General features: G+C 59.7%; 57 protein-coding genes, 1 other RNA gene and 1 pseudogene (2 of these 59 running past the window's edge). 28 read left to right on the forward strand and 31 right to left on the reverse strand.

Features of this window, described 5'->3' with window-relative positions; all coding sequences use genetic code 11:
- Nucleotides 1–667, reverse strand: partial view of a pilus assembly protein PilM gene (locus VME63_RS18080; RefSeq protein ID WP_325434903.1) — the 5' portion only. 392 nt of this gene lie to the left of the window's left edge; the window shows 667 of its 1059 coding nt (coding positions 1–667); the start codon lies at nt 665–667; the stop codon falls past the left edge of the window.
- Nucleotides 668–1168: 501 nt separating this feature from the next.
- Here VME63_RS18080 and VME63_RS18085 point away from each other — a divergent pair.
- Entirely contained in the window at nt 1169–3703 is a 2535-nt protein-coding gene (locus tag VME63_RS18085; RefSeq protein WP_325434905.1) for a penicillin-binding protein 1A, read from the forward strand.
- 47 nt (nt 3704–3750) lie between these two features.
- Nucleotides 3751–4428: a hypothetical protein gene (locus VME63_RS18090; RefSeq protein ID WP_325434907.1), complete on the forward strand. Its 678-nt coding sequence runs from the start codon at nt 3751–3753 to the stop codon at nt 4426–4428.
- A gap of 78 nt (nt 4429–4506) precedes the next feature.
- On the opposite strand, the gene VME63_RS18095 is transcribed toward VME63_RS18090, so the two are convergent.
- The 7 genes from VME63_RS18095 to rpoZ form a co-directional block, all read right to left on the reverse strand.
- Nucleotides 4507–5802, reverse strand: coding sequence for a citrate synthase (locus tag VME63_RS18095; RefSeq protein ID WP_325434909.1), 1296 nt, complete (start codon nt 5800–5802; stop codon nt 4507–4509).
- 283 nt (nt 5803–6085) lie between these two features.
- A complete protein-coding gene (locus VME63_RS18100; protein WP_325434911.1) occupies nt 6086–6331 on the reverse strand; it encodes a type B 50S ribosomal protein L31 in 246 nt (81 codons plus the stop codon).
- An 86-nt stretch (nt 6332–6417) separates the two neighbouring features.
- Nucleotides 6418–7350, reverse strand: a complete 933-nt coding sequence (locus VME63_RS18105) for a nucleoside hydrolase (RefSeq protein ID WP_325434913.1) — start codon at nt 7348–7350, stop codon at nt 6418–6420.
- Between the two features lie 401 nt (nt 7351–7751).
- Nucleotides 7752–9866, reverse strand: a complete 2115-nt coding sequence (recG, locus tag VME63_RS18110) for an ATP-dependent DNA helicase RecG (protein ID WP_325434998.1) — start codon at nt 9864–9866, stop codon at nt 7752–7754.
- A gap of 80 nt (nt 9867–9946) precedes the next feature.
- Nucleotides 9947–10330: a RidA family protein gene (locus tag VME63_RS18115; protein WP_325434915.1), complete on the reverse strand. Its 384-nt coding sequence runs from the start codon at nt 10328–10330 to the stop codon at nt 9947–9949.
- Nucleotides 10331–10411: 81 nt separating this feature from the next.
- Nucleotides 10412–12574: a bifunctional (p)ppGpp synthetase/guanosine-3',5'-bis(diphosphate) 3'-pyrophosphohydrolase gene (locus tag VME63_RS18120; RefSeq protein WP_325434916.1), complete on the reverse strand. Its 2163-nt coding sequence runs from the start codon at nt 12572–12574 to the stop codon at nt 10412–10414.
- Nucleotides 12575–12728: 154 nt separating this feature from the next.
- Nucleotides 12729–13019, reverse strand: a complete 291-nt coding sequence (rpoZ, locus tag VME63_RS18125) for a DNA-directed RNA polymerase subunit omega (RefSeq protein WP_325434918.1) — start codon at nt 13017–13019, stop codon at nt 12729–12731.
- Between the two features lie 199 nt (nt 13020–13218).
- Between rpoZ and VME63_RS18130 the strand changes: the two genes are divergently transcribed.
- The gene (locus VME63_RS18130; protein ID WP_325434920.1) at nt 13219–14088 is read left to right on the forward strand and encodes a VacJ family lipoprotein; all 870 of its coding nucleotides are present in this window, start codon (nt 13219–13221) and stop codon (nt 14086–14088) included.
- A 110-nt stretch (nt 14089–14198) separates the two neighbouring features.
- Here the strand turns inward: VME63_RS18130 and VME63_RS18135 are convergent, their stop codons facing one another.
- From VME63_RS18135 to VME63_RS18165, 7 genes are all read right to left on the reverse strand, one after another.
- Entirely contained in the window at nt 14199–14447 is a 249-nt protein-coding gene (locus tag VME63_RS18135; protein ID WP_325434922.1) for an STAS domain-containing protein, read from the reverse strand.
- A gap of 46 nt (nt 14448–14493) precedes the next feature.
- Nucleotides 14494–15177 carry an ABC transporter substrate-binding protein gene (locus VME63_RS18140; protein ID WP_325434924.1) on the reverse strand — a complete coding sequence of 228 codons (684 nt, stop codon included), beginning with the start codon at nt 15175–15177 and terminating at the stop codon, nt 14494–14496.
- Between the two features lie 23 nt (nt 15178–15200).
- Nucleotides 15201–16091: an outer membrane lipid asymmetry maintenance protein MlaD gene (gene mlaD / locus VME63_RS18145; protein WP_325434926.1), complete on the reverse strand. Its 891-nt coding sequence runs from the start codon at nt 16089–16091 to the stop codon at nt 15201–15203.
- 51 nt (nt 16092–16142) lie between these two features.
- Nucleotides 16143–16916, reverse strand: coding sequence for a lipid asymmetry maintenance ABC transporter permease subunit MlaE (mlaE, locus tag VME63_RS18150; RefSeq protein WP_325434928.1), 774 nt, complete (start codon nt 16914–16916; stop codon nt 16143–16145).
- The gene (locus VME63_RS18155) at nt 16913–17749 is read right to left on the reverse strand and encodes an ABC transporter ATP-binding protein (protein ID WP_325434930.1); all 837 of its coding nucleotides are present in this window, start codon (nt 17747–17749) and stop codon (nt 16913–16915) included. Before VME63_RS18155 ends, mlaE begins: the two co-directional genes overlap by 4 nt.
- Nucleotides 17750–17831: 82 nt before the next feature.
- Nucleotides 17832–18479: a guanylate kinase gene (gmk, locus tag VME63_RS18160; protein ID WP_325434931.1), complete on the reverse strand. Its 648-nt coding sequence runs from the start codon at nt 18477–18479 to the stop codon at nt 17832–17834.
- Nucleotides 18476–19333 (reverse strand): YicC/YloC family endoribonuclease, encoded by an 858-nt coding sequence (locus tag VME63_RS18165; protein WP_325434933.1) that lies wholly within the window; start codon nt 19331–19333, stop codon nt 18476–18478. The genes gmk and VME63_RS18165 overlap by 4 nt, the downstream gene beginning before the upstream one ends.
- A gap of 70 nt (nt 19334–19403) precedes the next feature.
- On the opposite strand from VME63_RS18165, the gene rph reads away from it, so the two are divergent.
- The 6 genes from rph (at nt 19404) to pepQ (ending at nt 26383) form a co-directional block, all read left to right on the forward strand.
- Complete coding sequence (gene rph / locus VME63_RS18170) at nt 19404–20132, forward strand: ribonuclease PH (protein WP_325434935.1); 729 nt, start codon at nt 19404–19406, stop codon at nt 20130–20132.
- A 1-nt stretch (nt 20133) separates the two neighbouring features.
- Complete coding sequence (gene rdgB, locus VME63_RS18175; protein WP_325434937.1) at nt 20134–20733, forward strand: RdgB/HAM1 family non-canonical purine NTP pyrophosphatase; 600 nt, start codon at nt 20134–20136, stop codon at nt 20731–20733.
- Nucleotides 20734–20736: 3 nt separating this feature from the next.
- A complete protein-coding gene (gene hemW, locus VME63_RS18180) occupies nt 20737–21900 on the forward strand; it encodes a radical SAM family heme chaperone HemW (protein WP_325434938.1) in 1164 nt (387 codons plus the stop codon).
- A 68-nt stretch (nt 21901–21968) separates the two neighbouring features.
- A complete protein-coding gene (locus VME63_RS18185) occupies nt 21969–24518 on the forward strand; it encodes a DUF1631 family protein (RefSeq protein WP_325434940.1) in 2550 nt (849 codons plus the stop codon).
- Nucleotides 24515–24853, forward strand: coding sequence for a PilZ domain-containing protein (locus VME63_RS18190; RefSeq protein ID WP_325434942.1), 339 nt, complete (start codon nt 24515–24517; stop codon nt 24851–24853). Before VME63_RS18185 ends, VME63_RS18190 begins: the two co-directional genes overlap by 4 nt.
- A 213-nt stretch (nt 24854–25066) precedes the next feature.
- On the forward strand, nt 25067–26383 hold the full coding sequence (gene pepQ, locus VME63_RS18195) for a Xaa-Pro dipeptidase (protein ID WP_325434944.1): 1317 nt from the start codon (nt 25067–25069) through the stop codon (nt 26381–26383).
- Between the two features lie 55 nt (nt 26384–26438).
- Here the strand turns inward: pepQ and VME63_RS18200 are convergent, their stop codons facing one another.
- Nucleotides 26439–27788 (reverse strand): aminopeptidase P N-terminal domain-containing protein, encoded by a 1350-nt coding sequence (locus VME63_RS18200; RefSeq protein WP_325434946.1) that lies wholly within the window; start codon nt 27786–27788, stop codon nt 26439–26441.
- Nucleotides 27746–28309 (reverse strand): UPF0149 family protein, encoded by a 564-nt coding sequence (locus tag VME63_RS18205; RefSeq protein ID WP_325434947.1) that lies wholly within the window; start codon nt 28307–28309, stop codon nt 27746–27748. Before VME63_RS18205 ends, VME63_RS18200 begins: the two co-directional genes overlap by 43 nt.
- Nucleotides 28310–28409: 100 nt before the next feature.
- Between VME63_RS18205 and VME63_RS18210 the strand changes: the two genes are divergently transcribed.
- The 7 genes from VME63_RS18210 (at nt 28410) to VME63_RS18240 (ending at nt 31505) form a co-directional block, all read left to right on the forward strand.
- Nucleotides 28410–28634 (forward strand): TIGR02449 family protein, encoded by a 225-nt coding sequence (locus VME63_RS18210; RefSeq protein ID WP_325434948.1) that lies wholly within the window; start codon nt 28410–28412, stop codon nt 28632–28634.
- Nucleotides 28627–28971: a cell division protein ZapA gene (locus VME63_RS18215; protein ID WP_325434950.1), complete on the forward strand. Its 345-nt coding sequence runs from the start codon at nt 28627–28629 to the stop codon at nt 28969–28971. The genes VME63_RS18210 and VME63_RS18215 overlap by 8 nt, the downstream gene beginning before the upstream one ends.
- A gap of 7 nt (nt 28972–28978) precedes the next feature.
- Nucleotides 28979–29164, forward strand: a non-coding RNA gene (ssrS, locus tag VME63_RS18220) — 6S RNA.
- An 88-nt stretch (nt 29165–29252) separates the two neighbouring features.
- On the forward strand, nt 29253–29870 hold the full coding sequence (locus VME63_RS18225) for a 5-formyltetrahydrofolate cyclo-ligase (RefSeq protein WP_325434951.1): 618 nt from the start codon (nt 29253–29255) through the stop codon (nt 29868–29870).
- On the forward strand, nt 29867–30319 hold the full coding sequence (locus VME63_RS18230; protein WP_325434953.1) for an EVE domain-containing protein: 453 nt from the start codon (nt 29867–29869) through the stop codon (nt 30317–30319). The genes VME63_RS18225 and VME63_RS18230 overlap by 4 nt, the downstream gene beginning before the upstream one ends.
- Nucleotides 30320–30451: 132 nt before the next feature.
- The gene (gene rpiA / locus VME63_RS18235) at nt 30452–31093 is read left to right on the forward strand and encodes a ribose-5-phosphate isomerase RpiA (RefSeq protein ID WP_325434955.1); all 642 of its coding nucleotides are present in this window, start codon (nt 30452–30454) and stop codon (nt 31091–31093) included.
- A 190-nt stretch (nt 31094–31283) separates the two neighbouring features.
- Nucleotides 31284–31505: a hypothetical protein gene (locus VME63_RS18240; RefSeq protein WP_325434956.1), complete on the forward strand. Its 222-nt coding sequence runs from the start codon at nt 31284–31286 to the stop codon at nt 31503–31505.
- Nucleotides 31506–31746: 241 nt separating this feature from the next.
- On the opposite strand, the gene VME63_RS18245 is transcribed toward VME63_RS18240, so the two are convergent.
- On the reverse strand, nt 31747–32553 hold the full coding sequence (locus VME63_RS18245) for a hypothetical protein (protein WP_325434958.1): 807 nt from the start codon (nt 32551–32553) through the stop codon (nt 31747–31749).
- Between the two features lie 257 nt (nt 32554–32810).
- On the opposite strand from VME63_RS18245, the gene VME63_RS18250 reads away from it, so the two are divergent.
- From VME63_RS18250 to VME63_RS18265, 4 genes are all read left to right on the forward strand, one after another.
- Nucleotides 32811–33473 carry a MarC family protein gene (locus VME63_RS18250; protein WP_325434960.1) on the forward strand — a complete coding sequence of 221 codons (663 nt, stop codon included), beginning with the start codon at nt 32811–32813 and terminating at the stop codon, nt 33471–33473.
- Nucleotides 33474–33593: 120 nt separating this feature from the next.
- Nucleotides 33594–34490 (forward strand): patatin-like phospholipase family protein, encoded by an 897-nt coding sequence (locus VME63_RS18255; RefSeq protein WP_325434962.1) that lies wholly within the window; start codon nt 33594–33596, stop codon nt 34488–34490.
- Nucleotides 34491–34759: 269 nt separating this feature from the next.
- Nucleotides 34760–35821 (forward strand): hypothetical protein, encoded by a 1062-nt coding sequence (locus VME63_RS18260; RefSeq protein WP_325434964.1) that lies wholly within the window; start codon nt 34760–34762, stop codon nt 35819–35821.
- Nucleotides 35812–36600 carry a hypothetical protein gene (locus tag VME63_RS18265; protein WP_325434965.1) on the forward strand — a complete coding sequence of 263 codons (789 nt, stop codon included), beginning with the start codon at nt 35812–35814 and terminating at the stop codon, nt 36598–36600. Before VME63_RS18260 ends, VME63_RS18265 begins: the two co-directional genes overlap by 10 nt.
- 278 nt (nt 36601–36878) lie before the next feature.
- Here VME63_RS18265 and msrB read toward each other — a convergent pair whose 3' ends face one another.
- The 3 genes from msrB to VME63_RS18280 all read right to left on the reverse strand — a co-directional run bounded on the left by msrB (nt 36879) and on the right by VME63_RS18280 (nt 40157).
- Nucleotides 36879–37310, reverse strand: a complete 432-nt coding sequence (gene msrB, locus VME63_RS18270; RefSeq protein WP_325434967.1) for a peptide-methionine (R)-S-oxide reductase MsrB — start codon at nt 37308–37310, stop codon at nt 36879–36881.
- Between the two features lie 265 nt (nt 37311–37575).
- On the reverse strand, nt 37576–38448 hold the full coding sequence (locus tag VME63_RS18275; protein ID WP_325434969.1) for a XamI family restriction endonuclease: 873 nt from the start codon (nt 38446–38448) through the stop codon (nt 37576–37578).
- A gap of 44 nt (nt 38449–38492) precedes the next feature.
- Complete coding sequence (locus VME63_RS18280) at nt 38493–40157, reverse strand: Eco57I restriction-modification methylase domain-containing protein (RefSeq protein WP_325434971.1); 1665 nt, start codon at nt 40155–40157, stop codon at nt 38493–38495.
- A 131-nt stretch (nt 40158–40288) separates the two neighbouring features.
- Here VME63_RS18280 and VME63_RS18285 point away from each other — a divergent pair, with 131 nt between their 5' ends.
- Nucleotides 40289–40552, forward strand: coding sequence for a hypothetical protein (locus tag VME63_RS18285; protein ID WP_325434973.1), 264 nt, complete (start codon nt 40289–40291; stop codon nt 40550–40552).
- Between the two features lie 105 nt (nt 40553–40657).
- Nucleotides 40658–40975 (forward strand): annotated as a pseudogene (locus VME63_RS18290) (transposase); the annotation flags it as partial.
- Between the two features lie 320 nt (nt 40976–41295).
- Here VME63_RS18290 and VME63_RS18295 read toward each other — a convergent pair.
- Both VME63_RS18295 and VME63_RS18485 read right to left on the reverse strand, forming a co-directional pair.
- A complete protein-coding gene (locus tag VME63_RS18295; protein ID WP_325434975.1) occupies nt 41296–41955 on the reverse strand; it encodes a Type 1 glutamine amidotransferase-like domain-containing protein in 660 nt (219 codons plus the stop codon).
- A 111-nt stretch (nt 41956–42066) separates the two neighbouring features.
- Nucleotides 42067–42429, reverse strand: a complete 363-nt coding sequence (locus tag VME63_RS18485) for a DUF6538 domain-containing protein (RefSeq protein WP_414648293.1) — start codon at nt 42427–42429, stop codon at nt 42067–42069.
- A 398-nt stretch (nt 42430–42827) separates the two neighbouring features.
- On the opposite strand from VME63_RS18485, the gene VME63_RS18305 reads away from it, so the two are divergent.
- Both VME63_RS18305 and VME63_RS18310 read left to right on the forward strand, forming a co-directional pair.
- The gene (locus VME63_RS18305; protein ID WP_325434979.1) at nt 42828–43106 is read left to right on the forward strand and encodes a hypothetical protein; all 279 of its coding nucleotides are present in this window, start codon (nt 42828–42830) and stop codon (nt 43104–43106) included.
- A gap of 14 nt (nt 43107–43120) precedes the next feature.
- Nucleotides 43121–43735: a hypothetical protein gene (locus tag VME63_RS18310; RefSeq protein WP_325434980.1), complete on the forward strand. Its 615-nt coding sequence runs from the start codon at nt 43121–43123 to the stop codon at nt 43733–43735.
- A gap of 123 nt (nt 43736–43858) precedes the next feature.
- Here VME63_RS18310 and VME63_RS18315 read toward each other — a convergent pair whose 3' ends face one another.
- Nucleotides 43859–44620 carry a hypothetical protein gene (locus VME63_RS18315; protein WP_325434982.1) on the reverse strand — a complete coding sequence of 254 codons (762 nt, stop codon included), beginning with the start codon at nt 44618–44620 and terminating at the stop codon, nt 43859–43861.
- On the reverse strand, nt 44613–46184 hold the full coding sequence (locus VME63_RS18320; RefSeq protein ID WP_325434983.1) for a hypothetical protein: 1572 nt from the start codon (nt 46182–46184) through the stop codon (nt 44613–44615). The genes VME63_RS18315 and VME63_RS18320 overlap by 8 nt, the downstream gene beginning before the upstream one ends.
- 432 nt (nt 46185–46616) lie before the next feature.
- Here VME63_RS18320 and VME63_RS18325 point away from each other — a divergent pair, with 432 nt between their 5' ends.
- Complete coding sequence (locus VME63_RS18325) at nt 46617–48125, forward strand: site-specific integrase (RefSeq protein ID WP_325434984.1); 1509 nt, start codon at nt 46617–46619, stop codon at nt 48123–48125.
- A gap of 6 nt (nt 48126–48131) precedes the next feature.
- On the opposite strand, the gene VME63_RS18490 is transcribed toward VME63_RS18325, so the two are convergent.
- Nucleotides 48132–48434 (reverse strand): helix-turn-helix domain-containing protein, encoded by a 303-nt coding sequence (locus VME63_RS18490; protein ID WP_414648294.1) that lies wholly within the window; start codon nt 48432–48434, stop codon nt 48132–48134.
- Here VME63_RS18490 and VME63_RS18330 point away from each other — a divergent pair.
- Genes VME63_RS18330 through VME63_RS18340 form a run of 3 tightly spaced genes read left to right on the forward strand, consistent with a single transcriptional unit; the run spans nt 48418 to nt 50675 of the window.
- Nucleotides 48418–49308 carry a hypothetical protein gene (locus VME63_RS18330; protein ID WP_325434986.1) on the forward strand — a complete coding sequence of 297 codons (891 nt, stop codon included), beginning with the start codon at nt 48418–48420 and terminating at the stop codon, nt 49306–49308. The genes VME63_RS18490 and VME63_RS18330 overlap by 17 nt on opposite strands.
- A gap of 54 nt (nt 49309–49362) precedes the next feature.
- The gene (gene bamE, locus VME63_RS18335) at nt 49363–49707 is read left to right on the forward strand and encodes an outer membrane protein assembly factor BamE domain-containing protein (protein ID WP_325434987.1); all 345 of its coding nucleotides are present in this window, start codon (nt 49363–49365) and stop codon (nt 49705–49707) included.
- 38 nt (nt 49708–49745) lie between these two features.
- Nucleotides 49746–50675: a hypothetical protein gene (locus VME63_RS18340; RefSeq protein ID WP_325434988.1), complete on the forward strand. Its 930-nt coding sequence runs from the start codon at nt 49746–49748 to the stop codon at nt 50673–50675.
- Between the two features lie 14 nt (nt 50676–50689).
- Here VME63_RS18340 and VME63_RS18345 read toward each other — a convergent pair whose 3' ends face one another.
- The 5 genes from VME63_RS18345 to VME63_RS18365 all read right to left on the reverse strand — a co-directional run.
- Nucleotides 50690–51301: a plasmid pRiA4b ORF-3 family protein gene (locus tag VME63_RS18345; RefSeq protein ID WP_325434989.1), complete on the reverse strand. Its 612-nt coding sequence runs from the start codon at nt 51299–51301 to the stop codon at nt 50690–50692.
- A gap of 30 nt (nt 51302–51331) precedes the next feature.
- Complete coding sequence (locus VME63_RS18350) at nt 51332–52990, reverse strand: MobA/MobL family protein (protein ID WP_325434990.1); 1659 nt, start codon at nt 52988–52990, stop codon at nt 51332–51334.
- 316 nt (nt 52991–53306) lie between these two features.
- The gene (locus tag VME63_RS18355; RefSeq protein ID WP_325434992.1) at nt 53307–53918 is read right to left on the reverse strand and encodes a hypothetical protein; all 612 of its coding nucleotides are present in this window, start codon (nt 53916–53918) and stop codon (nt 53307–53309) included.
- A gap of 690 nt (nt 53919–54608) precedes the next feature.
- Entirely contained in the window at nt 54609–55859 is a 1251-nt protein-coding gene (locus tag VME63_RS18360; protein WP_325434994.1) for a hypothetical protein, read from the reverse strand.
- Nucleotides 55843–56264 carry part of the coding region annotated (locus tag VME63_RS18365; protein ID WP_325434995.1) for a nucleoid-associated protein on the reverse strand (this coding region is incomplete at its 5' end). The annotated region continues 569 nt past the right edge of the window, so 422 of the 991 annotated nt are shown. The genes VME63_RS18360 and VME63_RS18365, both read right to left, overlap by 17 nt.

Genomic DNA, 56264 nt, shown 5'->3' on the forward strand with positions numbered 1-56264 from the left:
CGCCGAAGACCTGCTCGCGCGAGTAGATGGTGCGCTGGTTCTTCAGTACCGACAGCGTAGTCATGGTGGCGCCGACGTCGACCACCGCGACCAGCGCATCGCGACCGACGTTCAGCTGATCGGCGATCAGGGTGAAAGCGTTTTCCATCGCGAACGCTTCCACATCGATCACCTGCGCGCTAAGGCCGCCCAGGTCCAGCGCGGCGACGCGCATGTCCACGTTCTCGGTGCGCGAGGCCGCCAGCAGCACGTTGTTCATTTCCGGGTTGTCGCGCACCGGACCGAGCACCTCGAAATCGAGGCTGACTTCTTCGATGGGATACGGAATGTACTGGTTGGCCTCGACCTGGATCTGGCCTTCCAGATCCTCATCGGATAACTCGGCCGCCATGGGCACGATGCGCGTGATGACCGCCGAGCCCGCCACCGCGGCCGCGGCATGCTTGAGCTTGGTGCCCGAACGCGACAGCGCGCGGCGAATCGCTTCGCCGACGGCTTCCACCTCGACGATGTTCTTTTCGACGACGGCATTGGGGGGGAGTGGCTCGATCGCGTAGTGCTCCACGCGATAACGGCCACCGGCCTGGCTGAGCTGCAGCAGCTTGACGGCGGTCGAACTGACGTCGACACCGATGAGCGGCGGCTTCTTGGGTGTGAAGAGCCCCACGATGATTCCCCCTTGACCCCTGGTGCTTCCGCCAGTAGCTGGCGGGATTGCCGGGCCATTAGATCCAAAAATTAATGCAATAGCAACGGTCTACGCGATCTTCTTCGAGACTTTTGACGTGATGGCCTGCACATTTGAGCCAACCCGTCCAGATGCCGCGATTAAGGTTTTGCTAATCCGTTGCTCATGTTGCTCATACTGCTACATCTATACTCTGGGCTGTTTTGACTCAGGTCTCGCCTTGGGATGCTCCGCTTCATTCCCACGGGGTGGCATGATGTCAGCAGGCCCTCCCGGTACGTCACGGTGCCGCCGGCCAGCCTTGAGGACGTCAATCATCACCTTCAAATTCAATAGCTTGGACGCCATCTGGCTCGCCAGACCCCGCTTTGACGGAAGGACAGGCAGCCCGCACCCGTGCACCGGCCGGCCCGCTCATCGGCGCCCGGACGGCGCCGATTACCTCTCCGCAGCATGAATTTACGAGCACCCCCACCCCCCATGACGCGAATTCTGAAAGTCCTCCTGCGCTGGCTGCTTATCCTTGGCTTCAGCGGACTCCTGCTGATCGCCGCCGCCGCCGGGGTGGCCTATTGGCTGGTTTCCCCCCGCCTCCCCTCGGTGGCGGTGCTTAAGGATTACCACATGCAGGTGCCGTTGCGGGTGCTCACCGCCGACGGCAAGCTGATTGCCACCTTTGGCGAGACCCGCCGCATTCCGGTTTCCATCGACCAGGTGCCGGACATGCTCAAGCATGCGGTGCTTTCCGCCGAGGACGCCGACTTCTACAGCCACCCCGGCATCGACTGGCGCGGCATTACGCGCGCCGGCTTCCATGTGCTGGCTTCCGGCGGCAACAAGTCCCAGGGCGGCTCCACCATCACCCAGCAGGTGGCCCGCAACTTCTTCCTGAGTCCGGAAAAGCTGTATTCGCGCAAGCTGATCGAGATGTTCATCGCCCTGCGCATCGAGGGCGAGCTGAGCAAGGACCAGATCCTGGAGCTTTATCTCAACAAGATGTTCCTGGGCCACCGTTCCTATGGCGTGGCCGCGGCGGCCGAGTACTACTACGGCAAGCAGCTGAACCAGCTGACGGTAGCCCAGTGCGCCGCCATTGCCTCCACCTTCCAGCTGCCCTCGGCGGTCAATCCGCTGACCAACACCCCGCGCCTGATCGCGCGGCGCAACTGGGTGCTGGGGCAGATGCTGGAGCACAAATACATCAACCAGGCGCAGTACCAGGAAGCCATCAACGCACCCGACGATGCCGCGCCGCATGAGCAGCCCATCCAGGTAGATGCGCCGTACCTGGCCGAAATGGCCCGCCTGCAAGCGCTGGACCGGCTGGGCAATGACGCGCTCACCGAAGGTTATGTCGTCAAGACCACCCTGGTCAGCACGCGCCAGGAGGCCGCCGTGGCGGCCGTGCGCGACGGTCTTTCCATCTACGACCACCGTCACGGCTGGCGCGGACCCGAGGCGCACGCAGAACTTCCGCCCGGCGCCAGCAATGCCGATTACAGCAGCATGCTTTCCAGCTACACCGACGTCGCCGGCATGACGCCGGGGCTGGTCATCGCCTCCAGCGCAAGCGAAGCGTCGGTGTATCTGCCCAACCACCAGACCATCCAGCTCAACCTTGCCGCGATGGACTGGGCGCGCCCCTACATCAATGAAAGCCGCATGGGCGCCGCTCCCAAGGCGGTCAACGAGGTGCTCAAGCCCGGCGACATCATCCGCGTGATCCACGACGACAAGGGCAACTGGCAACTCACGCAGATACCCAAGGCGCAGGCCGCATTGGTGTCGCTGGATCCGGAAAATGGCGCGATCCAGTCGCTGGTGGGCGGCTTCAACTTCCAGCGCAGCAAGTTCAACCGCGCCGTGATGGCGGCACGCCAGCCCGGTTCGAGCTTCAAGCCGTTCATCTATTCGGCCGCGTTCGAGCGTGGTTTCACCGCGGCCTCGATCATCAACGATGCGCCGCTGGCCCTGCCCGATCCTTCGCAACCGAACGGCCTGTGGACGCCTAGCAACGACGACGACAAGTTCGCCGGTCCCATGCGCTTGCGCGAAGCGCTGATCGAATCGAAGAACCTGGTGTCCGTGCGACTGCTCGACGCCATCGGCGTGCGCTACGCACGCGATTACGTGACCCGTTTCGGCTTTCCGCTCGATGCGCTGCCGAACAACCTGTCGATGGCGCTGGGCACCGCATCCGTTTCGCCACTGAGCATGGCGCGCGGGTATGCCGTGTTCGCCAACGGCGGTTATCTCGTCACGCCGTACTTCATCAACGAAATCGACGATCGCGACGGCAAGCCTGTCTATGTGGCCAACCCGGCGCGCGCCTGCGCCGATTGCCAGGCGCGGCTGCTGCAGAACAGTCCGCCGGCCCCGCCACCGGCAAGCATGCTCACCAATGGGGTGGCCACGGCCAATGCCTCGACCGCGCCAGCGCCGGCGAGCAGTGTCGGCATGGCGGGCGAAACTGCCTTGCCCGCCGACGCGCACAATGGCGAGGCCGCTCCCGTGCTGGCGCCGCACGTGATCGACATCCGCAACGACTACCTCATCACCTCGCTGATGAAGGACGTGATCACCTCGCCGATGGGCACGGGCTATGCGGCCAAGGTACTCAACCGCCCGGACCTGGCCGGCAAGACCGGCTCCACCAACGACCATCGCGATGCCTGGTTCGTCGGCTTCAACGGCGATCTTGCGACCGCGGTCTGGTTTGGCTTTGACGACTTCAGCCCGCTGGGCAAAGGTGAATTCGGCGCGAAAGCCGCCTTGCCGATCTGGATCGACTACATGGGCGATGCCCTCAAGGGCCTGCCGATGAAAGATCTTGCGATGCCGCCTGGCATCACCACGGTGCAGATCAATCGTCAGAGCGGCCTGCCGACCTCCTCGGACGACCCGGATGCGATGTCGGAGATCTTCAAAGTCGAGGACGTCGATCGTCTGCGCAACCAGGCGGCACAGCAGCAGCAACAAAACCAGGATCAACAACAAGCTAACGACATTTTTTAAAATTTTCCGGTAGTCTTGGGTCGACGCTGCAGCAAAGGGGCCCGGTCATGGCACGAGGCGAGCACCATCGCATCCACGCACACGACCGTGTGCAGCGCAACCGGCTTCGGGTCGCCCAGGAGGCGGCCCGGCTGATGAGCGAGCACGGCATCCGCGACTTCCATCATGCCAAGCGCAAAGCCGCCGAGCGGCTGGGCGTCCTCGACGAGCAGGCCCTTCCGCGCAATCACGAGATTGAACAGGCCCTGCGCGAACACCAGCGCCTGTTCCAGGCCGACAGCCAGCCGCAGTTGTTGCGCACGCGACGCGAAGCGGCGGTCGAAGCGATGCGCTTCCTGCAGCGCTTCGAACCGCGCCTGGTCGGTGCCGTGCTCGAAGGCACCGCCGATTCGCATTCGGCGGTCTGCCTGCATGTGTTCAGCGACGATCCCGAAGCGGTCGGCATCTACCTGCGCGAACACGGTGTGCCATACGAAACGCAAACGCGCCGCCTGCGCGCCAGTCGCGAAGAGCAGGCCGAGTATCCGGTGCTGCTGTTCGCGGCCGACAACCTTCCCTTCGACCTGACCGTGCTTCCGCATGACGCCTTGCGCCAGGCGCCGATCGATCGCATCGACGAGAAGCCGATGCGACGCGCCTCGCTGGCATCGGTGGAGATCATGCTGGCCGAAGAAGACAGCGAGCAGGACGACTTCGAACGCAAGCTGTCCGCCGCACTGCGCTGATCTGCTTTACCGCGATGCCGAAAACGAAAAACGCCCGGCCGGAGCCGGGCGTTTTTTGCAGGCACCAAGCGCGCTCGATCAGCGCTTGTCCATGGCCACGTAGTTGCGCGTATCCGAACCCACATACAGCTGGCGCGGACGGCCGATGCGCGAACCGGGCGTTTCGTGCTGTTCGATCCAGTGCGCGATCCAGCCGGCGGTGCGGGCGATGGCGAACATCACCGTGAACATTTCGGTCGGAATGCCCAACGCCTTGTAGATGATGCCGGAGTAGAAATCGACGTTCGGATACAGCTTGCGCTCGACGAAATAGTCGTCCTTGAGCGCGGCTTCTTCCAGTTTCATGGCCACGTCCAGCAGCGGATCGTTGACGCCCAGTTCGGCCAGCACCTTATGGCACATCTCGCGGATGATCTTGGCGCGCGGATCGAAGTTCTTGTACACGCGGTGGCCGAAGCCCATCAGGCGGAAGTTGTCGTTCTTGTCCTTGGCGCGCTTGACAGCGGTTTCCACCTTGTCCGGCGAGCCGATCTCTTCGAGCATCTTGAGCACCGCCTCGTTGGCGCCACCGTGCGCGGGACCCCACAGCGCGGTGATGCCCGCGGCGATCGACGCATACGGATTGGCGCCGGTGGAACCGACCAGGCGCACGGTCGAGGTCGATGCGTTCTGCTCGTGGTCGGCATGCAGGATGAACAGCAAGTCCAGCGCCTTGGCGGCCACCGGGCTCAGCTGCAGCGGCTCGCTCGGCACCTCGAACATCATGTGCAGGAAGCGGTTGACGTATTCGAGGTTGTTGCGCGGATAGCGGAACGGCCAGCCGATGGAATAGCGATAGCACGCGGCGGCGATGGTGGGCATCTTGGCGATCAGGCGGATCGCGGCGAGCTTGCGGTCCTGGGCGTTATCGACGTCCAGGTCTTCGTGGTAGAAGGCCGAGAGCGAAGCGACGGACGCTGCCAGCATGGCCATCGGATGCGCGTCGTGGTGGAAGCCCTGGAAAAAATTCTTGTGCGACTCATGCATCATCGTGTGATGCGTAATGTCGTTTTCGAAACTTTCGAACTGCGTCTTGTTCGGCAGCTCGCCGTTGAGCAGCAGATAGGCCACTTCGAGGAAACTGGATTTCTCGGCCAGCTGCTCGATCGGGTAGCCACGGTACATCAGGATGCCCTGATCGCCATCGATATAGGTGATCGAACTTTTGGTGCTGGCGGTGCTGCCGTAGCCCGGGTCGTAGGTGAAGTGCCCGGTGTCCTTGTACAAGGGGGCAATGTCGATGCAAGCAGGACCCATCGTGCCGCTCAGCAATGGGAGTTCGCTGCTACGGCCGGTGGACTCATCTACCAGCTTGACGGATTTGGAATCGGACACGGAAACCTCCTGCGCTTAGGTCGCCGCCGGGGACCACCGCATCACGGCAGCGGCCGGCGAAGGAAAGTCACATCGTCGTGTGGGGAAGCGGCGATGCATCTTTTCCATTATCGCACATCGATCCTCAAACATCCGAGGGCGAATGGTCATGGATGCCGTACTTATGGACCGTGCGGGCCATGAGCAAAACCATTATGACAAGCGCAAAAAAATACAGGGCAGGCGCTGGGCCTGCCCTGTATTTCGGAGCCGACTTGCCGCTAAGGGCAAGTTTGCAAATGGATTACTTCTGCGCGTAACGGCGGCGGAACTTGTCCACGCGGCCACCGGTGTCCATAACCTTCTGCTTGCCGGTGTAGAACGGGTGCGAGTGGCTGGAGATATCCACCTTGACCAGCGGGTACTCGTTGCCGTCTTCCCACTTGATGGTTTCCTTGGTCGCGATCGTCGAGCGCGTCAGGAACGCGAACTCGGACGACAGGTCCTGGAACACCACCTGGCGGTAATTCGGATGGATATCGGGCTTCATGACGGACTCAAAGCGGTGGGTGAAAAGAGCGGCATTATAGCGACCTTCCAAAACCCCGGTCAACCGACCCGATACCCTGGCAGCGGCTACGATGCCCCCAGGGCCCGCCGCACCATGCCGGCGAACTTGGCCTGGTCCAGCTCCAGCACCACGTTGGCCCGGGCGGGAAGCTTGAGGCGGTCACCCCAGTCCACCACGGTCGCGCCGCGGGTGAGGCGACCGTCCAGTTCCACGCCGACGTGACGGCGCTCGCTGCGCTTGACCACGGTAGGGTCGATCGCCACCGCCATCGCCAACGCGTCGGCCGCAATGATGCCGCGGCGCCCTCGCTCGCGATTGGTATTGCGCGCCACCTGGAACACGCGCCCGAAGAACGCCGCGCGCCGGTCACCGGTGGCCAGCCACTCATCGAATTCGGATTCGTCGAACGCATGCCGCAGAGTCAGCTCCCAGTCGACCAGGTCGAAGTCGGGAAAGCCTTCGAACACGATATGGGCCGCTTCGGGGTCGAAGCCCACGTTGAATTCCGCCGGCACGCGGCCGGTGTTGCCATGGCCGGTGACCGCACCGCCCATCACCACCAGGCGCTTCACGCGCCGAGGCAGCGTCGGGTCGAGCTTGAGCGCCAACGCCAGGTTGGTGAGCGGGGCCAGCGCCACCAGGGTGATCTCGCCCGGGCGTTCGCGGGTCAGGCGCAGCAGGGCCAGTGCGGCGTGCTCGTCGGCGACCCGGCTTTCCGGCTCGGAAAAACCCACGTCACCCAGGCCGTCACGGCCATGCACGAAGGCAGCATCTTCTTCCGGCAGGCGTACCAGCGGCGACGGGCAACCGGCGAACACCGGCGTAGCACCGCCCACCAGGTCCACCAGCGTGCGCGCATTGCGCACCGTATGGGCAAGACCGACGTTGCCGGCGGCGATGCTCAAGCCGAGCACCTCGGCATGCGCGTGCGCCATCAGGATCGCCAGCGCATCGTCCACGCCGGGATCGGTATCGATGAAGAGTTGCGGTGTGCTCATGATTTAAGGAAGTGGAAACCCTGGAATTGGGAATACTAAACGAAGAGCAGAAAAGTAGGCATTTCCTGCGCGCGCCGTAGCCATGCGCATATTTTTGCCGCAAGAGGCTATTGCTTGAGCGCCGGGGCCTGAGTCCACCGCTGTGGACGACGAAACCTCCGAACGCCTCTTCAAGGGTAACGGCACCGGCGATTGATCGATGACTTACCCCGAGGATACAAGGCCAACGCTTTAAAGCGTGGTCGCAGTCGCAACGGGTGTCGATCCAAGGATCAAGTCGCGCTGTCTTGACGTGTTGCATCAATCGTAAGGCGGCCGGTTTCGGAACAAGGTGCCGGTGACGCCCCTTAAAACGAGGTTTGGCACTGCAGCTTGATCGACGTGGCCACGCACACAACCTCTCATGCGCCGGCATAACGCGCGGCACCGCCGATCCAGCGCTCGATCAGCCGCCCTGCCTGCTCGGCATGCTGCGCCAGCATCTGCTCGCCCACGCGCTGCACGGCGGGCAACAGGTGCGCATCGCGGGCCAGATCGGCCATGCGGAAACTGAGCTGACCAGTCTGGCGCGTACCGAGCACCTCGCCGGGGCCGCGCAGTTCCAGATCCTTTTCGGCGATGCGAAAGCCATCGTTGGTTTCGCGCATCACTTGCAGGCGTTCGCGTGCAAGCTGACCCAGCGGCGGCTGATAGAGCAACACGCAATTGGACGCCACCGCGCCGCGCCCCACGCGTCCGCGCAGCTGATGCAATTGCGCAAGACCCAGGCGCTCGCTGTTCTCGATCACCATCAGGCTGGCATTGGGCACGTCCACGCCAACCTCGATCACCGTGGTGGCCACCAGCACCGCCAGCTCGCCGCGCTTGAATGCATCCATCACCGCCTGCTTTTCTTTCGGCTTCATGCGTCCATGAATCAAGCCCACGCGGCAGTCGGTGAGTGCGTGGGTGAGTTCGGCATGCGCCGCCTCGGCGGCTTGTGCGCGCAGCTGTTCGGATTCCTCGATCAGCGTGCAGACCCAATAGGCCTGCCGGCCTTCCATGCACGCGGCGTGGATACGCTCGATCACGTCGATACGGCGCGCGTTGGAAATGGCGATGGTCTGCACGGGCGTGCGTCCCGGCGGCAGTTCGTCGATGGCGGATATGTCGAGGTCGGCGTAAGCGCTCATGGCCAGCGTGCGCGGAATGGGGGTTGCGGTCAGCACCAGCTGATGCGGCGCCAGTTCACCTTCCAGGCCTTTGTCGCGCAGGGCCAATCGCTGTTGCACGCCGAAGCGGTGCTGTTCGTCGACGATCACCAGGCCCAGGCGCGCGAATTGGACGCCTTCCTGCATCAGCGCATGTGTACCGATCACCACCGCGGCACCCTGCGCCACCCGTTGCATGGCCTGCTGGCGCGCCTTTCCCTGCTGCTTGCCGGCCAGCCATTCGACCGCGATATCCATGGGATCCAGCCAATGCCGGAAATTGCGCAGGTGTTGTTCGGCCAGCAATTCCGTCGGTGCCATCAGCGCGACTTGATAACCCGCTTCCACCGCGGCAAGCGCGGCCGCGCAGGCTACTGCCGTTTTGCCCGAACCGACATCACCCTGGACCAGGCGAAGCATCGGCTGCGGTTGTGAAATATCGGCGGCCACTTCCCGGATGACCCGCTGCTGCGCCGGGGTCAGCGTAAAAGGAAGCTGCTTGAGCCAACGCTTTTGCAACGCACCCGGACCTTTCACCATCGGTGCGCGACGCTCGCGCACCGCCGCGCGCAAGCGCTTGAGGCTCATGTGCTGCGTGAGCAGTTCTTCAAAAGCCAGGCGCTGCTGCGCAGGATGCCGTCCCTGCGTCAGTTGATCGATGCGCGCATCCGGCGGCGGCCGATGCACATACAGCAGCGCGCCGCGCAGCGAGGTCAGGCCGCATTCGGCGCACAGCGCGGGGGGAATCAGTTCGAGCTGGTCATCGGCGGGCAACAGTTGCAGTGCCTTGGCGACGACGCCGCCCAGGCGCTTTTGTCCCAGCCCTTCGGTGGTGGGATAAACCGGATTCAAGCACTCATCCATGACCACGTCGGCATGGTCCGCCAGGCGCTGGTACTGCGGATGCACCATTTCCAGGCTGCCCGAACCCTGGCGCACCTCGCCGTAACAGAGCAGGCGCACGCCGGGGCGCAATGGCTCGGCCTGCGCGCGATTGAAATGGAAGAAGCGCAGCAGCAGCGTTTCCATCGCGCCGTCGCCGATCGCCACTTTCAACTGGGGGCGGTAGCGATAGGTCTTGTCGACCGCCTCGACCGTACCTACCACCTGCACGCGCATACCCGGGCGAAGATCCGCCAGCGGCGTGACGCGCGTGCGGTCTTCATAGCGCAACGGCAGGTGGAACCACAGATCCTGCACGCGGTGCAGACCTAATCGCCCAAGCATCTCCACCAGGGCCGGACCGACGCCGCCAAGCGCCGACACGGGCAACTTGCCCGGATCGGCCACGGTTTCAGTCGAGGTGCGAGGTTTACTTGCCGCCATCGTTGCAAGACTAACCGAGCGCGGCGGCGTGCGGGGCGTCATGGCCGACACATGCTGTCAGCGATGTACCCGGCAATCGATCAGCCGAGCACCATGATCGCATCGACCTCGACCTGCGCGCCTTTGGGCAGGCCCGATACTTCGATGGTGGAGCGCGCCGGATAGGGCTGCTGGAAGTATTCGCCCATCACGGCGTTGACCGCGGCGAAGTTGGCCAGATCCGTCACGTAGATGCCCACGCGCACGATCTGTGCGAGCGATCCGCCAGCGGCTTGCGCGACGGCGAGAAGGTTGTCGAACACGCGACGCGTCTGTGTGCTGATATCGCCTTCCACCAGTGCGCCGGTGGCCGGATCAAGCGGAATCTGGCCTGAGAAGTACACGGTGTCGCCCGCGCGCACGGCTTGCGAATACGGGCCGATGGCGGCGGGAGCCTGGTCAGTGGCGATGATGGTGCGGGACATGGGGACGATCCGGCTGGGGAAAAGCGCAGTGTAATTGCCCTCGCGGCGGCTGCGTAGCACCCTTGGACGCCAGGCCTGGCGCTACAGCGGATAGCGATACGCCCCGCTCACCACACCGGTGCGGCGCACGCGCCGGATCACTTCGGCCAGATGCTTGCGATTTTTCACTTCGATGGTGAACAACAAGGTGGCAGCCGCCAGGTCGCGCTCGACGTATTCGACGTTTTCGATGTTGGAATCGGCCGCCGCGATCGCCGCCGCCACCGTGGCCAGCACGCCTGGACGATTGATGACTTCGATGCGCAATTCGGCGCGGTAATCGCCCTGTACGTCGCGATCCCATTCAATCGCCACGCAGCGCTCGGGCGATTTTCGCAGCTCCACCACATTGGGACATTCGGTGCGATGCACCACGATGCCCTTGCCTGGCGAGAGGTAGCCGATGATGTCGTCGCCCGGCAGCGGATGGCAGCAGTTGGCAAAGCTCAGCACGCCACGCTCGGCGCCGGTAATGCGGATGTTTTCCGCCTGATGCGGCGCGGCCGTGCCGCGCGCCGTCGTGCCCCGCGAGGCCACCAGCTGGCCGGCGACCTGGTCGGGCATGCGATTGCCGAGCGCGATGTCGGAAAGCAATTCCTCCAGGCGCTTGAACTTGGATTTCTGCAGGAAGCGCTCCAGCGCCGCCGGCGCGATCGCATCGAGGCTGGTGCCTAGCGCATCGAGCGCGCGGTCGAGCATGCGATGGCCAAAATCCACCGCATCTTCGTGCTGCAGATGCTTAAGGTATTGACGGATCGCGGTGCGTGCCTTGCCGGTGACCACGAATTCAAGCCATGCGGGGTTCGGCACCGCCGATGGCGCGGTGATGATCTCCACCAGCTGCCCCGACTCCAGCCGCGTGCGCAACGGCAGCAGTTTCTTGTCCACACGCGCGGCCACGGCGTGATCGCCCACGTCGGTGTGCACCGCGTAGGCGAAATCCAGTGCGGTGGCATTGCGCGGCAACGAAAGAATGTCGCCGCGCGGGGTAAACAGATACGTTTCGTCCGGAAACAGATCGATCTTGACGTTTTCGATGAATTCCGCAGCCGATGGCGTGTTGGCCTGGCTGTCGGCAAGCGCGGAAAGCCACTCGCGCGCACGCGCCTGGGCGCTGTTGGCCGGACCGCTGTCGGTCTTGTACGCCCAGTGCGCGGCCACGCCGCGTTCGGCCACCGAATCCATTTCCTCGGTGCGCACCTGCACTTCGATGGGTGCGCCGAACGGCCCCAGCAACACGGTATGCAACGACTGGTAACCGTTGGCCTTGGGGATGGCGATGAAATCCTTGAAGCGGCGATCGACCGGCTTGTACAGCGCATGCACGACGCCCAGCGCCATGTAGCAGCTCATCGCACTGTCGGTGACGACACGAAAGCCGTACACGTCCATCAATTGGGCAAAGCTTTTGTGCTCGTTGCGCATCTTCGAATAGATGCTCCACGGCGACTTGATCCGCCCGACCACGCGCACGGGAATGCGCTCTTCGACCAGCCGCGCGGTCAGCGCCCCTTCGATGCGTCCCATCGCTTCGCGCCGATTACCGAGCGCGGCGCGGATGCGTTCGCTGATCACGCGATAACGATCGGGATGGAGCGCGCGAAAGCCCAGGTCCTGCAGCTCCGCCTTGATCTTGTTCATGCCAAGGCGCTGCGCGATCGGCGCATAGATTTCCAGCGTTTCGCGCGCGATGCGCCGGCGCGAATCGGCATCCTTGGCGCCCAGCGTGCGCATGTTGTGCAGGCGGTCGGCGAGCTTGATCAGGATCACGCGCAGGTCGCGCGCCATCGCCAGCAGCATCTTGCGGAAACTTTCGGCGTCGGCCTCCTGGCGGCTGCTGAAGCGCATCTTGTCGAGCTTGGTGACGCCGTCGACCAATTCGGCCACCGGTTCGCCGAATTCCCCGGCCAGCTCAGTGCGGCTGAGCTCGGTGTCTTCCAGCGTGTCGTGCAGGATCGCGGCGATGATCGTTTCGGCATCCATGCCGAACTCGGCCAGGATGCCAGCCACGGCAATCGGGTGCGTGATGTACGGCTCGCCGCTCTTGCGGGTCTGCCCTTCATGCGCGACGGCGCCCACCTGATAGGCGCGCAACACCCGGGCCACGTTCTGTTCGGGGAGGTAGGCGATGCGCTCTTTCAGCGCCAGCACGTAGGGCGGCAGCGTGGACGTATCCTCCGAAGCGGGATGCGTAGCCGCCGGCATGGATTCACGACGCCCGTTCAGGCGCTCGCCTCACTGAGTGGATAGGGGTCGTGGAACCGATGGGACCGCAGTGTGCTGGAATGCCGCGCAGCGCGGCCCGCCAGCCCATGGTGGCCAGTGCGACGACTGCGCTGTCGACAGCCGCCGCTATCCATCAATCGTCCCCGCCCTTGGAAAGATCGTCGTCAACTTCCTGGGCGGCCCATTCCAGCGCTTCGCGCTCGGCGCGCTCGCGTTCGGCGCGGTCGATCTCGTCGATGGTGGCCTGGTCGATGCGGCGGTCGGCGATTTCGCGCAACGCCAGCACGGTGGGCTTGTCGTTGTCGGGGTTGACCGCCGGGTCGGCACCCTTGGCGAGCTGGCGGGCACGCTTGGTCGCCATCAGCACCAGTTCGAAACGATTGTCGACCACCTCGAGGCAGTCTTCCACGGTAATGCGGGCCATGGGAAATCCTTGAACAATAAAAGACTTTGAGCGGTCTTACAGTTTATCGGGCCGCCACTTGGCTGGCAACGCGATTGACTCTTATCATGTCCGACCGGTCGCCCGCCAGCTCGAAAGCGCCCGGCGATTGGTGCACAATATAAAACTAGCAAGTACAATTTTAACAAAATCCCCAAATTTTGCAGCGGACCCCCTCTCCATGCCCTCCCTGCCCCGCCTCGCACTGCGCCGCCTTCTCCCTCTAGCCGCCGTGGCCCTGCTGGCCGGCTGCGCCATCGCCCCGCCGCGTACGGACGATCCGCTGGAGAAATTCAACCGCAAGAGCTACGCCTTCAACATGGCGCTGGACAAGCACGTGCTGCGTCCGGTGGCGGTGGGCTATACGAAGGTCACGCCCAAGCCGGTACAGACCAGCATCAGCAACTTCTTCACTACCATCAAGCTGCCGATCAGCATCGCCAACAACATCATGCAGGGCCGTCCCAGCGATGCGATGACCGACACCGGCCGCTTCCTGATCAACATGACCGTGGGTGTGGCCGGCTTCTTCGATCCGGCTACGCATATGAAGATCCCGCTGAAGGAAACCGACTTCGGCATCACCCTGGCCCGCTGGGGCGTGCCCGAAGGCGACTACCTGATGATCCCCCTGCTGGGCCCGTCCACGATGCGCGACGTGTGGCAGTTCCCCGTGGACGGTTACCTGTTCGATCCGCTCAGCTACTTCGAACGCAATCACAAGTTTCATTGGGGCCAGTACTACATCCCCGAAGTGGTGTACTTCATCCAGATGCGCGCCCAGTTGCTCGATGCCGACAGCTACCTGCAATCGGCCTACGACCCCTACGCCTTCGTGCGCGACGCCTGGCGCCAGACCCGCCTGAACAAGCTCTACGATGGCAACCCGCCAGCCGACGTCATGCTGAAGCTGCAGCAGGGCCAGGGCTCGGGCAATTCGAACGGCAACAATAATTTCGATCCCGCCCAATTGCTGAAAGAACAGCAGCAGTGGGAGCAGCAGCAGAAACAGAAGAACGGCTCGGGCACGCCGCCGGCTGGCAATCAGTAAGCCACAGCGATTCGAGCAAAAAACGGGGCTTGGCCCCGTTTTTTGTTTACCCGGAAAACTCGGCCCTGCGCAGACCTGCTGCCTTTCCTCGCAGGGCGACGGATAAAGGTTCAGTGCAGGAACGTCTCCACGCCGCACACCTGCGCAAGCGCCTGCATGCCTTCCGGCACGTGGGTCACTTTCACCCGCTGCCCACTCTTGTCGGCCTCCGAAAGCGCCGCCAGCACACAGGCCAGGCCGGCGCTGTCGCAGCATCTAACACCCGACAGATCCAACGTGTGGCGATCGTGCGCGGCAAAAGCCGCACGCATCGCCGCGAGCGCATTCGCTGCCGTGGCGAAGCTCAGCGTACCGGACACGGAAACCGTGTCCGGTACCTCCGAAGCGACTCGAAACTCGCCAGCCTTACTTGGCGCCATTGCCTTTGTTTTCCTGTTCCATCTGCTGCAAGGCCTGGTCGCCCTGCGTCTGCAGGTCTTTGATCAGCTTGTCCAGACCTTCCTTCTTGATCTCGGCATCGACCTGGTTGCGATAGTTGGTGATGTAGGAAATGCCTTCGATGATCACGTCGTAAGCCTTCCATTGACCGTCGGCGGTCTTGTGGAAGACGTAGTTCACCGCGATCTGCTTCTTGTCGTCGGTGGTGACCTGGGTCTTGACTACGGTGTACTTGTCGTTGAGCTCACCCTGGAACGGCAGCACCTTCACCGTGCCCTTGGTGTAGTTGAGCAGGCCTTCGGCGTAACGGTTGGTGAGCGAGTCGTAGAAGGCCTTGGCGAACTGCGAACGCTGCTCGGGCGTCGCCGCGCGCGCGTGCATGCCCAATACCAGGATCGAGGCCCAGTCGGTGTCGAAATGCGGCAGGAAGATCTGGTTGATCATCGACACCAGCTTGGTCTTGTTGTTCTGCAACTCGGCCTTGTGGTCGGCAATCTGGGTATCCAGATCGTGCGTGATGGTCTGCACCACCTGTTCCGGCGTCGAGGCGTTGGACGCTTGCGCGCTCGATGCATCCTGCGCGAAAGCCGGCACGGCGATCACGACGCTACCCAGGGCGATGGCGGTGGCAATAGCCAAGTGACGCAACATGGATGACTCCTAGTGGGGCCGGCTCAATGCTTGCCGGCCGGGGGGTTATTGGACGAACCGTTGTTGTTGGAACCATTGCCACCGGCGTTGTTGCCGCCGCTGGGCGAACCGCTAACCAGAAACTTGCCGATCAGGTCTTCCAACTGCATGGCCGACTGCGTCAGCACCAGCTGGTCGCCATCCTTGAGGGAATTGGGCGAGCCGCCGGGTTGGATCGCAACATACTGGCTGCCGATCAAACCACTGGTGAATATGGCCGCCGAGGAGTCGTCCGGAATCTGGTTGTACTTATTGTCGATGGCCAGGGTCACGCTGGCGTCGAGCTTGGCCGGATCGGCCTTGATCGCCGCCACGGTGCCGATCGGCACACCCGCCATCTTCACCGGCGCGCCTACCCAGAGTGTACCCACGTTGGTGAATTCGGCACGCACCGAATAGGTGCCGCCGATCGCGTCGGCCGAGCCGCCGGCGCCCAGGAACTTGCCGAGCATTTCCTCCAGCGGCGCGGAGGACTTGGTCAGGCCGATGCGGCTGCCGTTGGAAATGTAAGTTTTCGCGCTGCCGAACACCAGGCCGACATATTGGTCGCCCAGCAGGCCGCTGGTGTAGATCGTGGCCACCGAATCGGTGGGAATCTGGTTGAATTTCTTGTCGATGGAGAGGGTGACATCGGCGACGTCCTTGCCCGGCTCCAGCGAAATCGACTGCACCTGGCCCACGCGCACGCCCGCCACCTTCACCGGCGCGCGCTCCTTGAGCGCACCGATGTTGGCAAATTCCGCATCGACCGTGTAGCTCGATCCCTGGTGGCTGTTGGCGATCGAGCTGGTCTGCGTGGCCAGGTATGCCAGCGCGGTGAACCCGAGCACGATGAACAGGCCGGTGCCGACGGCATAAGATTTTCTCTGGCTCACGGCAAAGTCCTCAAAAGAAAGCAATTAGTCATGACGGTCCACATCGGCTCGTTACATCAGGAACGCGGTCAGCACGAAATCCAGCGCCAGGATCGCGATGGACGAAGCCACCACGGTGCGCGTGGTGGCATAGGCCACGCCTTCGCTGGTCGGCGGCGTGGTGTAGCCCTGGAACACGGCGATCAGCGAGACCACCGCGCCGAAGGCCACGCTCTTCCACACGATGCCGTTGATGATGTCTTGCCACACGTCGACGTTAGCGGTCATGTTCGACCAGAAGGTGCCGTTATCCACGCCCAGCCAGCTCACGCCGACCAGGTGGCCGCCGAAAATGGCCATCGCGCAGAACACGCAGCACAACAGCGGCATGGCGATCAGCCCGGCCAGGAAGCGTGGCGCGATCACGTAGGCGATCGGATCGACCGCCATCATTTCCATCGCGGCGATCTGGTCGGTAGCGCGCATCAGGCCGATTTCGGCGGTAACCGAGGTGCCCGCGCGGCCCGCGAACAGCAGTGCCGTCACCACCGGCCCCAGCTCGCGATAAACCGCCAGCGCCACCACCGAACCGGTTGCCGACGTGCCGCCGAAAATGGCCAGCACGTGATAAAGCTGCAAACCCAGCACCATGCCCACGAACAGGCCGCAGGTCACGGTGATGGTGAGGCTCATCGCACCCACGAACCACAGCTGGCGGACCGTCTCGCGCACATGGCGCATGCTGCGCGGAACCGCGTACAGGATGCGCAGCAGGAACTCGCCGCAATAGCCGATCTGCGCCAGCGATTGCACCAGGACATTGTTGTATTGCATCCGCGCGCTCATGCCGCACCTTCCTTGAAGCCCAACGCGGTCGCGTAATCGTCCGCCGGATACTGGAACGGCACCGGACCGTCGGCGTCGCCGCCGAAGAACTGGCGCGTCCACGGCGAGCCGTTGTCGGCGATGGTCTGCGGGTTGCCCTGCGCCACCACCTTGCCGTTGGCAATCAGATAAATGTGGTCGGCCACCTGCTTGATCGCCTCCAGCTCGTGCGCCACCAGCACGCTGGTGATGCCGAGTGTTTCGTTGAGCGTACGGATCAGCTTCAGCACCTGGTTCAGCGCGATAGGATCCAGGCCCACGAACGGTTCGTCGTACAGGATCAGCATCGGATCGAACACGATCGCCCGCGCCAGGGCCACGCGCCGCGCCATGCCGCCGGAAAGCTCGGCGGGCGTCAGCGAGGCGGCGCCGCGCAAGCCCACCGCCTGCAGCTTGGTCAGTACGATGTTGCGGATAAGCACTTCCGGCAAGCGGGTGTGCTGGCGCAGCGGGAAAGCCACGTTTTCGAACACGTCGAAATCGGTCAGCAGGGCCGAATTCTGGAACAGGTAGCCAATGCGTTCGCGCAGCTCAAACAGTTGGTCGCGCGAGAGCTTGGGCACGTTCAGGCCATCCACCTCCACCGTGCCCCGGTCACCGCGCATCTGGCCGGTGATGTGCTTGAGCAGGGTGGTTTTGCCGGTGCCGCTGGGGCCCATGATCGCGGTGACCTTGCCGCGCGGGATGTCCAGGTCCAGGGCGTCGAACACGGTCTTGCCATTGAGCACCGTGGTAAGGCCACGGATGCGCACCAGGGTGCGATCGTCTGGCTTGGCGTTGACGGGATCGATCATGGGCAGGGGGAAAGGACCAAAGTGGTGAAGTTAACCCAAGTGGGCACGTAATGCTATACGCACCAGTCTAGTAATAGACCAGTCAGGCGTCCGACAACAGCTCGGCGATCAAGGCCTCGTGCCGCCGGCACTGCAGCGCCGACCGCTGGCGGACCGCCCGCACGATGGCCTGGAGCCCATCCAACGCGTCCTCGAAGCGATCGTTGACGATGATGTAGTCGAACGCGTGCGCGTGCGCGATCTCGCCGCGCGAATTGCGCAGGCGCCGCTCGATCACTTCCGCACTGTCCGATCCTCGACCGCGCAGCCGGCGCTCCAGTTCCGCGCGGGACGGCGGCAGGATAAAGACACTGACACAGTCGGGCATGGTCTGGCGGACCTGCGCCGCGCCCTGCCAGTCGATTTCCAGCAGCACATCGCGCCCTTGCCGCAGCAGCTCGTGCACGGTCGTGCGCGAGGTGCCGTAGAAGTTGCCGTGCACTTGGGCGTGCTCGAGAAAGATACCCTCGGCCACTTCGCGCTCGAAATCGGCGCGCTCGACAAAGTAATAGTGCCGCCCGTATTGCTCGCCCGGCCGCGGCGGACGGGTGGTATGGGAGATCGACAGCGAAATGCCCGGCTCGCGCTCCAGCAGCGCGTTGACCAGCGTGGATTTGCCCGCGCCGGAGGGCGCGGCCACGATAAACAGCGTGCCTGCGGTCACATCCGTGTCTGGCGTATGCGCGCTCATTCGATGTTCTGCACCTGTTCGCGCATCTGCTCGATCAGCACTTTCAGCTCCACCGCCGCATTGGTGCTGCGCGCGTCGACCGATTTGGAGCCGAGCGTGTTGGCCTCGCGGTTGAATTCCTGCATCAGAAAATCGAGGCGGCGCCCGACGGGCTCTTTCAGGCCGAGCACGCGGCGCGTCTCGGTGATGTGCGTGCTGAGCCGGTCCAGCTCCTCGTCCACATCCGAGCGGGTGACCTGCAGTACCAGTTCCTGCTCCAGGCGCCCCGGATCGGCCGGCTGCTTGAGATCGGCCAGGCGCGTTTCCAGGCGCGTGCGCAAGGCCACGCGGATCTCGGGCATCCAGCCGCGCACGTCCATGACGATGCGCTCGATGCTGTCCAGGCGCTCATGCAGGATCTGGCCGAGCTTGGCGCCCTCGCGCTCGCGCGTGGCGGCCAGCGCATCCAGGGCGCGATCGAGTACGCCGAGCAACGCCGCCTGCTGGGCGTCCTGATCCACCTGCGCGTGCTGCAGCACGCCGGGGAAACGCAGCAGTTCGGTGAACTCGATCCGCATGTCCTGAAAGTGGCCGCGCAGCTCGCCCGCCAACTCGGCCAGGCGCCCGACCATGGCCTGCTCCACCTGCAGCGACTCGCCGCGCGATTCGCCGCGGCGCACGGTCACATCGACCTTGCCGCGCGACAGCCGCATGGCGATGCGCTCGCGCAGGGAAGACTCCAGGCCGCGCAGGTCTTCGGGCAGGCGCGGGCTCAGTTCCAGGTAGCGATGATTGACCGTGCGCAATTCGCAAGTCAGCACCCCGGCGGGGGTAACGGCCTCGGCGGAGGCGTAGGCAGTCATGCTGCGAATCATCGAACCGGTCCCAAAGCAGTGCGGAAAGTGGCAAATGGTAAACTGTCCTGCCATCACTTGCCCAACGCCTATGTCCACCGTCTCCCGCCCCAGTGGCCGCGCCAGTGATCAATTGCGCAACATCACCATCGAACGCCATTACACCCGGCACGCCGAAGGCTCGGTGCTGATCGCCTTCGGCGACACCCGCGTGCTATGCACCGCCAGCGTCGAGGACCGCCTGCCGCCATGGCTGCGCGGCAAGGGCGAAGGCTGGGTGACGGCCGAATACGGCATGCTCCCGCGCGCCACGTCCAGCCGCACGCAGCGCGAGGCCACGCGCGGCAGCCAGGGCGGGCGCACCATGGAAATCCAGCGGCTGATCGGCCGCAGCCTGCGCGCCTGCGTGGACCGCCAGGCCCTGGGCGAGCGCGTCATCACCCTGGACTGCGACGTGCTGCAAGCCGACGGCGGCACCCGCACGGCGGCCATCACCGGCGCCTACGTCGCACTGGTGGACGCGGTAAACCTGTTGATGAAACGCGAAAACCTGCGCCGCAACCCCATCGTCGGCGCGGTGGCGGCCGTCTCGGTCGGCGTCTACCAGGGCATGCCGGTACTGGACCTGGATTACGCCGAGGACGCCCATTGCGACACCGACATGAATGTGGTGATGAACGACGGCGGCGGCTTCATCGAAGTGCAGGGCACGGCCGAAGGCCATGCGTTCCGCCGCGATGAAATGGACGCCATGCTGGGCCTGGCCGAAAAAGGCATCGCCGAACTGATCGGCCTGCAGCGCTCGGCGCTGGGCATCTGACATGCAACGCATCGTGCTGGCCAGCAGCAACCGCGGCAAGCTGGCCGAATTCAACGCCCTGCTCGCCGGCAGCCGCTTCGAGGTGCTGCCGCAGGCGGAACTGGGCGTAGCCGATGCCGAGGAAACCGGCCTCAGCTTCGTCGAAAACGCCTTGCTGAAAGCGCGCCACGCCTCCAGCGTCACCGGGTTGCCGGCGCTGGCCGACGACTCGGGCCTGTGCGTACCGCACCTGCGCGGCGCGCCGGGTCTTTATTCGGCGCGCTACAGCGGCGGCCACGGCGACAGCGCCGCCAACAACGCCAAGCTGCTGCGCGAACTCGATGGCGTGCCGGCCGAACAGCGCGGCGCGTTTTTCATCTGCGTCCTCGCCCTGCTGTGGCACGCCGACGATCCCGCCCCGCTGATCGCCGAAGGCCGCTGGCACGGCCGCGTGCTCCAAGCCCCACGCGGCACGCAGGGCTTCGGCTACGACCCCTTGTTCCTGCCGCACCAGCAAACGCTCAGCGCAGCCGAACTGGAGCCGGGCGTAAAGAATCGCCTCAGCCATCGCGGCCAGGCCATGGCGCAATTGCATGCGCGCATTACCCAGCTGCACGCCTGATACATGCCGTTGACCGCTCCACCGCTGGCGCTGTACGTCCACATGCCGTGGTGCGTGAAGAAATGCCCCTACTGCGATTTCAACTCGCACGGCCTGCGCGGCGAGCCGCCCTATGGCACATACGTGGAAACGCTGCTGGCAGACCTGGACGCCGACCGCACCGACTTCGGCGCGGCGCTGCATGATCGCCCGATCGTCAGCGTGTTCTTCGGCGGCGGCACGCCGAGCCTGTTCGCGCCGGAACTGATCGCCCGCTTTCTCGACGGCGCCCGCGCCCGCCTGCCCTTTATGGACGATTGCGAGATCACCCTGGAGACCAATCCGGGCACCATCGAGCATGGCCGTTTCGACGGCTATCTGGCCGCGGGCGTCAACCGCATCTCCCTGGGCATCCAGAGCTTCGACGACGACAAGCTGCGCCGCCTGGGCCGCATCCATGGTGCGCACGAAGCCGAAGCGGCCGTGAAGTCGGCCCAGGATGCGGGCCTTGCCAACATCAACCTCGACCTGATGTACGCGCTGCCCCAGCAGACGTTGCCCGGCGCCCTCGCCGACGTGGACCGCGCCATCGCCCTCAAGCCGGCACACATCTCGCACTACCAGCTCACCCTGGAACCGAACACCGCCTTCGCCGCACACCCGCCGCCGCTACCGGACGACGACGCCGCCTGGGCCATGCAGGAAGCCTGCGAAGCGCGGCTGGCCGAAGGCGGTTACGCACAATATGAAATTTCCGCCTACGCCACCGCGGACCGGCAGTGCCGGCACAACCTCAACTACTGGCGTTTCGGCGATTACCTGGGCATCGGCGCCGGCGCCCACGGCAAGCTCACCGACGCCCCCGGCCATCAGGTACTGCGGCGCTGGAAAACCCGCCACCCGAACGCCTATCTCGACGCCGCCGGCGGCCCGGGCCGCATCGGCGGCCACGCCGCCGTCGCCAGCGACGAGCTGCCGTTCGAATACATGCTCAACGCGCTGCGGTTGATCCACGGCGTGCCCATGGACGACTTCCCCGCCCGCACCGGTTTGGCGCTTGAGCGGATTGCCGCCCCGCTCGCCGCCGGCCGCCGCAAGGGCTGGTTGCAGGAATCGCCCGGCCGGCTGGTGACCACGCCCCTGGGCCAACGTTTCCTCAACGACGTCATTGCAAGCTTCCTCGACTAAACATTTCCATGACGCGCAGCCGGCATCCGGCTTACACTCTTCCCCGGGGAAATACTGGGATCTGAGTCATGGATGTCGAATCAAGGGGACGTCCGCCATTTGCCGCGTTCGACCGCACCGACCGTGCCCTCCACGGCCAGATGCCAGCTCGTACGCGTCGGGTGGTCGATGCCGCCTGCGCCTTGGGCGATGAATGGGCCAAACCGACGCTGCGCCTGTGCCTGGACTTCTTCGACAAGCGCCTGTACGAACTGGCCGAAAGTTCGCGCAACCACCTGGAACAACAACGCTGCTTCGACAGCCGCAGCCTGATCCAGCAGGGCCGCACCGCTTTTATCGAGTCCTTCTGCGACCACCTGCGTGAGAGTTTCGAAACGATGGGGCGCCCCCAGGACGATGAAGCGTCCGCGCCGCTGAGCTTGCAGTCGCTGACCCTGCTCGATCGCACCGAACACGAACTCACCGCCGCACTCGACAAGCTTGCCGCACGCATCGAGGCGCATAACGGCCCGGTCCTGTCCGAGCTGTCCTACCGGCTGGCCGTGCTGGTAGCCGCGCCGCCGCTGGAAGGCAAATACCTGCCGCCCGGTCCGCAGAGCATGGCGCAGATCCTGCGCACGGCAAGCGACCCGCTCAATCTGCCGATCGAACATCGACTGGTGTTGCTGCAGGTGTTCGAAAGCACCGCCGGCGCCGCGCTGGTATCGCTGTACGAGAGCATCAACACCAAGCTGTTGTCCGACGGCATCCTGCCGCAACTGCGCGCCTTTCCGGCCGCCCGGCCGACCCATGGCCCGGCGCACGGCGCGGCACCCACCGCCACCCCTACCACCGCAACGCCTGCCGCCGCCACGCCAGCGAGCGCCACGCCCGAACAACCGCGCAGCAGCGAACCGATCGCCGTGCTGGAAACCCTGCGCGATCTGCTCTCGCGCCAGCGCAACGCCGGCCCCGCGCCGGCCGCGGGCACGCGCACGGCAACCCATCAGGAACTGGAAACCGCGCTGTCCGCCTTGCAGCAGCACATGATCCAGGTCACCGACAACACCAGCCGCGAACTGCGCAGCGCGCAACGCCTGCACGAGGAACTGCTACTGCAGCTCAACACCGGCCTGCCGCCCGGCGCGGCGCACATGGAGCTGACCTCCGAGCAAGGCGACACGGTGGAGCTGGTTGCCATGCTGTTCGAGCAGCTGGCGCAACAACTGCACCAGGGCACCAACGCGCGCAACCTGCTGGGCAACCTGCAATTGCCGCTGCTGCGCCTGGCCGTCACCGATCGCGGCTTTTTCGACAAGCGCGAGCATCCGGCGCGCCAGGTGCTGGGCAAACTCGCCGAAACCCTCAACGACTGGGTCGACGGACCCAACGGCGAAACCGACCACCAGTTGCTCGCCAAGCTCACCCAGTTGGTGGAGCGTACCCAGCAGGAACCGCCCAGCGCGGGCCTCTACACCAGCTTGCTGGCGGACATCGAGCATCACCTGGGACAACTGGCGCGCAAGGCGCAGACCACCGAGCGCCGCCACGTGGAGGCCATGCAGGGCCACGAACGGCTCGAACAAGCGCGCCGCCGCGCCGACGAACTGATGAGCGAACGTTTCGCGCTCACGTCGCCGCGCGGCCTGTTACGCACGCTGCTCGAACGCGCCTGGACCGACGTGCTGGCGCTGAACCTGCTGCGCCATGGCGAACAGAGCGATGCTTTCCGCACGCAGCTGCGCATCACCGATCAACTGCTGGGACAGTTTCCGGTCAGCGATCCGATGCAACTGCGCCATGAAGTGGAAAGCGGCCTGCAGCAGATCGGCATGCATGCCGACGAAGCCGAACAGGTAGCCCAGCGGCTGATCGGCACGGAAGCCACGGCGCTCGAAACACAGGCGGCAACCGCCGAGACCGAACCGGAGAGCCCGTCCACGCAAGCCACGGCACCGGCGGCGGCCACAGCGAACGTTGCGGCCCAGGAGCCTGCGCAACCCGTTGCCCCCCAGGCAAGCGCCGACACGTCCGCCAAGCTGCCCGCGCCGGCCGCGACGCCCAAGCCCGCTACGCCCAAACCCGCGACGCCGGAGCCGGCCGCCGCGGAATGGTCGGTTGCACCATCGCCTCCCGCACAACCCAAGACCACCGTTACGCCACCGGCCCCCAAGCCGGCAGTACCGGCGCGCGTCGTGGAAGCGCCCAGCGCCACCGACCTGGCGATCCGGCTCAAGCAGCGCCAGCGCCTGGGCGAGCAGCGTGGCCAGGAAAGCCCGGCACCGGCGACCCAGGCGGCGGTCGTGCCGCCGTTGGGATTGCGCGAGGCGCGCATCCACAACCGCTTGCGCCAATTGCCATTCGGCACCTGGTTCGAGTTCACCGATCCGACCACGGGCGAAGCCACGCAGCGCAAGCTGGCATGGTTCTCGCCGGTATCGGGCAACAGCCTGTTCGTCAATCGCCGCGGCCAACGCAGCGACGTGATGAACCTGCAAGAGCTGGCGCGCGCGATCGCCAGCGGCCGCGTGCGCGAAATCCCGCCGGTGCAGGAAAACCTGCTTGACCGCGCCTGGCATGCACTCACCACCAACCTGTTGCGTCCGGCATCGACGCCGCTACCGGAAGCCCGCCCATGAATGCGCCCGAACAACGCCGCGCCCCGCGCAAGCGTCCGGAATACAACGTGGCGGTCGTGGACACCATCACCGGGCAGCCCCTGGGCCATCTAGGCAATTTGTCCAGCAACGGCATGCTGCTGATCGGCCAGCACGTACCGCGCAACGAAGCGGTGTACCAGGTCAGCCTCAACCTGCCGCGCCACGATGGCACCATGCCGACCATCGAAATCGGCATCCAGGAACAGTGGCACGAACCGGCCGCCAGCCCGGGCCAGACCTGGGCCGGCTATCGCATCATCGCCATCGGCGGGGCCGACGCCACCCAGCTGGAGCTGTGGCTTCAACAAGCTTGAACAACCCATCGCGCCAGGGCCTGTTTACCCTATGGGCGTGGCCCGCGTTGCGTTGGAGTGGCCGCCATAGGGCGTCATCGCTCATGTCGTGTACGGACGTACACGCCTTCACGCTTCCTTGGCTGGCGAGCAAACAGCTCCCGGCGCGGCTACGCCCATAGGGTAAACAGGCCCTAAACTGACGGGCTCTGCAACCACCGTCCGGAAGCACGCATGAGCCCCCACCTCGCCCCGCTGTATGCCCAACACATCGCCACGCTGCGCGAGCGCGCCGACCGGGCGCTGGCGCGCGGGGGCTTCGATCACCTGCTGATCGCCGCCAGCACGCCGCTGCGTAAGTTCCTCGACGACCAGGATTACCCTTTCCTCGCCAACCCGCATTTCCGCCACTGGCTGCCGCTGACCGATGCGCCGGGTAGCTGGGTGGTCTACACGCCGGGCGAAAAACCTCGCTTGATCTTCGTGCAGCCGCGCGATTACTGGCACGTGGTGCCGGCCGTACCGAGCGGTTACTGGGTGGACGCCTTTGACATCAGCATCGTGCGCAACAATGCCGAGGCGGTGGCGCTGCTGCCGCAGGGCCACCGCGCGGTCATCGCGCCGGAGTGCCCGGCCGTCGACGGCGTGGAGGCCAACAATCCGCAGGCCGTGCTCGACTACCTGCATTGGCATCGCAGCTACAAAACGCCATACGAACTGGCCTTGATGCGCCAGGCCAACCGCATCGGCGCGCGCGCGCACCGCGCCGCCGAAAAAGCTTTCCGCTCGGGCTGGAGCGAATTTGGCATCCACATGGCGTATCTGTCGGCCGCGCGGCAGATCGACGCGGAACTACCTTATGCCAGCATCGTGGGCCTGAACGAACACGGCGCGGTGCTGCATTACACCCACTTCGACCGCACGCCGCCGCCGCAAAGCCGCTCGTTCCTGATCGATGCCGGCGCCAGCGCATCGGGCTACGCCAGCGACATCACGCGCACCTACGCCGCCCAAGGCCATGCGCCGTTCCAGGCGCTGATCGACAGCGTCGAGCATGCGCAACAGGGTTTCGCGGCGATGGTGCGGGCCGGGCAGAGTTATCCCGAACTGCACATTCACGCCCATCACGTACTCGCCGGCGTGCTGCGCGAGCATGGCCTGATTCGCATGGATGCCGAAAGCGCGGTGGAATCGGGCGTAACCTCCACCTTCTTCCCGCACGGCCTGGGTCATCCGATCGGCTTGCAGGTGCACGACGTCGCCGGGTTTCAGGCCAGCGAAAGCGGCGGCGGCATCGCCCGTCCGGACGGCCATCCGTATTTGCGCATGACGCGCGTGCTGGAGCCGGGCATGGTAGTGACCATCGAGCCGGGCCTGTATTTCATCGACATGCTGCTGGAAGAACTGCGCGCCACGCCCGCCGCCAAGGACGTGGACTGGGCCAAGGTGGATGCCTTGCGCCCTTATGGCGGCATCCGCATCGAAGACGATGTGGTGTGTACCGAGGGCGAACCGGAAAACCTCACGCGCGATGCGTTCGCCGTAGTGTAAGGCGGCGTCGAGGCAACCGAACGAGGCCTGCCGGCTTGTTGCCGGCAGCCAGGCATCAACGGCGCGCGAGCAACGCTTCGATCGCCTGCGGATCCTTCGGCACGCCATCGGTAAGCACGTCGTGGCCATCACGCGTCACCGCCACGTCGTCTTCGATGCGAATGCCGATGCCGCGCCAGGCCTCGGGCACCGACACATCGTCCGGCGCGATATAGATGCCCGGCTCCACCGTCAGCACCATGCCCGGTTCGAGCAGGCGTGATTGGCCGTCCACGCGGTAATCGCCCACGTCGTGCACGTCCAGACCCAACCAATGGCTGGTTTTTGCGGGGAAAAAGCGCTTATAGCCGCCTTCGGCGATCACCTGGGCCGGCTCGCCCTTGAGCAGGCCCAGCGCGCACAAGCCTTCGGTGATTACATGCACCGCCACGTCATGCGCGGCGTTGTAGGCGCGGCCCGGCAGCACCTCGTCGATCGCCGCCAGTTGCGCGGTGTGCACCACTTCGTACAGTGCGCGCTGTTCACGGCTGTAGCGCCCGTTGACCGGGAAGCTGCGGCTGATGTCCGAGGCATAGCATTCCAGTTCGGCACCGGCGTCGATCAACAGCAGATCGCCGTTTTTCAGCGCCGCGCGATTGGCCACGTAATGCATGGTGCAGGCGTTCGCGCCGCCCGCAACGATGGGCGGAAACGCCGCCACCGCGCCGCGGCTGCGCATGACGCGCAACAGCTCCGCTTCCACCTCGTATTCGTGCCTTCCCGCGCGCGCAAGCGCCATGGCCGCCAGATGCGCCTGGGCGGCGATGTCGGCCGAGGCACGCATCAGTTTCAGTTCGCCGCGCGATTTGTACAGGCGCAGGTCGTGCAGCAGATGGCCGAGCGCGACGAATTCCTTCGGCACCACGCCACCGCCGCGCAGTTGCCGCAGGCGGCGCATCCAGCCCAACAGTTGCGCATCGAATTGCGGCTCGCGTCCGAAATGGCAGTAGACGCGCCCTCTGCCCTCGATCATGCCGGGCAGGATGTCGTCGATGTCGTCGATCGGAAATGCATCGTCCATGCCGTAGTCGGCCACCGCGCGCTCGGTGCCGATCGATTCGCCATGCCAGCGCTCGTGCTCGGGATCGCGCTCGCGGCAAAACAGCACCGCTTCGCCGTGCTGGCGCCCCGGCAGCAGCGCGAGCACCGCGTCGGGCTCGGGGAATCCGCTTAAATAATGGAAGTCGGAGTCCTGCCGGTACGGCCACGCGGCATCGGCATTGCGCATACGCTCGGGCGATGTGGCGATCAGCGCCACCGCATCGTTCCCGGCCATTTTCATCAACTGGCGCCGGCGGCGCGCGAATTCTTCGGAAGCGATGTTCAATGCAAGGTGTCGCTGGAAGGCTGGCTGGGAAGGTGGCATTCGGTGAACAGCAACATCGCGCCCATGCGCACAAACTCGTGCACTTCGATCAGCGCGTCCTCGTCTTCGTCTTCATCGCCGAAATCGAGCGAGGCCGATGCGATGGACGCAAAATCCTTCAGGATCTCGCGCCCCTCCTCCGACACCCGTTCGTGTATCTGCGGACCGCCCAGGCCGAAGCCGCCGAGAAATCCGCGGCACCAATCCACCAGCGCATCGGCGCGTTCAGGCAACGGGCGGTCATCGGCCGGCAACAAGGGTTCGAAACCCAGTTCAGGGTCGGCCAGTTCGTCCTGGCTCTGGCGTACCAGCAGGTCCAAGGCCGCCTGATCGCGCCCGGCCGCCGTTACGCCACCCGCATCCAGATGCAAAAGCTCCAGCAACGGCCGTTTGCCCGGCCTGCCGTTGCCGGCCAGGAAACCGCATAGCGAACCGTGCAGTTCGCTGGCGGTGGCGGCCAGTTTCAGGTGCACCACGACATCGTCCAGTTCGTCGTAACCGATGAAATCGGGGGCGGCCATCGCAGGCTCCGTGAACGGCTAAAGCTCAAGTTTAATGCAGGCTCCCGCCCGGGTGATCGGACCCGCAGATTTCTTCCGGCGTCCTGATATAGTGAACCGCATGAAGACACCCGCCCCTGCCCAGTTCGAGCTTGCCGCCCTGAGCCAGCAGCTTGACCGGCTGCTTGAGCATGTGCATCGGTTGAGTGAGGAAAACCGCAGCCTGCGCCACAGCCAGGAGCAACTGGCCAACGAACGTGCGGGCTTGTTGGCACGCAACGAACAGGCGCGCAGCCGGGTTGAGGCCATGATCCAACGACTCAAGGCACTCGAAAACAATGGCTGACGTCATCAGCACGCCCAGCACCAACGAACCGGTTTCGCTGCGACTGATCGATCGCGAATTTCTGATCGCCTGTCCGCCCGACGAGCGCGAGGGCCTGCTGGAAGCGGCAAGCTTTCTCGATCGTAAAATGCGCGATCTGCGCGCGCATGCCAAAACGCCCGGCTTCGACCGCATTGCCGTGCTCGCCGCAATCAGCATCACGCACGAGTATCTGCAACTGCAGAAACGCCAGGCGGCCAGCGCGGGCAACTCCAACGCGGCTGAACATGAGATTGCCGAAGGACTGGCTTCGCTGCGGCGCAAGCTTGAAGCGGCACTCGACGCGCAACTAAAATAGCCCTCGGCGTTCTCTGCGGTGTGCGCCAGCACACTCTTACATATTGCCTTGTTCCTATTTACGACCCGGGTCGGTTACTTAAAGCTGTTGCGCACGTCCGCCGCGAGCGGAAAGCCTTGAGGCCTTAATATCCCTCCCACCTGATCCCATTGGATCAAGGTCGTTTGGTGGGCAGCGGCATCGCGGTTGACGCCACCCCATTCCCAGCCCGGATGCCGCCGCAAGACGGCGTCCGGGAGCGGACCGCCAGCCCGGTGCACCGTCTTCAGGAGACGCGCGACGTGGATACCGCCGCACGACGCCGTGAACTACGCCAGCGATTGGCCGAGCGCCGTCGCGCGCTTGGCCCAGCCCAGCGCATGGCCGCCGCCCAGGGCCTGCGCCGCAGCCTGGAGCACCTTCCCGAATACCATACGGACCAGCGCGTGGCGGGCTACTGGGCCTGCGACGGCGAGTTGCCGCTGAACCTGGCCATCCCGCCGCTGGCGACCCGCGGCCAGCAGTTCCTGCTGCCGCTGATCGGCGAGGACAACCTGCTGCGCTTCGCCCCCTGGGCGGCGGGAGACGCGGTGCAGCCCAACCGTTTTGGCATCCCCGAGCCGGTCGCGCCGCGCGAGTGGTTCGCCCCCTTCCAACTCGACCTGGTGCTGGTACCCCTGCTGGCCTTCGACCGCCGCGGCAACCGCCTGGGCTATGGCGGCGGCTACTACGACCGCAGCTTCGCCTTCCTGAAGGACCAGCTGCGCCCGACCGAGCCGCTATTGGTGGGCATCGCCTACGATTTTCAGCAATTGCCGGAGATCACCCCCGAACGCTGGGATATCTCGCTGGATTTCATCGCCACCGACCACGAACTGATCGACTGCCGCCCCGGTTCGCCTGGAGACACCGTCGCATGAAGCACTGGCTGATGAAATCGGAGCCGGACACCTTTTCCATCGACGACCTCAAGCGCAAGAAGCGCGAGGCCTGGGACGGCGTGCGCAACTACCAGGCGCGCAACTTCATGCGCGATGAGATGCGCGTGGGAGACGCGGTGTTCTTCTACCACTCCAACTGCGCCGAGCCTGGCATTGCGGGCATCGCCGAAGTGGCCAGCGACGCCTATCCCGACCCCAGCCAGTTCGATCCCAAGAGCAAGTACTTCGACGCCGGCAGCTCGCGCGACAACCCGCGCTGGATGCTGGTGGACGTGAAATTCGTGCGCAAACTCAAGCGCGTCATCACGCTGGACGAACTGAAAAACCACGCCGCCATAGCGGAGATGCGCTTGCTGCGCAAAGGCAACCGGCTGTCGGTGATGCCGGTGGAAGCGCTCGAATGGCGCTACATCCTGGGCCTGGAATGACGCTGTCTCAGTGAGGCCCGCGATTGAGCGTGCCCGCCGCGCCGCAAGCCCGGAACGCCGGCACGGATCCGATCAGGGTGCGGCAAGACGTCAAATCAACGATCATCTGCGCTTTCCATTGACGGTGACGCCATGAGTAACAACGAGGAAAAACGCATCGCGGGCGAAGCGGCCATCCGGTACGTCGAAGACGGCACCATTGTCGGCGTCGGCACCGGCTCCACGGTTGCCTACTTCATCGATGCGCTGGCCAAGATCAAGGATCGCATCGAGGGTGCCGTGTCCAGCTCCGAACAATCCACCGCGCAGCTGAAGAAACACGGCATTCCGGTGTTCGATCTCAACGCCATTGGCCCGCTGGCCCTGTACATCGACGGTGCGGACGAGTGCGATGTGCACAAACGCCTGATCAAGGGCGGCGGCGCGGCCCTTACGCGCGAAAAGATCATCGCGCAGGCGGCGCAGAAATTCGTCTGCATCATCGATTCCAGCAAGCGCGTGGACCTGCTCGGCAAGTTTCCGCTGCCCATCGAAGTGATTCCGATGGCACGCAGCCTGGTGGGTCGCGAGATCGTCAAGCGTGGCGGCAATCCCGTCTGGCGCGACGGCGTGGTCACCGACAACGGCAACTGGGTGATCGACGTACACGGCTGGCAGATCGCCGATCCGGTGGCGATGGAAACCGAACTCAACCAGATCCCCGGCATTGTCACGGTGGGCCTGTTCGCGCGACGTCCGGCCGATGTGGTGCTGATTGGCGACAAGGTGATGTAACAAGCCTGCTACCGCCGCCCGCTGACGCAAAAGCCTCGTTCACGCGGGGCTTTTTTCTGGCCGCGCCTCTGCGCGCAACGGCGCCCCGCTCCTGCCCTCAAGTAAACTGCGGCACCTGCCGATAACCCCTTCGAAGATCCTCATGCCGGCAGGGGAAAACCGGTGCCGGCCCAACCTGGGGAGTTGCGCCATGAAGACCGCGTCCGTGGTCGAGGAACTGATGCTTCACAACCTTTCCTGCTCCCAGTGCAGGGCGGGTGAACCGTGCCTGGTCGCCGAGCACATCGAAGATTGCTGGCCCATGCGCGTGGCATCGCAAGCCGCGGCGAGCCTGCTCGACCTGACCGTTGCCAACGACGACCAGCCGCCAGCGCAAAACAAAGTCACGGTGCCGCAATTCAGCCGCTTCTGAGGGTCGATTGAAACCCCGGTCGTGGAACTGGATCCGCTCGAGGCGCGCACGCCAGGGTGCATGCGCGTCTCGATAAATGGCCGGCGACCGCGCGTGACGTTAGCGGGCAAGGGATTGCAGTTGACGCTCACGCCAGGCATGTGCGGCATAAACGTCATTGAGCCGCGAAAGAATCAGCAAAGGGCCGCGACGAGCCCGCCGAATGATTGCCGATAGAGGCCATCTTTCCCTGCGCGGCCCTTCATTGCGCCTGGACAACCGTACGGCGCAGGCACGGCTCTACATAGCGTTGATAAAGCCACGCCACCGCCAACGGAAAAAGCACGTAGCGGGAAACCATGGCCAGCACCTGGGAAATCATCCCATACGAGCCATCGATCGCATCGCCGACGAAAAAGGGAAAATACCAGAAGCCGGTCACCGCGATCAGCACGATGAGATTCAAGGACGGCACCGATGCCCACGCTACCACGCGCGCCACTGACCGCGTCATGAAATGCCAGGTGATAAAGGCCGATACCGCCATCAGGAACGGAAACAATACCCAGACCGATATGCCCAATCCCCTCGCGGCCAGAGCGATATCGGCATGCCAGGTCAACGCACGGATGGGGACATAGCTCCAGACATTGCCCGCGCACATCAGCGACAACCAATACAGAAACATCATCAGATAGCGCGAACGCCCAACCCAGGCGGTGCTCATCAGCGCATAAATGATGAAGTACAGCAGACCGTTGCCAATCATCGGCCCGGACAGCGCAATCGCCGCCGCGGCCATGCCGTGTCCGGCGCTGAAGATGGCGGCGTAGTCGACGTTGTCGGAAACATCGCCCAGAAACAGATCATTGGAGAAGCTCGCCGCGCCGTAATCGATGCCAAAAGGTTGCTTCATCCAGCCGAGCAGCCACGCCATCACGCTATGCGCATACTCATGCGACAGATAAGCCGCTGCGTGGGCGGACAGCACCAGCACGAAGGTGAGTAGCGCAAAAGCGAGGACTTGGGCACCCTCCCTGGATCGCCGGCCATCAAGCGTTTTTTCCACTGGAGCCCCTGCCCTCGGAAAGCTTGCCCTGCAAACTAAACCGGAACGTGCTTACGCGCCAGTGACAAAAGCACAATGGCGTCACCTGGGCAAAAGTTGCGCGCCGCTTATACGATGTTGACGCGGATCGCACGGCCACGACCGACGTAGCCAATAGCTGCCAACCTCCCACGCCGGCACTTTTAGTGGATACTTGCTCAACACGGCACGTTTCGCCGGCATGCGCAGCTCATGCTTCCCGACAAGGTCCGCTGAACATGGCATCCCAACTCCACAACTTCGTGCACCTGCTCTTTATCGGCGTGGTGGCCCTGTTCCCGGTCATCAACCCCGTCGGCACCGCCTTCGTGGTGATGCCGTATTTTGCGCACATGGATGCCGCCGGCAAAAAACGAGCGGTAAGGCAGATCACGTTGTACGCATTTTGCGTATGCACGGGCACGCTGATCGGCGGCGCGTGGATCCTGAAATTGTTCGGGTTATCGATCCCCGTGGTGCGGCTGGCGGGCGGCATCATGATCTGCAAGATGGGCTGGGAATTTCTTTCATCCGACAAGGACGAAAGCGCCGACAGCAGCAACGATGTCGGCCAGGCAAGGCAGCGCGACATCGACAGCCAACTGTTTTATCCGCTGACCTTTCCGCTGACCACCGGTGCGGGAACGATTTCCGTGCTGCTGACGCTGAGCGCGCACAGCGCCGATGCCGACCTGCGCCAGGTGGCGCTCAACATGACGGCCATCCTGCTGGCGATCGTAGCGATGTGCGTAATGATCTATGTGTTTTATCTCAATACGCAGCGCATCGAGCGTTACCTCGGTTCGCAAGGCGAGCGCATTTTCAATCGGCTGATTGCGTTTTTTATTTTCTGCGTGGGATTGCAGATTGCCGTGACGGGACTTAAAGCATTGTTTGCTTGATCTGACTGGCGACTCCTCGTTAGGCACCGTCATGCGCAACACGTCACGCAATGCGGCCCGCCATACAGTGGCGTGTATAAAAGCAAGCACGTAAAGTCAAAGAGATGACGGATCGATCGGATGGACACGATGTCTGCGGTGGCGGGTATAGCCAACTACACATTTGATCAGGTGGAGACCTTGGTCTTTGCTGGCGGCGGCAATCGCTGCTGGTGGCAGGCGGGGCTTCTAACCCAGCTGTTCGAATCGGGTTTCGGCCGACCACAAAGGTTCGTCGGGACGAGTGGTGGCGCGGCGATAGCCGCATCGCTTTTGACGCATGGCGCGCAACATGCGCTGAACACATGCATCGCGGCATATGCTGGCAACCGCAGCATCTTCGACTTTTCCAGGCGGGCCAAACTCCGTTTTGCCCACACGAGGATCTATCCCGCGTGGATTGCCTCCTTCCTCAACGCTGAATCGTTTTCCAAGTTCCGCGCCTCCGCGACAACGCTTACGGTTGCGGTGACGCGACCAGCCAGGTTGCTTGGCGTTGGCGGTAGCGCGCTCGCTGGAACGCTTGCGTACCTTGTAGAAAAGTATTGGTCCAAGAGCCTGCACCCGAAGCTGCCTAGGCGGCTAGGGCTGCGCCAGGATTTCCTCACAATCTGTGCCGACACATCGATGGACGACGCCCAGACCTTGCTAGTGGCGTCCGCTACGGCGCCGCCCATCATGCCGGCGCGACGGGTCAATGGAGTTTTCGCCTTAGACGGTGGCTTCGTAGACAGCGTGCCCGTGGAAGAGCAAACGCTTGAGCAGCGTCGCAGAACGCTGGTGCTATTGACGCGTCATTACCCGGGCTTGCCAACGCTGTTCACGTTGGGCAACAGGACGTACTTGCAGCCGAGCGCGAAGGTGCCCGTTTCAACCTGGGACTGCACGGCTAAAACCGATGTGACACGCCCATTTGAGATGGGACGGCGGGATGCCTTGAGCTCCATGCGATCCGGGTTACTAACCCCATCGGGTTAAGCGTAAAAGGGCATGCACCTCGCGCGTTATGCCCGCCGGCGCGCCCGCCCCAGCCTTGGCGCCCCCACTCCAGCCGGATTCGCGGGGCCGGCCGTACAGCTTCATCAACACGCGCGCTGTCGATCGTCAATGACGTTATTCATCAAAATCTTATGATGGCCCATTCGCCATCGATCGTGTGCGCGGCGTGCCCTGGCGCCGGCACTCCGGGCGGATGCCCTCGTGGCGTGACCGATCCCCGCCCTACTTCGGCCGCCCACGTCACTAACATGTCTTTGCACGATAACATCATCCATGTTATCGTGCAGATCAATGTTAAGGTCTGCCCGATGAACCCGCTTCCCTTCAAGGCCGAGATCTATCTTCACTCCATCCTCCGGGGTGTCGTTGGCCATGTGAAGCCCGTGGCCGCAGAGCTTCGCATGAGGCTGCCGCACTACCTGACTGATCGATTCGACCTGTGGTCCGTCCCCATCGCGGGGGAAGCCGTTCTTCTCGCAGTGGCAACCGGGACAGGCGACACCGCTAGCGTTGGGGACACCAAGAAAATGCTGGCCAAGCTTGCCGAACTTAGCGGCATGCGTGTTCTGTATGTCGTGCAGGCCGTACAGTCCTACCAGCGCAAGCGCCTGATCGACGCCGGCATCGAATTCCTGGTTCCTGACAGCCAGTTTTTCGCTCCGGGTTTGGGCGTTGTGCTGCGCAATCAGTTCGCCCCCCTGCGCGCTCAGCCCACCGACCAGATGAGCCCGTCCACACAGGCCATTCTGATCTCCCTGCTGCTGTCCGATCAGGTAACCCCAGTGACCGCCTCGGCGGTCGCCATGAGCATTGGCTATACCGCCATGACGGCGACGCGCGCTGTGCGTGAGCTGGATGCGTTCGGCCTTGTTCGCCCAAAACGTGAGGGGCGCACCCATCAGATTGCGCTAATCGACGACCGCGCACGCACCTGGGAGCGCGCCAAGCCACTCATGCGCAGCCCCGTCTTGCGGATCGAATACCCTCGACACGCGACCATGGAGAACTGCCGTCACTTATTGAGGCCCGCCGGGCTTGACGCCCTGTCACAGCTAACCCTGCTCGCCAAGCCAAAACAGTATGTCTGGGCCATCAGCCAGAGCGACTGGCCTGCCGTGTTGAAAGACATCATCCCGCCGGACGGTGCGGAGAATGCGGGCGAATCCGTGCAGATATGGAGCTATCCGCCCACACTCGGCGGTGACGGAACAACGGTGGACCCTTTATCGCTGCTTCTTACCCTGGATGGCAACAACGATGAGCGCGTGCAAATGGCAATGGAGGAGCTGGAGAGGAAGCTATGGCGGTGATTCATGGCTTGGCGAAATTCGCTGAGTGGTTTGCCCCGCACCGAGACAAATACGTACTGATCGGTGGTTGCGCCGCCCGTACCATCATGGATGAGGCTGGCCTGGAATTCCGCGCCACCAGGGACCTTGATGTGGTGCTGGTCGTCGAGGCGATCGACGCCGCGTTCGCTCGGGAGCTTTGGCGTTTCGTTGAGGAAGGCCGTTACGAGCTGCGCATGCATAGCGGCGAAGGCAGGCCGTGCTTCTATCGCTTTGACCATCCGAAAGATCCGGCCTTCCCGGTCATGATCGAGCTGTTCGCGCGCAAACCCGATCTGCTGGCTCCGCTGGAGCACGACAATCGCTTGACGCCTATCCCGATTGAAGAAGACGTGTCGAGTCTCTCCGCCATCCTGCTCGACGACGACGCGTACCACTTCCTGATGGCAGGCCGGATCGAAATCGAGGGCCTGCCGCTCATCAACGAAGAGCGGCTTATACCCCTCAAGGCGCAAGCCTGGATGGATCTGTCCGACCGGCGCGCTGACGGGGAGATTATCGACTCGAAGAAGGTACGCAAGCACTTAAAGGATGTCGTAAAGCTGTCGGCCCTGCTACGCGCCGATCAGGTCGTCACCATGCCGGCCAGTATCGCGGCGAGCATGCAGCGCTTTATCCACCGCGCACGCGCCTTACCGGATGAGGAGCTGGCCGCGTTCGACAGTCGTGCCGCTTTCACCCTGGCGATCGATCGCGTAGCTGGCGCCTTTGCATCTTCGGCGATGGTCGTTGCCGACTAGCCAAGCGCCTGCCGCGCGATCGCGCTTCCAAGCGGAGTTGGCCCGGTAGCTTCAACAGCAAATTGCCCGCCGCCTGGCAGCTCGTCATGTGAAGCCATTGTCGCTGCGGGGAAAGGTCTACTTGGGCTGACTGGCCAAGCATGACGTCGTTGGATGCCACGGATGCGGCATTCTCAATATGCCCATGCGGCTTTCGACGCGATGAAGCACGCGCCGCATCCAAGCGCGTGGCGCACTGCGCGGCCCACTTATCGCAATACCGCCTCAATCACGCCGCTTTACTGGGCCGCATCCGGTAAAAAGTTCATCGCAACCCCGTTGATGCAATAGCGCAACCCCGTCGGCGGAGGGCCATCGGGAAATACGTGCCCAAGGTGACCGCCGCACTGACTGCAATGAACCTCGGTGCGCACCATGCCATGGCTGGTATCCGTGGTCGTCGCTACCGAGCCCGGTTCCGGCTCATTGAAACTTGGCCAGCCCGTTCCGCTTTCAAACTTCGTTTTTGCGACGAACAGGGGCTGATCGCAGCCCGCGCAGATAAAAGTGCCCTTGCGCTTTTCATAAAGCAGCGCACAGGTACCTGCCCGCTCGGTTGCGTGGCCGCGGAGCACACTGTATTGCTCAGGGGTCAGGATTTTCCGCCACTCGGCATCGGTGTGGGTGACGTTGAAGCTGTGCGACGCGCGGCCATCCAAACGTGTGGTCATGGGTGCAGGCCAAAGGGGAGTTACCGAGTAATTCGTCGGTGGCCCATGCCGGGTTACCTCGGCTGCATGCCGGATGGATTGCCCCGACAGGGGCGCACGTCCAGCCTATGATTGAGCATGGGACGCCCGCCCATGAGCAGTCCATGTTTTACCCCGGGATTTAAGGAAGCGGCGGCTCGGCAACTGCCTGATCGCGGCTATTCGGTGACCGAAATCGCCGAGCGTGCGCCTACATCCACGCACCGCCTGTGTCGGTGGGCATGCGTTAGCGTGCCGCGTTGATAAAAGTGCCCAGGTCTTCCAATCGATGCGCCCAAAACAGCGCCAGATGTTGGTCCTGCGCCTGCATCAGGTTGCGCACCTTGAACACCCCGGACAGCATCGCCGCCGGCACTACCTGAGATGCGCCCAGTTGCTCGACCCATTTGGCGGCCTTGGAACCTGCGTCGTTGTTCAATCGCTTGACGCTGTTCAAGGCGCTGTTGGATACCTTGCATTCGATGAGCAGCAGCCGACCGTCGAACAAGGAAACGACGATGTCCGCCTTCCTGCCCGCGACTTTGCTTTCGCCGCAAAACGAACCCGTGGCCGGCGCGTCGCGCAGGGTGTGGATGTCGCGCGGCGCCTCCTCGGATAACTCCAAAACGGTCCGGAGATACTCTTTGACGGCGCTTTCCTGATCGTCTTTGCTTGTATTCCTGCGCGTGGTCGCCACCCGCTGGGCCGTCATCAGCGCTGCCGTTGCCATGATGGCTGCCTTCCACTCCGCCGGACTGGGACGGCGCCTGGCTTCAACCCAGGGAAAGCGGAATGGATCCAGGGTTTGCAACAGTGTGCGCAAAACGCTGCGCGCCTGGTAAGGGTTGGCCCGCAGACTTTTAACGCTTAGCGTCGAGTCCGATAGCACCTTGAGGTCATCGTGCGACACCGGGGGCGCCGTCAAATACCGAAGCACTTCGTCCAACTGTTTCTCATACAAGGCCACTACCTGCCTGGAATGAACACGCCGCGGATTGCGCAGGTCCAGTTCATTGAACACCTGCCGCGTCATGTTGCGGCGCGTGCGGAAGGTGGCTTTCCAGAGCGCCAACGGTTCGCCCAGGCGCTGTTCCCGAAAAAGCGCCATGGCGGCCTTCATGTCCTGGGTCAACTCGCCGTGCGACCACCGCTTCGCCTGCGCCGTCATGCGCTCAAGGCCTCCAAGTTCGGCACCAGGATGCGCTCCAGTTCCTTAGGCTCGAACTTGGTGAGGCCGCCGGCATAGGTCCGGCCGTCATCGGTAAGAACATTCTCCCGCAGCCAGCCGGCCAGGGCATCCAGCTTCGCGCTGGACAGCTCCTGACGGGGATACAGGCCATGGGCCACATTGATGTGGCGAGCACCGCAAAGATTGCGAACAAACGCCGGGGCGCGCCGGGCCATGTAGGTGGAGAGGATCGGCGCCGGCGACTTCAGGCCAACCGCCCACCAAGCGCGCCGGTGCTGGGCAATGTAAGACTGATCGGCGCCCTGGCGCTTGGCCCACTTCAAAAAGCGCTCCACGGCACGACGATCCGCATCGTCCAACTCATCGAGGTCCGCGGGTATATCGATCACCCGCCGCAGAGGCTGGGCGCAATGAAGCTCTTCTCCGGCGGACAGCAAATCCCGGGCCTTCGTGATGGTCGGCACCAGGACACTGTCGGGCAAATCCGCCGCATGGTCACCCGCAATCCAGATGCCATTGCCCCCGGTCACCTGGCCCCGATGCACCCGGCACAGTTCGCCCAGTTCGACATAGCCTTCGGGCACTGCCCGCGCCGCCCGGAACAAAGGCGACCATCGCTGCGCCTTTCGCACGCGGTCCCACGGAACGAGGTCGCCCTTGGTGAGCCCATTGAGCGTTTCCAGCGATTGGACCGCATGCACGCGCAACCCCTCGGCCGGCTGCTGTCCCAACTTGAAGCAGGTGATGGCGCCGGTGGTCGCGGCACCTTCAAACGGGATCGCCCGTGCATCGAGCACGTGGACCGCCACCCCTCCCAGACGTTCGGTCAACAGCTGGCGCAACGTGGCGCCATAGTTCACGTCCAGCCACTCGGCCGACGTGATGAAGGTGCCCATATCGCCCGGCTTGGCCAGTTGCAGCACCCTCAGGAAGAAATGGATGTGCAGGCCCGCCAACTTGCTGGCCTTAACCCCAAATGCCTTGGCCGATACGGCAAACCAGTGTTTCCAATCCTGCGCAATGTCATGGTGGCGAACATACGGGGGATTGCCCAGAAACAGCGTCTTGCCCCGAGTTGCCGGCAATTGCGCCAGGCGGAAATCGTCGACGACGACGGTGGCGCGCCTGGTCAGCCCCCGCACAGCCAGGTTCGCCCGCAGCATCAGCGCAGCCACCGGGTCCAGTTCGACGCCTACCAGATGCGCACGTGGAAACTCCGCAGCCGCTGCCAGCAGGTACCGCCCGGAGCCCGCCCCTGGGTCAACGACCCGTGCAGGCGTGCCCTGGTCCGCCGACCAGTTCAACATCGATCGGATGATAGGTTCGGGTGTGTAGACCGCACCCATGTCCCTGCGCGCATCCGCGGAGCGAAGGCGCAGAAAAATGGCTCCCAGCGGATCGCCTGCCTTATGAATGGCTTCCCGGGCGGCCTTGACCAGCCCCGGCTCGGCGAGCGGCCTAATCCCTTTCGTGATGGTCCGCTCTGCGATTGACAGACTCGGGCGCGGTCCCAGCAAGGCCAGACACAAGGCCAAAAGTTCGCGTTCGGTCTTTATCAATCGAGGCGCCTGCGAGTGCCCCTTGCTCAACGCGGGGGCACGGCGGGCGGCGGCAGGTTTGTTGTTCTTTGCCCCTGTCATGGCCTCGTATCCTGCAATGCAATGACCCAACCCGCCCATCATCGGCGAGTCAGCCCACTGGCGTATTTTTACCATACGCATCTCACGGGTTGATACACCGCCTGGAAAATCTTCAGACTGGTCGGATTGTGGTGGGCTTCGTCGTCAAAGCATCGGATGGCTCATTGCAAGTGCAGGTCGCTTCCGATACCAAAACTGGATCCGCAGACACCGCTCAAACAGCAACCGTTACCGTGCCGGAAGGCGCCTTGGCACTCACTCATGGCCACATTGACACCGGCCCCCAAAGGAGCAACGGGATGGTGGACGATCCGAAAAGCCATGGTGGCTACGGCGACACCCAGGCATTGGCCAACATGTCGTTCGGCCGCCCAATCGAACTGGTGCAGGAATAATCCCTTCGGCTCACAGTCTATAAAAGGTTGTTCTAGCAGGCTGTTGAGAAACCTCCGCGCATCGCCGCGGTCATAGACGCCCTCAATCACTGACCGCCTGAACCGATGCGCAGCCCCGACGTCCAGCAGCTTGGCATGTTTTCGTATGTATCGGTCGAGGATCGCGTGCCGCCCGACCATCCGATCCGCAAGCTTCGGATTCTGGTGGATGCGATCCTGGGCGAGCTCGATGAGCTGCTGGCGGCGCGCTACGCCGCAGGCGGTCGCCCGTCGATCCCGCCCGAACGCATCCTGCGCGCCTCGCTACTGCAGGTGGTCTACAGCGTGCGCAGCGAGCGGCTGCTGATGGAACAACTCAACTACAACCTGTTGTTCCGCTGGTTCGTGGGCCTGAACATCGACGACCCGGTATCCGTGCCAACGCGAGCCAGTTCGTTGGACGTATGGTGATCCTGGTCCGCTCTTCAAAACAATCTTTCCGCACGCGAACCCAGGAGGCATGCGTGTCTCCCCCTTCTACGTTTAGTGGGTCTCCTTGGACGTAGTCTGCTTAGTGGTGAAGTGGTCTGCTTTGGGAGGCGGCACAGCCCAGGGGCCCCCAGGCACCTCTGCCACCTTCCGGGAGGCCCCAGTGTCGCCACAGCATCGCGTATTTTCTCCCCGCTGACGCCCCTGATCCACGATTTGCCGGAGCGCGAGGCCTCCATGGAGTAACTCTTCGAGCACACGTCCAACAGGACTGGTCAGTCGAACCGCTTCCAGTGACCCTCGGAGACGACAGCGACCTCGCCGTCAATGACGGTGATGGCGGTCTGGTCGTCAATGGCGTAGCCTGGCCCGTCGAGCGCGTGGGCCCAGCACTCCGCTTCGACGAAGCCGAACTCCGGCATGTTCGGGTGGTCGAGGTGCGGAAAGATGCCGAAGTCGACCAGCCCCAGCCCTGCGACGCTGCCGTTCGGTGACCGCCAGTCACTTACGACCTGGTCGAGGTCGTGCGCCGCCACGAGGCTCCCGGCGCTCACCCCAACCCACACCGTCTCCTGCAGCGAAGGCAGGACGTCAGCCACGCCGGACTGCTGCAGCCAGTGCGCGAGGTAGAGCGGATCGCCACCGCCCACCAGAAGAGCATCGGTCTCCCGGACGAGGGGAATCCACTGCGCCGCGTCAATGCTAGGAAGCGCTGTGAGTTCAAGCAGGCCCAAAGACTTCCAGCCGATCTCGCACAGAGGAGTCATCGCGCGACCGGAGACGATGCGCCACGCGGCACCAGGCCCTCCGGCGGGGTACGCCGCCGTCGGGATCACCAGGGCACTGGCCTCGGCGATAGGCTTGCCCAGCATCTGGACGAGCGCGTTGGCGATGCTCGTGTTCTTGATGCCGGCGGAGGTGAGAAGAAGCCTCATGTCTCTTCCTTCTTGTGATGCCACGCCACCACAACAGCGACCGCCTTGACAGGACTTCGGAATCTGGGAGGTTGGCTCCGCACAGTGGCAGGCCATCCCATGAGCAGCCCCTCACCCGGCGCCTGCGGCGGTGGCTGTCGCAAAGTGAAAAACGAACACTGCCTCATCGGTGGTGTTCCTTAAACAATCAAGGAGGCTCAGCCCATGCCAACAAAAAAAGAGATTTTTCGTCAGATCATGCTTCCAGCGTATTTCTGCGCTTTCCTTGCCCCCGTGTTCCATGGCATTGGCGAAAACCTGAGCGTATTGAGCCCCAAGCGCGTACGCCCAAAGCCGAGCCATGGTCGTGTTTTTGGTGTGAAGGGAACGTTTGATCACCCCCAGTCCGACCAGGGGGCGCAGGGCTTTGGGCACGACCAGGCGGAAGTGCCACATCCCAGAAGGATGGCGCAGAAGATGGTGGGCCAGGCGCATGAGTTGACCAACCAAGTTGACCAAGCGCCGGAATACGGGCAAAGAAAAAGCCCTTGGAAACCAAGGGCTTGATCAGGGTGGCTGGGAGACTAGGATCAAAATCCAATCATCCAAGCCATTGATTCAAAAGGATTTATCGCATCAAAATTTGGAAAAGTTTGTGCCAAGGTTTGTGCCAGACAACATTCCGTACTATAGCCGGTCAAACGGACCGTTGAAAATAAGCACAACTTGTTAAGTTATTGATTAAATTCGGCTTTAAAGGCAACCTTCCTTTTCGCTTGGAAGTGCTTCCCATTGAATTGAGCCGCAAGGCAAGGGACAAACGCCTATCTGAGCGCATTGACTATACGTAACATTTCGTATATCATCTTTAGTACAAACAAGAGGCAATGGAGATGGGCTTCAACGGTATTAAGAAAAAAGTAATTTCAAATTTATTAACAGGCAACTTTGTACACGAAGCAAGAAATGATATTGATGTTAAAAATCTTCTTTCAGCGAATCAAATAAGCATCCAGCAAGCAGTAGAGATATTAAAGAAATGCAGAGGCAATGAACATACACAGAGCCCACATCATTTAGATAGCTCAGTAAGTGTAAATATTATTAAATCACAAGGCTGGTATATAAAATTTTATTTTGATAGCGATACCGTTTTTATCAGTTTTCACTAGACAGGAGAACAATTGTGAAGGTTTACCAATTAGGCGAAAAGGGCAGTGCTCTGTGTCATCGCGACGGCAGAGTAACTACTACCTTTGAATATCGCGACCTTCCTTTCAGTGATGGCAACGGTTTAGCCAAGGATATTTTGGTTGGAGTATGTGACATCTGTGGTGATGCTATCGTAATTCCAGCTCAGTCTACCCCTGCAATAGCATCTGCACGGAAACGGGTGGAACACCCATTAGAAATCAATATTCCATCAATTTACATTGAACTACTAGATGCGGCGTCGACTCGCGTGTCACATAATGCGACGCCAGATTTCCGTAAAAGACTTTTTGTTTATTACATAAACCGATATGCAAAGGGCGATGAAGACATATCTGAGCTTTTGGAACTAACTAGCTCTCTGGACCAAATCATTGGGTCAATTGGCGAAATGCCGAAAAAACGCCTTTCAATGCGTCTGCATGAAAAAATAGATGAACGCTTTGACATGATTCTTAAAAAAACAAGCCTAAATAAAACTGATCTAGTTAAATCAATAGTAGCTAAAATTAAACTAGATTTAGTAGAAACAAATCATCCAAAGCACTTAAAGGAGTTATCCACCATCGCAGAAGTATTGTATGCATGAAACTGGCAAATGAATTCTGGATAAGATTGAAGATGAAGAGTACGCCGTTTTTCCAACTCCGTTCCTCCAGCTAAATATAAGGCGCAATGCCAAGCGCCTAGGAATGAAACTTGTCAATGGCCTTCATTGAGCATCTAAATTCAACTGAGCAAAAGCCTTTGTCGTCAAAGCCTGACGCAAAGTCGTCAGCTCTTCGGTTCCAAGAATCCCCCGAAGGTGCTGTATAACTTTGTTGATGGCTCTGTCGCCAGTAATCTCCTTATCCTGCCAACGCCCCCAACCCATCACTTCCGCGAAGACCAAGTACATTTCGTTGATGTGTGCTTGAATGGTGCCATCGTTCACTGCACGTACGAGTCCCGCATTGGCGCCAATGCTTCGCAAAGCACCCTCAAAAGCGTCCAATCTTCCCTCAATTCCGCTGGTCAACCAAACCGCAAACTCCCTTCGAATCAGGAATAGGTCGGTAGCCGAATTCAACACCTCGTCAGTAGGCCCATGCCTAAATAAGACAACTAGCGCATCGTGCGTTGCTGTAGCGTACTTCTCGCTAAACTCAACATGCTTGTCGAAGGCAACGTTTGCCATATGCGAAGTGGTGGCGAGAGAAAAATGATTTTGCGAACTAACCTTGAACATCTCGTACTGGTGGGCAATCTCTAGTTTAGAAAGCTCTCGCTGGTACGCCACCTCATCAAGCAAAATTTTAACCAGCATTCCAACCAGGGAACCCACAAGGGGGACAGATGCAAATTGCTGTAAAAAATCACCATGTGGCGCGATAAAGGCAACTATCGCAGACGTAACAAAAATCGCACCCAGCCAAAAGTAAGCACGATGTCGCACAACTGACTTAGCCATACCTGCCCCCGTGGTATCAATCAACAGACGAAATAATCTGTGCTTCTATACCTTCTCTATCAGTCGCTTTTTTTCTGAAGGCAGCAAAGTCATCATTGGAAGAACCAATCACTTCCGCTCTCTTGAAAGAGAAATTTTGTATCTCAATCTTGGTTCGACCTTCTTCCTTCATGACACTGACACTTGCAACACCATAGTAAGCAAAGTGAACAGCTCCAACTTCAACCTTGTTAGCGACAATGATGGGCACGCCAGACACAATGACCCCCTCTGGAAGGGATTCATCCGAGTAATGGGTTATGCCACCCGTCTCCAGCAAGTATGAAAAATGCTCGAGTGACTGAACAGAGTTATGGACATCATCAATCATGAAATCCACATCGGATGAAAGGCCACTTAACTTTGCTAGATTCTGCAAATCCTTTGATATATCCAGCATAGCACTCGCATAGTCCAACTCCCCTTCCGATGCATCCTTCTTCTGGAACGGCAATGTCATGTCCCGAAGATGACTTGACGTGACAATCTCCATTGATACCTGTCCATTGCATAGAGCATGTCGCAAGGTCGCATAGTCCACGAGACTTTGAATCGTCATGCGCTTTTCGTCCGCCAAAAAGTAGATGGCGTAATCGATGTTTCCATCAGCGATGGTGACTGGAACTTTCAAGAGTTCCGACTTAAACATCAAATACACTTTTCCACCAATGGGCTTTGGCGCCATAAATGCATTGGCACTCATCGCAATCGGGTAATCGCTGCCATCACATCTAAATTTTAGGGTGCATTGCTCAATGGGATTTGGACGGATGGAAATCTTACCTTTGGTTGGTGGAACTGTTTCAATGCGAATTCCAAATCTTGTTTCCGCCATCTCTATACCATCTGTTTCGACCTCTTCGACCTCCCCCAAAAATAATTTGGCCAATTGCTCAGCGTTCTCCATGCGAACACTGAACCGTCCTTCATGTGCTCTTGGTCCATATCCAAGAGTCTTCATTTGCTCATTCTTTTTGTTGGCATAAGCATGCATGTCTTTGCCAGCATGCCTTTCTAAGGATGCTCTCAAGGCATCTGACGATGCTTCAATCCTTACAGCCTCACTGACCTTAAAGTGGATAAACTTTTTGTTTATCTTGTGGCGCTGTTTCTTTTCGTCTTCGACTCTCAGCCTTTTTAAAATCGCTTCGAGATAGTCGTCCATGATGTGAAGTACGTAGGCGCAGGAAAAGCTTTTGTCTTCCCTTACCTCCATCACAACGATGAAGGACGGCTTGAGGTCCTTGGCCAGACGCTCGGCCATGTTGAGTCGTACTTTCACTGACTCCGTTGATTCGTTGATGGTCTTGACTTGCACAAGACAGGAACAAGGAGCTTTTCGACCGTCCAATGGCTCATCGCTTTTTGCATCTTGCTCGAAATCGACGATGAAATCCCATCCAGCCATGTCGCGCTGGACTTTATTGCAAATCAAACCCGCATCCTCGCACCACTCACCAAATCGCAACTCACCCTTGCTACCAAGCCTATCGGACCTCATTTTTGGCATCGCAAAACGCCCCTGGCTTTGTCTGGTTTGAAAGGTCATCCATGACCCCTGGCAATTCCATTTGAAAACTCGAACCCTATGCAATTTTTCCGTTTAATTGTTGGAACATCATCAATCACTTAACTCTTAGAAATATGTATCAATATCAGACTGTAAGCAGTCTCACACCATTCCGATTTTTTCAAAAAGGCTCAATCCAAAATTTTTTTGAGCAAGAAGCGATATAAAGACCTCCGAAACATCACTTCATCATGCCTGCGCATGGGCAACTGTCAAGCGGCAAAAACCTCGCCGATTTTCTTCGCTTTGCTGACCCGATCAATATCGAGAAAAAGCACCCACTTTTTGCCGTCATTTTTGGCGCTAGCGATCAGCGTTTGACTAGGCAAAAAAAGGCTCCTTTAATGGCTCTTTTAACCCATTGCTGGATTGCCTATTGAGCGAATACCCAGCCCCAAACAAGGGGTGCCTATGCACGTTTCATCTATTACTCCGACATCAATTACCAACTCTAACAACCACTATGAAATTATTTTTGGCGACAACTTCCTTAAAGTCGTCGCGAACGTTGAAAGCCATAGTTTGGCGATGGAGGCGGTCCAAACCATCAAGGCCGAACTCGGTAGCACCTACCGTTTCTCTCCACAGCCAATCCCGTCCGAAATTTCTAGCAATGAAGCACCCGTACTAAAGACAGGCGAAGTTCTACAGCAAACACCCACTGCATCACCCACACCACCGCCAGCACCCTCTCCATCTAAGCCTGAACCTGTTCGGGAAAAATTGAGCTTCTATGCCGAAGCGCATCTTCGAAACATGAAATGCGGAAAGGGCGTGACCAAAACAAGCCTCAATGAGGTCAATTGGACCTTAAACGTCTTGCAAGATTTAATAGGCAACAAGCCTCTTGACCACATCACCTATAGCGATGTGACGAAGTTTCAGGATGCCATTGAAAAGTGGCCTGCAAACATTCAAAGACGCAAAGACTTTGAAGGTCTTCGACCCAGAGAAATCATCATGGAAGGTCAAAGACAGAAGTTAAAGCCGATAACGAGAGACACCAAAGGCAAACACATCAATACACTTTGCACGTTTTTCAACTGGTGCGTGGAATCAAAGCATTTGATGGAAAGTCCTGCCAACCTCATCGACTGCTCTCGTTACAAAGACCCCACTGCCGAACAAACGAAAATCTGGTTTGATGCGGTAGACCTACAAGCCTTACTCGACCCAACCAGAACAAAATGTTTTCGAGACCCCCGCCATTTTTGGCTCATGGAAATTGCGCTACGGACATCCATGCGCATTCGAGAGATTTGCCAACTTAGTGTCGATGACATCAAGCGCGACAGTGGCCTTGATGAACTCGGAAACCCCATTGATGTTGTCTATTTTAATGTGGCTGAAGACAACGATGAAGAAGGGAAGAAGAAAAAGAAAAGCGTTAAAACGCCCTACTCGGTTCGAAAAGTCCCCATCCCCGATTACCTTCTTAACTTAGGCTTCCTGCAATACGTCGAAGACGTTGCCAAAGCGGGCTTCTCCGAAGTCTTTCCTAGAGTCGAAAACAAGGAGGAAGACCCTGGTCATCCCATGACCATGTGGTTTCGAAAATACAGGAACGCGTGTGGTATCAAGTCTCGCAAGAAGACCTTTCATTGCTTTCGACACACGTTTACAAGTCTCGCCAAATACTCATTGATTCCCGAGAACGTCATTGATGCCATCAACGGGCATGCACCCGAAAACACGTGTAAGGATAGGCGTTATGCGACACGGCCTAACGTATTTGCGTGCAAAAAATACATTGAAAAAATCGCGTTTCCTCCAACGCCAATGCAACCTTATACATCAGGCCGTTTTGATGCCTACTTTGAAACGGTGAAGGAAAGCAGACAACATCAAACCGCCCACCAGGAATCTTTGGAGAGGCGAGAGAAGGAAGAAGTAAAGAAAGCCAAAGCATCCAAGAAATAGATTGCTCTATTTCTCGCGTGGCCTCTTTCGGCCATCAGGCTCCCTGGGTTCTTTGTACTTGGGGTCCGCAAGACGTTTCTGAAATTCTTTGCTGATGTGGACAAGGTCAGTCTTGCAGGCCACACACCAGTCATGGACCTGGACGGTATCTAGCCTCCGCCTACCCCGCTCGGCTTCACTCACGAAAGCTTGGTCTACATCCAGAGCCTGGGAGAGTTGTTCCTGGGTGAGGTCAGCACGGGTCCGAACATCACGGAGCAGCTCCGCAAAGATTCTGTGCTCTGGCCTGTAGATGCTTTTCCGCGCCACCGCTCAACCCTCTGAGTGGCTTGAAAAGCTATATGTGAAGGCCGTTTATGCTATGGTCACATATGTGATCATCACATATGATGGAATTTGGTCACATATCAGGGAATGGGGGGCAAAAATGAAGCGATTCATGATGGGGCTAGCCCTGAGTCTAGCCCTGGCGGGGTGCAACCACTCTTCCCAAGACCCGACCGCCACAGGGTCTACGAATCCAATCAATCAAAGTGGCGACGGCAGTACAGCAGAAGCCCATCCCTTTGGACAAAGTGCAGTATCCAAAGCCGACCGGACCACGCCACTTTCGAACTACACCAAGTCCGACGACCCGTCTTGGCTGACTTACGTCTACGTCTCTAGGCTTACTGACCAGCCCAGTGATGACGAAAAGATGAAGCTCTTTTCGCCGGAATACTTCAACGAGTCAGATGCGTTCAAAAAGCACGACATCATGACTGCCGACCTTCCAACCATAAACGCCACTCTGGAGAAGTATCGGAAGCTTGACTATTACGTCCTGCAAACCGAACAACCGTTTGGCACCTTTGCTTTGCTCAAGCCCTATGACTTCGGGACTCAAAGCTTTCGCATCGATGGATGCGGGCAGTTTGCCTACCAAGCAAAGCAAGGCATCTATCTCAAAATCACTCCGAGTCCAAATATGTGTGACCTCAAGGTCACCGATACCAATGTGGCTCATCAAATTGAATCGCTTCGCGCCAATTTCCATCTGAAGATGATGTTCACGCAATACTTCTTCGTGGATGGCATTGACCCAACCAAAAATCAAATCAACGCAACGGCCACACATCTGCACGTGGACTTCCAAGACCTTCAACAGAACAGCAAGACCGTCGCCTCTCTCGACATTGACTAACGTCATTACACCGGCCAAATGCTGGAAAGCCAACGTAACTACAGGGGTTACACCATGAAAAAGATTTTCACCCTCACCACGGCTCTTCTTCTGACCGCCTGCGCCACCACTGGCACGAAAATCGACCCCAACCAGTTGAACCAACTGAAACCGGGCATCAGTACTATCTCCGATGCTGAGCAGTTGTTGGGTCAGCCCATGTCCGTCCAGCACAACTATGACGGAACAACGCAACTGGATTACCTGTACTCAGCAGAACAAACGGACGCGAAGTCCTATATCCCCATTGCTGGTGCGTTCATCGGCAAAGGCGCCCATACACAAAGTCAAAACACATTGTTGTATTTCGACAAGGACGGCCATTACGTCAAGTGGTCCAGCTCAAGCATGAACAACTGAGCTGGTTTGCTTTATTTTTAAAACAGGGATGAACCATCATGACCATTGAACCAAGCATGTGGATGACCTTGGCGTTTGCGCTTGTTCTTCTCCTTGCGTGGATGACGTGGGAATTTCTTATCCGTCCACGTCAAAGCCTTTTTAAAGGAAAAGACCTCTGTGTACGCATCTCAACCCGTGAGCAACTGCTCACCCTTGAGTCCAATGAAGACGTCAACGTCCATTCATTGAAGCTCGGGTGTGGTCAGTTTTTTTATCGAAGGGAAACCTACACTGAAACCAAGCAAAAGTGGCATCCAGGCACCTCAGACAGCGTGACCCTGTATGACTCAGGCGGTGGCTTTTCGACAGGACGTTTGACCAAAGGGGTAGAAGGTTGGTGGCAGACCCTCACCCAAGAAAAGCCAACAGGACTGACATCCGTCTTCGTCGAAGAAATTGACCCTGTTTTGCATTTTCACCAACAATGGGCGACGAATCACAGCCTTCAGCAATCCAAAACCGACCGCAACGTGGCCTGTTTGCGCATTCGCAACCGAACGGCCAAAGCCTTCAAGCGTTGGGTCCATGCGCATCGGCACCAACTTATTCCCAACGAAAAATGGGTTCGGAAATCTTGGGATGCATCTTGCAAACGACTTCTAAAGGAATGCCGACAAGACATCTTGGTCAAACAGCTTAAAAATCCATTGGAGTTGTTTGATTACACCCCGGCGCCAAACATTCGCTACTTGGTCATCGGTCAAAATGGCCAAGGTTTTTTCAAAACACTGGCAGGCCGTGAGATGCATGCCATCACCCTAGACCAAGTGCGTGGAGAAAATAACAAACTGACCGTAACGTTTCCCAATGGATGGAAGGAGGACTTTTCCCTGACACCCGAACACATTTCTCAACTGCATCGCATTCGTCGGAATGGGGAAAAGCATCTGACTTCACTTTCAAGCCTACCCGTCAAAGCGAGGTAGAGGCAAAACGTCTGTCACGTATTTTTTAAATACCGCTTGAGTCGCAACTTGGCATTGGTGAACTGGACGTCTGAGACTTCAAAGTCGTTGGGGTCAAACGGCCAGTAGGCCTTAGCGTGTCCTTCTTTCAACCAGGACCGCATCTCTTTGTATCGGGCGTTCTTTGGCCCTATCAATACTTGCTTCAGCTCTTCATACCCATACACACCCCCGCAGTCTTCCGGGGGTGTTGCATTTTCGCCCGCCAAGCAACGGGGATAATTTTCACCGTCTGCATCCATCACTTCTTCCAAGTGGATGGTGTGACGCCAGTCATCGCCAAAATCGTACAGGTATGTCAGCGTTCGAACCTGCCCTAGGTATCGGGAAAGAGAAACAGTCCAACCCTCTAGGATGGGTTCTCTGGCGTATTCATCAGGAACACCGATATGGATGCTGCCCGTTGGTGACTCCACCTCAAACTGGTGGAGATGACAATCCATCCAACCAAAGGCGTCTTGAATGGCCACATGCAAATCCCAGAAGGTTGCAGATGTGAGAATTTCAATCCGACGCCAAACCAAAGGCTCAGTTCTATCGAGTTCGATGCGAAGGCGAAAGGCTTGAGTTTGAAGTTCCAACGTCATCTCCGAACCTGCTTGACCATGCTTGAAAGCTCACCATTTTAAAGCATCTTTGTGACGTGCAGGTTCGGGATGATGGACTGAATCTTGCATCGACAAACCATCCATATCCCCATCTTCCTTGCTCTCTTCACTCTGAAACAGAGTTGGCAATTCTTTGCGAAGCAACTCCCTATCAGAACCCGAGAATTCCTTGAGCAAGTTCGCCATCAAGGGAGACTTGGCTTCATCCAGCTTGACCAGCGAGTTTCGAATCAAGGACAGCGCATCAGCCTGCCTTTCCTTCAACGAACTGGCTTCTTTTTCCAATGCGACTACCTCTGTAGCATGGTTGGAAATGGTCTTTTTCAATTCTTGCACATGACCATCATGAAGACGAACTTTGGACCGTAGCTTTTCGTGTTTAACATGAGAGCCGCCCATCGTTGCAAACATCATTAGACGCCAACGGTTTTCCTGTTCCCAGGTGGTGAGTTTGATTTGCGCCAGTTTTCGCAGATGCCGACTTTGGTCAGCTTGAAATTGGTTGTCCAGTGATGCCGCCCGAGTGGCTTCGATGATTTTAAAGAGTTCGTCCATCTTCGCTTGCAGTTCATGGTAGGTGGCGAAAGCCTTGTCTAGTGCTTCAATCAGCACCAAAGAACGTTCCAGTTCTTCCGCCTCTTCTTTGCTTTGAGGTGTCGGGGCAGTTTGCCGAAGGCGATAGGCCAAGGAACCTTGGCGGCCAATGACAGGTTGAACCAAGGACTGAGACTTTCTAGGTCCGAACAAAGAAACCGCCGATTTCTTCAATGCCCGCGCATGCGCCTGTAGGGGCTTCCCACCTTCACGCTGCACATCCTTAACGGCCTGAGCATGCTGCGCGTCCAGAGCACTCATATGAGCCTTCTGGTAGACGTGGGCCACGGCTAATGCTTCCCGAAGGCTATCGCCCCGATTCGTATAGATGCCTTTCCGTTCCATCGCAGTGGCTGCTTGGCCGAGCGTTGGCTGTGGCGTCAGGTTTAAACCAAGGCGCTTGTAGCTCTTGTATTCGAATTTGATGTCTGAGCCGACGCTTCGAGAGAAATCGTTAGCAAGCTCCGACCACTTACAATTCAACATTTCAACAAACACCGCGCTGGTATTCTTATTGGACAGTTCCGTCAACTTGGCTCCAAACCCTGTACTTGAAGTGCCTTCTCCACCTTCATCTATTGACGCATCAGCAAGGCGACGGGTGGGAAAATACAGGTGCGCGTGAAAGCCCTGTTTGTCTTTTGGTTTGAGCAGACCCAACGCATCGCGGTCGGCATCACGATGAAGACCAAGTGAGACCGGTACATGCAGGGTGTCGCAAATGAACCTTGCCATTTCTTCGGCCAAGTCGCCCGCATCTTGGTCAGAGAGGCCGAAGGGCACGGGAATGCGATAATCCCGTGCGAGTTGCGCGTCTTTTCGTTTCTCAGACGCTTCAACCCTGTTCCAAAGCTGAGCTGGGTCCGTTGCCCAAGACGGAGCACCATTTGGTGCAATGGTCAAAGCTCTGACCACTTCTTCACCTAAAGCACGTTTTCGGAAGTCATGCCAACATTTTTGGCGTTCGTCGTAAAGTCTTAAACCCAACCGGTACGCAGCCCCCGCAACAGCAGAGTGATTCTGTGAACGAGTATGGGTCTCAATATGAGGGCGCGCGTGTTGATGTACTTGCATAGATGTCCTCCATGACATTCAGGGTTGATGACAGGTCAATCCGTGACCTAGATGCAACGTGTTAGTGTTTGATGTCACCTTACAAAGTAACCAGATACGACGTTGCCAGAACATCAAAGCAGATTTGCGAGACCTGTCAATGGGAAGCGCCCAAATATAAAATCCACCTTGTGATGCGTGGATTTTTTCGATGCTTTAGTGTTGTTGAATTGAAGCTTGGCTTTGAGTGTTGCAAGCGAAGCGCGCACTGGCGTTTACGCGGTCGTGTTCGCAGAACACTAAGACGCGCTCTTGCTCAAAAAGAAATGCTTAGGCTCTAAGACTCCGCACCTTGCAACGAATCAAAGTAGCCATCGCATCCAGTGAAATAACCTTCAAGGGCTTGCATCACATCAGCGAGTGCCTTCAAATCAAGTTCCTCGTGTGTTATTGGAATAGGATTTCCTTTGGTATCCACGGGGTAGCGATAGGAGAACGAAGCGGGGTCAACCTTGGCAAACTCAGCGATGATTTCAGCAACGACAGGGTCCGTCTCTTCTACGTCCTTGCAACCGTAACCATCCAGCAACTTAGTAAAAGCTTTCCAGAGTACGTCGAGGTCATGCTTATTCCAAATTGCTTCAACGCCGACAGTAGAGCCATACGTTGCAATGAGATACTTGAGGGATAGCTCAATAAATTGGCGATAGTTGAAAATAATGGGGTAGACCAGTGCATCGCGGTCGAATCGGTCAGCTTCCCCACGCTCGACCATCAAGTCTGCCGCCTTCTTATAGCCAGTCATCATCATCACCAAACGACTGTGCGCGTATGGCTCGATGAGGGCGTTTTGTAGTCGGCTTGTAGACTGGATGAACGCCCTGTCCCCTTTGCGAGGCCAGCGAAACTCGCGGTCAAGAAGACTTTCGAATTTCACCCCATCACTCATGATTGTAGCCTGTGTCTACCTGAGACCCTTCGCCATGGTAAAGCGCCTGGGCGTCAATGGCCTAAGTCCGCGCGTTATCTCGGGTAGTTGACGACCGTTTGCAGCCCCGCTATTGTCGGAACCGAACTGGCTGCATTCAGCCTTTGAATGCCTCAAGGCAAGCCCCTAAGGGGCGGTAATTGGTACGACGAGAGCAAGCTCGACTCGGCGTTCCAATCACTAACTGTTAGCGCACTCGCGCATGTCGTTAGCGGAGTTCTCACTCCTCTAGTTGACCGTATCGGCTGTTGCCGAACTCAATTTCCGCCATTCCCCAGGCCGCTGGCAGGGGTTCGCAGCATTGTGCTGCGAACTCGTTCGCGTGGCGCGCGGCCTCCTAACAGTTATGTCCGAGGTGCCTATGAAAGACAGCAGTGCCGGTAGCAAGGGTGAGGCAAAAGGCGTGTCGGTTGGCATTCAAGTGAACGTCTGGTGTCATGGGTCAATGCCCTTCAAGTGGTGGGCAATCCTCACGGCGTTCATTGTGAAAGCTATCACGCATTTGAACTCCCACCTGTAAGAGCAAAAAAGCTGAGGGAGACGAAACTCACCCTCAGCTCCAGGTGTTACATGACCAACTCAGTCGGCAAGTCTGCGCTCAACCGAGCGGAGCAGCGGACGTAATCCAATCCAAGTAACAGCCGCCAACAATCAATTGGTCGAAGCTGATGGCAACACATCCACCTTCACCCTCTTTCTAAACCTCGACAGGGCAAAAGACACAGCAAAAAAAAACAATCCTGCACCAAGACCAAGGATGGATGACCAAAATTGTAGAGTAAAATCGATAGAGTAGTGCAATAACATCCAGGTAGAAAAAAGCAAAGAAAATGCAACAAGTCCATCCACTACCAACAACAAGTGGCGTTGATGCTTGTACCTATTGTCCAAATAGCCATAGCTCTTTGAAAATTTCTCAGCGATGCTCTGATGACGACCACGAATCAGTTCCCATTGCTCTTCTATTTCTGCCTTCACCACCTCAAGCGTGTTCCTTTGATTGGAAACAAGAAGATCCATGAGAACGGCATAGACGAGAGCCCCAACCCAAATAAGGACATTTTTCAGACTCCAATGACTGGCGCTCTCCATCTGACCACCAACCAATATGATGGATGCGGGAACGGCCAGCAATTGACTTTGTATGTCAGAAAAAACCTTGTTTAGTTTAGATGTGAATTCCAGCTTGTCTTTTTCAACTTCTTCCTTGACCTTCTGGAACGAAAATTCAGATACATAAAGTTCATAGTTTGACTTAACGCCATCTAAGATGGCCCCGAACTTGGCAATGACATCGGCAGTTGTTATGCGAGGAGAATCGACAAACTTCTCAAACAACACGGTCTTGATAATTGTTGCTTTTTGCTCTTTGTGTATATCGCTTTGAACAAAGTTCGCGTCAAAGTAGTCGAGACAGTCAACTTCTTTTAAATCCTTAACCTCATAGTCTGGAGCAAGCTCAAGCTTTGTTTTTTGTAAAAACACCAGACTCTTGTATGCTCCAAATTCGTTTACATAGTCCGCTACACTCTTGAGAAGCCTAAAAAGCTTCGCTGCCTCAAAGTACAATTTGACTTCGACAGGTGCCTTTTCATCTCCTGCTTCGTACAAGTAGTCAATGTCAGCCAAATAAAATCTTGCCTGTGGCTCCAATCTTCTGGCGGCGGCTTTCAGCATGTCTTCAAGACTTAAATGAAAAGTACCTGGCGCAGAAATTTCGACGTGACGATTTCCTTCATCGTCCGAAACATAGAGCTCATGTCGCTCTAATGACTGCTTGACCTCAAGAAAATTCATCGCATCTGGAATGCGCCCAGATACGTTCCGGCCATCTACCTGACGATTCTCCACGCTTCGGTAGACAAGAACCGCCAAATCTAAATTGTCACTCGGCAGACTCATCGCCCTTCGCTTTCCTGATGTCCTGAACAAGACTTTCTGGGACGTCCTTAATAATTACAGATTTCAGCTTTTCGTCATAATCCACTTTTTCATCTATGACGTCCTGCACATCGAAACTTATCTTGACCGTGCCAAAGCTTTTGCTGATTCGCTTGAATCGAGAGTACGTTTTTTTATGAGGCTCGAAGGACTCACTAACAGGAAACTCCTTTTCCTTCACAAACTCAATGAACGACTTCGGCTCCAGGTCGTTTAACATTCCAGATAAAGCTTCCAGATTAACGGGCTGGTCTTGTGAGCGCTTCTCTTCGAAGTAGTTGAAGGTCTTCTGCCTTGCATCACGCTTCTTCTCTGGCGTCCACTCCATGGCAACACAATATGCATCGACCGCCTTCAAGGCTTGGT

Origin of the sequence: Dyella sp. (assembly GCF_035503745.1) — a bacterium.
Lineage (GTDB): Bacteria > Pseudomonadota > Gammaproteobacteria > Xanthomonadales > Rhodanobacteraceae > Dyella_B.

Excerpts from the sequence above, each read along its gene's own strand:
- VME63_RS18190 (WP_325434942.1), top strand. The coding sequence starts at position 24,515 with ATGAATGCGCCCGAACAACGCCGCGCCCCGCGCAAGCGTCCGGAATAC.
- rpoZ (WP_325434918.1), bottom strand. The coding sequence starts at position 13,019 with ATGGCCCGCATTACCGTGGAAGACTGCCTCGAGGTGGTCGACAATCGT.
- VME63_RS18345 (WP_325434989.1), bottom strand. The coding sequence starts at position 51,301 with ATGACGTTGGAACTTCAAACTCAAGCCTTTCGCCTTCGCATCGAACTC.
- VME63_RS18280 (WP_325434971.1), bottom strand. The coding sequence starts at position 40,157 with ATGACAGGGGCAAAGAACAACAAACCTGCCGCCGCCCGCCGTGCCCCC.
- VME63_RS18305 (WP_325434979.1), top strand. The coding sequence starts at position 42,828 with ATGGGCTTCAACGGTATTAAGAAAAAAGTAATTTCAAATTTATTAACA.
- pepQ (WP_325434944.1), top strand. The coding sequence starts at position 25,067 with ATGAGCCCCCACCTCGCCCCGCTGTATGCCCAACACATCGCCACGCTG.
- VME63_RS18185 (WP_325434940.1), top strand. The coding sequence starts at position 21,969 with ATGGATGTCGAATCAAGGGGACGTCCGCCATTTGCCGCGTTCGACCGC.
- rpiA (WP_325434955.1), top strand. The coding sequence starts at position 30,452 with ATGAGTAACAACGAGGAAAAACGCATCGCGGGCGAAGCGGCCATCCGG.
- VME63_RS18155 (WP_325434930.1), bottom strand. The coding sequence starts at position 17,749 with ATGATCGATCCCGTCAACGCCAAGCCAGACGATCGCACCCTGGTGCGC.
- VME63_RS18085 (WP_325434905.1), top strand. The coding sequence starts at position 1,169 with ATGACGCGAATTCTGAAAGTCCTCCTGCGCTGGCTGCTTATCCTTGGC.
- VME63_RS18250 (WP_325434960.1), top strand. The coding sequence starts at position 32,811 with ATGGCATCCCAACTCCACAACTTCGTGCACCTGCTCTTTATCGGCGTG.
- VME63_RS18340 (WP_325434988.1), top strand. The coding sequence starts at position 49,746 with ATGACCATTGAACCAAGCATGTGGATGACCTTGGCGTTTGCGCTTGTT.
- VME63_RS18360 (WP_325434994.1), bottom strand. The coding sequence starts at position 55,859 with ATGAGTCTGCCGAGTGACAATTTAGATTTGGCGGTTCTTGTCTACCGA.
- VME63_RS18240 (WP_325434956.1), top strand. The coding sequence starts at position 31,284 with ATGAAGACCGCGTCCGTGGTCGAGGAACTGATGCTTCACAACCTTTCC.
- VME63_RS18100 (WP_325434911.1), bottom strand. The coding sequence starts at position 6,331 with ATGAAGCCCGATATCCATCCGAATTACCGCCAGGTGGTGTTCCAGGAC.
- VME63_RS18325 (WP_325434984.1), top strand. The coding sequence starts at position 46,617 with ATGCACGTTTCATCTATTACTCCGACATCAATTACCAACTCTAACAAC.
- gmk (WP_325434931.1), bottom strand. The coding sequence starts at position 18,479 with ATGAGCGCGCATACGCCAGACACGGATGTGACCGCAGGCACGCTGTTT.
- hemW (WP_325434938.1), top strand. The coding sequence starts at position 20,737 with ATGCCGTTGACCGCTCCACCGCTGGCGCTGTACGTCCACATGCCGTGG.
- VME63_RS18485 (WP_414648293.1), bottom strand. The coding sequence starts at position 42,429 with ATGCGCCTGGCCCACCATCTTCTGCGCCATCCTTCTGGGATGTGGCAC.
- VME63_RS18210 (WP_325434948.1), top strand. The coding sequence starts at position 28,410 with ATGAAGACACCCGCCCCTGCCCAGTTCGAGCTTGCCGCCCTGAGCCAG.
- VME63_RS18215 (WP_325434950.1), top strand. The coding sequence starts at position 28,627 with ATGGCTGACGTCATCAGCACGCCCAGCACCAACGAACCGGTTTCGCTG.
- VME63_RS18265 (WP_325434965.1), top strand. The coding sequence starts at position 35,812 with ATGGCGGTGATTCATGGCTTGGCGAAATTCGCTGAGTGGTTTGCCCCG.
- VME63_RS18295 (WP_325434975.1), bottom strand. The coding sequence starts at position 41,955 with ATGAGGCTTCTTCTCACCTCCGCCGGCATCAAGAACACGAGCATCGCC.
- recG (WP_325434998.1), bottom strand. The coding sequence starts at position 9,866 with ATGGCGGCAAGTAAACCTCGCACCTCGACTGAAACCGTGGCCGATCCG.
- msrB (WP_325434967.1), bottom strand. The coding sequence starts at position 37,310 with ATGACCACACGTTTGGATGGCCGCGCGTCGCACAGCTTCAACGTCACC.
- VME63_RS18115 (WP_325434915.1), bottom strand. The coding sequence starts at position 10,330 with ATGTCCCGCACCATCATCGCCACTGACCAGGCTCCCGCCGCCATCGGC.
- bamE (WP_325434987.1), top strand. The coding sequence starts at position 49,363 with ATGAAAAAGATTTTCACCCTCACCACGGCTCTTCTTCTGACCGCCTGC.
- rph (WP_325434935.1), top strand. The coding sequence starts at position 19,404 with ATGTCCACCGTCTCCCGCCCCAGTGGCCGCGCCAGTGATCAATTGCGC.
- VME63_RS18230 (WP_325434953.1), top strand. The coding sequence starts at position 29,867 with ATGAAGCACTGGCTGATGAAATCGGAGCCGGACACCTTTTCCATCGAC.
- VME63_RS18130 (WP_325434920.1), top strand. The coding sequence starts at position 13,219 with ATGCCCTCCCTGCCCCGCCTCGCACTGCGCCGCCTTCTCCCTCTAGCC.
- VME63_RS18090 (WP_325434907.1), top strand. The coding sequence starts at position 3,751 with ATGGCACGAGGCGAGCACCATCGCATCCACGCACACGACCGTGTGCAG.
- VME63_RS18355 (WP_325434992.1), bottom strand. The coding sequence starts at position 53,918 with ATGAGTGATGGGGTGAAATTCGAAAGTCTTCTTGACCGCGAGTTTCGC.
- VME63_RS18140 (WP_325434924.1), bottom strand. The coding sequence starts at position 15,177 with ATGTTGCGTCACTTGGCTATTGCCACCGCCATCGCCCTGGGTAGCGTC.
- VME63_RS18260 (WP_325434964.1), top strand. The coding sequence starts at position 34,760 with ATGTCTTTGCACGATAACATCATCCATGTTATCGTGCAGATCAATGTT.
- VME63_RS18320 (WP_325434983.1), bottom strand. The coding sequence starts at position 46,184 with ATGACCTTTCAAACCAGACAAAGCCAGGGGCGTTTTGCGATGCCAAAA.
- VME63_RS18255 (WP_325434962.1), top strand. The coding sequence starts at position 33,594 with ATGGACACGATGTCTGCGGTGGCGGGTATAGCCAACTACACATTTGAT.
- VME63_RS18350 (WP_325434990.1), bottom strand. The coding sequence starts at position 52,990 with ATGCAAGTACATCAACACGCGCGCCCTCATATTGAGACCCATACTCGT.
- VME63_RS18165 (WP_325434933.1), bottom strand. The coding sequence starts at position 19,333 with ATGATTCGCAGCATGACTGCCTACGCCTCCGCCGAGGCCGTTACCCCC.
- VME63_RS18200 (WP_325434946.1), bottom strand. The coding sequence starts at position 27,788 with ATGCCACCTTCCCAGCCAGCCTTCCAGCGACACCTTGCATTGAACATC.
- VME63_RS18205 (WP_325434947.1), bottom strand. The coding sequence starts at position 28,309 with ATGGCCGCCCCCGATTTCATCGGTTACGACGAACTGGACGATGTCGTG.
- VME63_RS18275 (WP_325434969.1), bottom strand. The coding sequence starts at position 38,448 with ATGAAGGCCGCCATGGCGCTTTTTCGGGAACAGCGCCTGGGCGAACCG.
- mlaE (WP_325434928.1), bottom strand. The coding sequence starts at position 16,916 with ATGAGCGCGCGGATGCAATACAACAATGTCCTGGTGCAATCGCTGGCG.
- VME63_RS18105 (WP_325434913.1), bottom strand. The coding sequence starts at position 7,350 with ATGAGCACACCGCAACTCTTCATCGATACCGATCCCGGCGTGGACGAT.
- VME63_RS18330 (WP_325434986.1), top strand. The coding sequence starts at position 48,418 with ATGCTTTTCCGCGCCACCGCTCAACCCTCTGAGTGGCTTGAAAAGCTA.
- rdgB (WP_325434937.1), top strand. The coding sequence starts at position 20,134 with ATGCAACGCATCGTGCTGGCCAGCAGCAACCGCGGCAAGCTGGCCGAA.
- VME63_RS18120 (WP_325434916.1), bottom strand. The coding sequence starts at position 12,574 with ATGCCGGCGGCTACGCATCCCGCTTCGGAGGATACGTCCACGCTGCCG.